Genomic DNA, 56,111 nt, shown 5'->3' with positions numbered 1-56,111 from the left:
GGCGGTCGCAGCGTGACGGATGCCGAAAGCCCCGACGCCCTGAAGGTCAGGGTCACCAGCCTCTCGCCCGTCGTGTTCGATGTGGCCGTCTACAAGGCGGAACCGAACGCCACGGCCACACGTGAGCGCGTGGCCGTGGGCGACCTGGAGCAGGGCCACTCGGCCTTCGCCCTGCGCGAAAACAAGCTGGCCGTACGCGTGGAGCGGCTGGAGGACGAAGTCGACTTACGTTGAGATCGTGATGCCTCGCGACTCACCTGGCGTATCTCGTGAACACGAAATCGTGATCGCGGACGCGCGCCTGATGGCAGGCAAAGCACGTCCGGTGTTGTGCTTCATCGACCGCCTGCCCATGGACGAACCGGCCGAATCCCCATCCACCGGTGGCGGCATACTTCTTCGAGTCCTTGACCATCACCTGTACCGTGGTCGCCTCACCGGGGATGGTCGCCGGCGCGAACTCGGGGGATGGCGCTTTCTTCCACGCGAGCTTGACCAGGACCGTACCGTCGGGAAAGGGCAGGTTACCGCTGCGGTAAGCCTCGATCGCCTTGCGGTTACCCAGGACGGAGCGGATCTCATTGAGTGGATCCGCTTCGATCGCCGGCGCGATCAGTTCCCACTGCCGGTAGCCGTCGGGAATGGTCACGCCGTAGATAGGAGACGCCGATTTTGGCTTCTCCCCGGCCCGCGCGGATGATCCAGCCATCCATACGGCTACCAACAGCAGGGTCGCGGCGGGCACGGCAAGATAGACGGGCTTCATCACAGCTTTTCAACGTCGATGATTGCCTTGGCGAAGGCCTGGGGGGCTTCCTGTGGCAGGTTGTGTCCGATGCCACCCGTGATCAGCCGGTGCTCGTACTTGCCGGTGAACTTCTTCGCGTAATTGGCCGGATCCGGATGCGGTGCGCCGTTGGCATCGCCTTCCATGGTGATCGTCGGCACCCCGATCGTCGGGAAGGTGGCGAGCTTGGCTTCCAGCGCGTCGTACTTCGCTTCGCCTTCGGCAAGGCCCAGACGCCAGCGATAGTTGTGGATGGTTATCGCCACATGGTCGGGATTGGTGAACGCGGGTGCGGATCGTTCGAAGGTGGCATCGTCGAAATGCCACTGGGGCGAGGCCTGCTCCCAGATCAGGTGGACGAAGTCGTGGGTGTGCTGGGCATAACCGTCGCGGCCGCGCTCGGTGGTGAAGTAGTACTGGTACCACCACTGCAGCTCGGCCTTCGGCGGCAGTGGCTTCTTGTTCCCTTCCTGGCTGCCGATGAGATAGCCACTGACCGAGACCATCGCCTTGCACCGCTCGGGCCATAGCGCCGCCATGATGTTGACCGTGCGCGCACCCCAGTCGAAGCCGGCAAGGATGGCTTTCTTGATCTTCAGCGCGTCCATCAAGGCGATGATGTCGGAGGCGATCGCGGCCTGCTGGCCATTACGCGGCGTGTCCGCCGAGAGGAAGGTGGTGCTGCCGTAGCCACGGAGGTACGGCACGATCACCCGGTATCCCGCGGCGGCGAGGATCGGTGCGACATCCACGAAGCTGTAGATGTCGTACGGCCAGCCGTGAACGAGGATGACCACCGGGCCCTTCGCCGGACCGTCTTCGGCATAGCCGATGTCGAGCACACCCGCCTTCACCTGCTTGATCGCACGGAACGAGGTCGCCGACGTGCCCGGCGCCCCCGGCGTATCGGCGGCACCGGATGAAGGCCGCGCGGCAGCGGCAGGCCTGGCGCTGGCGAGGGTCGCCAGCCCGAGGGGGGCCAGGGCGACACCCAGCGCGGCGGCGCCCATGAATTTCCGGCGCTTTTGATCGAGTGCATCCGACATCGTCGACTCTCCTGTGGTCTGGAGAACGACGATAACGCCGCCCGCCCGGGCTTGATTGCACCTGCCGCTGCGGTTTTGAAACACTCTGTATCCGGCGATTCCACGGATACGTTCGGATACAAAAAAGTCGCCGCCGCAGTATCCTGCGGGCCATTCTCAATGGGACGACGCCGTGATCGAGAAAAAACAGCTCGAGTTGATGTTCGAACAGATTGCCGACAATACGGACTGGGACCTGTCTGCGCCGCTGATCTGGGGCTACTTCTTCACCGACGCATCGGCGGACAAGCTGCGCGCCGTGGCCCCCGCTCTCGAGCAGGACGGCTATCGATTCGTCGACGTCTTCCTGGCCGACAAGGACGAGCCGGGCGACGCCGACCTATGGATGCTGCACGTCGAAAAGATCGAAGTGCATACGCCCGACAGCCTGGACCAGCGCAACGGCGAGCTCTACGCCTTTGCCGCCGCGCATGGCCTGGGTGCCTATGACGGCATGGACGTCGCCCCCGTCGATCCCGAAGAGGACTGAGCGACGGCGCTCGTCGTGTGAAGGCCACTTCACGGAGCGCCAGGCCAGAGGCAGTACCTTGACGCATGAACACGCACCGAGACTCCGCACGCATGGATGATTCCGCCTACCGTCGTCTGGTCGAAGGCATCTCCGATTACGCCATTTTCTGGCTCGAGCCGGGTGGGGCGGTGGCGACCTGGAACGCCGGCGCGCTGCACGCGACCGGATATTCCGCCGCCGACATGATCGGCCAGCCGTTTTCCTTGCTGTTCTCGGGCGAGGACAATGGGACGGGTGCGCCGGAGGCCCTGCTCGATACGGCGCTTCGCGAAGGGCGCAGCGAGCTCGATGGCTGGCTGCTGCGCAAGGACGGCTCCCGATTCTGGGCGCAGATCCTCATCGACCCTGTGCGTGACGGCGATACGCCGCTGGGCTTTGGCGTCGTGATGCGCGACCGCACGGAGCGCAAGCGACTCGACGAAGAACTCAGGCGCAGTCAGGAGCAATTCCGCGTGCTGGTCCAGGGCGTTGCCGACTACGCCATCTACATGCTCGACCCTGGCGGCCACATAACGAGCTGGAACTCGGGGGCGGAACGAATCAAGGGATACGCGCCCGAGGAAGTCATCGGGCGGCATTACTCGGCATTCTTCACCCCCGACGATGTCGCGCGTGGTGAACCGACCACCAACCTCGAAGCCGTGGCGCGCGAGGGACGGATCGAGACCGAGGGCTGGCGGTTGCGCAAGGACGGCAGCCGATTCTGGGCGCATGTGGTGATCGACCGGATTACAGACGACACCGGCAAGCTCATCGGCTTCGCGAAAGTCACCCGCGATGTCACCGAACGGCGTGCTTCCGCGCAGGCATTGGAACAGGCGCGCGAAGCGCTTTTCCAGTCACAGAAACTCGAAGCGGTGGGCCAGCTGACCGGCGGCGTGGCGCACGATTTCAACAATCTGTTGATGGCCGTGCAGGGCAACCTGGAGCTGATGCGCGATCACGCCGAGCTGCCCGAACGGCTCAACCGGCTCGTAGGAAACGCGCTGACCGGCGTGCGCCGCGGCGTCAGCCTGACGCAGCGCATGCTGGCCTTTGCGCGTCGCCAGCAACTCCATCTCGAGCCGGTCAATGTCGTCACGTTGGTCTCGGGGATGTCGGATCTGCTGCGGACCTCGCTCGGCCCATCCATCGCGATCGAGGTCCGCTTTCCACTGGCTCTTCCGGATGTCATGGGCGACATCAATCAGCTCGAGCTGTGTGTCCTCAATCTTTGCGTGAACGCGCGCGATGCGATGGGGGAAGGCGGAATCATTTCCATCCAGGCGGCCACGGAGGCGATCGGTACAGCGCATCTGTTGCACCTGGCGCCGGGTGATTACGTGCGTCTGTCGATCGCCGACAACGGCTCGGGCATGGACGCCACGACGCTCGCCCGGGCGACGGAGCCTTTCTTCACCACGAAGGGCGTCGGCAAGGGCACCGGTCTCGGCCTGTCGATGGTGCACGGCATCGTCCAGCAGTCCGGTGGGGCCCTGCAGCTCGAAAGCGGCGACGCCGGCACGACCGTCTCGATCTACCTTCCCGTGGCGCCGTCGGAAGCGACGGCCTTGCCGGTGTCCACGCCCACCGAGCCCCGCCGCGTAAACCGGCAGGCTGTCGACGTTAAAGGTCCGCTGCCGGTGATCCTGGTGGTCGACGACGATCCGCTCGTCCTCTCCACCGCGGTCGAGATGCTCAATTACGCCGGGTACGATGCCCGCGGCGCCGCCTCGGCCAATGAAGCGCTGCGCCGGCTGGAAACGATCGACGAGCTCGTGGCCGTCGTGACCGACCATGCGATGCCCGGGATGACAGGGTCCGAGCTGGCCGCCCGGCTGGCCACGATCCGGCCGGGGCTTCGCGTCGTGCTGGCGAGTGGTTATTCGGAGTTGCCTACGGCGGCACCCGGCATCGCGGTCCAGTTGCAGAAGCCGTTCGGCCGCGACGCGCTGCTGGCGGCCATCCGTGGCAACGGTTGAGGGGCGTCAGCCTGGATCCTGGGTCGAAGCGACCGGCGCCGACCGCTTCATCCGCGCCAGAAGCATGACGAAGAAGGGCGTCAGCATCAGCGGCAGGTTGCTCAGCCCCGGCCATCGGATGGCAAGCATGAGGGCCACCAGCGCCATGCCCGGCATGCCCAGGCTGCGGCGTATGGCGACGGCGACATCGTCCGCCGTCACATCCGGATAGAGATACGGCGCCCGCAGCGCACGTTTCAGTAACCGGTACTGGCACAGGCCCGCGACGATCAGGGTGATGGCGTAGAACATCTGTGGCACGCGGTCGTTGAAGTGCGTGCTCATCAAGGCCGTCGGAAACGGGATGAAGGCCACCATCATCAGCAGGGTCAGGTTGGGCCAGACGACTGCTGGATCGTAATGGCGAAGTCGTCCGAACGTACGGTGATGTGCGGCCCACAGGGCGCCCACCACATAGAAGGTAAGAACGAAACCGACGAAGTGCGGGATGAGATCCGCCAGTGCCTGCAACCAGGCAGCGTCGGTGTCGGCCGCGGGCTCCGGCACCTTGATATCGATGACGAGCAAGGTCATGGAGATAGCGAACACGGCGTCCGAGAAGAACGTGAGACGTTCGACCTGTTGATCCTGATGCGGCATGCGAAGTACCCCCTTCGTGACCCCCGGCCCGATCATCCCGCGAGCCGGGCTTCAGGGGAATAGGGCAGGGAATCGGGCGGACTCCTGTAGAATCGACCCCATGGCACTCAAATCCACGGTCTTCAAGGCCGATCTGCAGGTCAGCGACATGGACCGGCACTACTACCAGGCACACCCCCTGACCATCGCCCAGCACCCGTCGGAAACCGACGAGCGCATGATGGTCCGCGTGCTTGCGTTCGCTCTCAACGCCGACGACTCGCTGGCCTTCGGCAAGGGCATCAGCTCCGAGGACGAGCCGGACCTGTGGCGCAAGGAGCTCACCGGCGAGGTCGATCTGTGGATCGAGGTCGGCCAACCCGATGAGCAGCGTATCCGTCGTGCCGCCGGTCGCGCCAACCGCGTCATCGTCTACACCTATAGCGGGCGCAGTGCCGAAGTCTGGTGGAAGAAGACCTCGGCCGCGGTGGCGCGGACGAAGAACGTCTCGGTGATCGACATCGCGCCGGCAACGGTCGAGGCACTCGCCGCGCTCACCCAGCGCACGATGCAGATCCAGTTCATGGTCCAGGACGGGCAGGCCCAGATCATCAGCGGTGACACGGTGTTGCCGGTCGAACTGACTACGTTGGCCTGAGCTTCAGTTTCGCTGCACCGGATTTGCAGCAAACCATCGTCGCTTGGCGTCGCGGCCGCTGCGTTTACAGCGGCGTCATTTTCGAGAAAGTTTTCGGTAAGGCGCAGGGCACAGCATGTGTCCACGTTCTAACTCACGCTTATCCGAGGACAGCTACGATCATGCGCACCACGACAAAGACGTTCCTTTTTTCCGCCGGCCTCCTGCTCGGTGCCGCCGTCATGAGCAACCCGGTCGCCGCGGCCACGCCGGTGAAGAACATCGTGCTGGTACACGGTGCCTGGGTGAACGGCAGCGGATGGAAGCCGGTGTACGACATCCTGACGAAGGACGGTTACCACGTGTCCATCGCCGAGCATCCGCTCACGTCGTTCAACGACGACGTGACGGCCGTCAAGCGCATCGTGGACATGCAGGACGGTCCGACTATCCTCGTCGGCCACAGCTACGGTGGCGCGATCGTGACCGATGTCGGCAACGATCCCAAGGTGGCGGGACTGGTGTATATCGCCGCGCACGCGCTCGACCAGGGTGAGACCGAAGTCGGCAACGGTAAGCTCTATCCGAACAAGACCAAGGCCGTGAAGAAGACGGCCGATGGCTTCACCTATCTCGACCCGGCGTTCTACCCCGCCGATTTCGCCGCCGACCTGCCGAAGGCCCAGGCGGAATTCGAAGCGCAGGCGCAGGAGCTCACGGCCGCCGAAGTGTTCACGGTTCCCGCAGGCCAGCCGGCCTGGAAGACCAAGCCCAGCTGGTACGCGGTAGCCACCGCCGATCGCATCATCAATCCCGATCTGGAGCGGATGTACGCCAAGCGCGCACACAGCCACACGATCGAAGTGCAGGGCGCCAGCCACTCTGTGTACGAGTCCCATCCGAAGGAAGTCGCCGCGCTGATCGAAGACGCCGCGCGCAACGCGATCCCGTAAGGAATGTGGGAGCCGCTTCAGCGGCGAAAAGCCAACGTAGCGGCGATGCCGGACGCCTATCGCCGCTGAAGCGGCTCCCACAGGGTGTCGCAAGCACCCTATCGCCGATGAATCGGCTCCTACCGAGCGCCGGTCAGGCCAGCTTGTCTTTCAGGAATGCCCAGGTGCGGTCGTTCGCGGTCTTCGCGGCGGCCGCGTCGTAGTGAGCGCCACCGTGACGCGAGAACGCGTGATTGCAGCCGGGGTAGCTGTAGATCGTGACGTTGGGTTTGCCCTCGAGTGCGTGCTTGATGGCGGCCTGTGCGTCCTTGGTGATGTATTCGTCTTCCTCGGCCAGATGCATGAGGAAGGGCGCGGTGATCGACCCCGCCTCACCCAGATAGCTCTCGGTATCGCCGCCGTGGAAGGCGACCGCTGCATCGACCTTGCTTCGTGCCGCGGTGAGGAAGGTCATCAGACCACCCAGGCAGTAACCCATCACGGCGACCTTGCCGGTCGCGCCCTTGAGTTTGCCGGCGGCCGCGATGGTGGCGACCACGTCGGCGACGCCTTCGTCGCGGCTGTAGGCCATGTACAGCGCCAGTCCGGCCTTCCAGTCGGCCTCGGATGTGACGCTGAGATCGACGCCCGGTTGCTGACGCCAGAACAGGTCGGGCGCCACGGCGATGAAACCCTGGGCGGCGAGGGCGTCACACGTCTGGCGGACGTCGTCGTTGACGCCGAAGACTTCGTGGAGCACGACCACCGACGGCGCGTTTTCGGTCTTGGGATAGGAAACGTAGGCGGCGAAGTCGCCTGCATCTGACTTGATCGTGATGGTTTCGGACATGGGTGCGTTCCTTGGATGATCAACTGCGTACCATCCGTCGGGAGTGACGGCATGGCTTGTCGAAAGGGAGCTGCATTTGTTCCTGTTGGTGGCTGGAAGGTTGTGGCGAAACCATCGCCGGCGTAGCCGGCTCCCACAGTAAGCGGCAGACCCGGAGTGCAGTCGTAAAAAAACCCGCCCGGCGGAGCCTGGGCGGGTTCGTCAACATGACGCGGCCTTTATTTCTTCAGATCGTATCGATCGAGGTTCATCACCTTGGTCCAGGCCGCGGCGAAGTCCCTGACGAACTTCTCGTTGGCATCCGAGCTGCCGTAGACCTCGGCATGCGCACGCAGGACCGCATGCGAACCGAAGACCAGGTCGACGTCGGTCGCTGTCCACTTGCGTGTGCCCTTGCCGCGCTCGCCGCCTTCGAACGTGTCACGTCCGGTCGCCTTCCACTCCGTCCGCATGTCGAGCAGGTTGCGGAAGAAGTCGTTGGTCAGCTTGCCCGGGCGATCGGTGAAGACGCCATGTGCCGCTCCGTCCACGTTGGCACCAAGCACGCGCAGGCCACCGATCAGCACGGTCATTTCGGAGGCTGTGAGGGTCAGTAACTGCGCCTTGTCGATCAGCAGGGCCGTCGACGGAACGCTGTACTTGCCCTTGACGAAGTTGCGGAAGCCATCGGCGACCGGCTCGAGGGATGCGAACGACTCGACGTCGGTCTGTTCCTGCGACGCATCGGTACGACCGGGAGCGAAGGGCACCGTGACGGACTGGCCGGCATCTTTCGCGGCCTGTTCGACCGCGGCGCTACCGGCGAGCACGATCAAGTCGGCTAGGGAGATGGTCTTGCCGCCGGCGCCGAATTCGGAACGGAGGCTTTCCAGCTTCGCCAGTACCTTCGACAACTGCGCTGGCTGGTTGACCTTCCAGTCCTTCTGCGGCGCCAGGCGGATGCGTGCACCATTGGCGCCGCCGCGTTTGTCCGAACCGCGGAACGTCGAGGCGGATGCCCAGGCGGTCGACACCAGTTCCGCGATGGTCAAGCCCGAGGCGAGGATCTTCGTCTTCAGCGCGGCCACGTCGGCATCAGTGACCAGCGCATGGTCGACAGCGGGAACGGGGTCCTGCCAGAGCAGTTCTTCGCTGGGCACTTCCGGTCCGAGATAACGGGCGCGCGGTCCCATGTCACGGTGGGTGAGCTTGTACCACGCACGCGCGAAGGCGTCGGCGAACTGATCCGGATGCTCGAGGAAGCGCCGCGAAATCTTCTCGTATGCAGGGTCGAGGCGCAGCGCCAAGTCGGTAGTGAGCATGGTGGGACGGTGGCGCTTCGAGGCATCGTAAGCGTCGGGAATCGTCGCCTCGGCGTCCTTGGCGACCCACTGGTTCGCGCCGGCCGGGCTCTTGGTCAGTTCCCACTCGTGGCCGAACAGGTTCTCGAAGAACTGGTTGCTCCACTTCGTCGGCGTCTGCGTCCAGGTGACTTCCAGGCCGCTGGTGATCGTGTCGGCGCCCTTGCCACTGCCGTACGTGTTCTTCCAGCCGAAGCCCTGGTCTTCCAGTCCACCGGTCTCCGGCTCGTTCAAGACGTGCTTGGCATCGCCCGCACCGTGCGTCTTGCCGAAGGTGTGACCACCCGCGATGAGGGCGACGGTCTCTTCGTCGTTCATGGCCATGCGGCCGAACGTCTCGCGAATGTCGATCGCCGACGCGATCGGATCGGGGTTGCCCTCGGGACCTTCCGGATTGACGTAGATGAGGCCCATCTGCACGGCGGCGAGCGGATTCTCGAGGAGACGTCCGTCTTCGGTGCGGTCTTCTTCGATGCCGTGAAGCTCGGCCTCGGCCGTGATCACGCCTTCTTCGTGCGCGCCGGCGTCGTGTTCGTTGCCTGCCTTCTTGCCCTTGCCGTAACGGTGATCGCCACCGAGCCACTCGGTCTCCGTGCCCCAGTAGACGTCCTGGTCGGGTTCCCAGGTGTCTTCGCGGCCACCGGCAAAGCCGAAGGTCTTGAAGCCCATGCTTTCCAGGGCAACGTTGCCGGTCAGGATGATGAGGTCGGCCCAGGAGATGCTCCGACCGTATTTCTGCTTGACCGGCCAGATCAGGCGGCGGGCCTTATCCAGGCTGACATTGTCGGGCCAGCTGTTCAGTGGCGCGAAGCGTTGCTGACCGCGTCCACCGCCGCCACGACCATCGCCGATGCGATAGGTGCCGGCGCTATGCCAGGCCATGCGAATGAAGAGTCCACCGTAGTGCCCGAAGTCCGCAGGCCACCAATCCTGCGAGTCCGTCATGACGGCGAGGAGGTCCTTCTTCACCGCCGCCAGGTCGAGCTTCTTGAAGGCCTCGGCGTAGTTGAAGTCCGGATCCATCGGATTGGATCGCGACGAGTGCTGGTTGAGCAGATCCACGCGCAGCTGTTTAGGCCACCAATCCTTGTTCGTCGTACCGCCGCCGGCGGTGTGATTGAACGGGCACTTCGCTTCGTTCGTCATTCGCGCTTCTCCTGGGGTGGGCCGGGACGAAGGATCGCACTCCGGCATTGCCTATGAACGCATGCGTTCGACTATACGGCGCGCAGATACATTGCAGAAATTGATTGAAGTTATCGTGACAAGAGGCATGGCCTATCGAAAGAACGTGCAAGCCATGGATTTGCAAGGCACTTCGCAAAACCTCGTTGACGGCTCAATAGCCGGCGGTGCGCTTCCGTTCCCGCTCGCGATGCCACTCTCGCTGGGCCGCCTCGTCATGGAAGGTCCAGGCGACGAAGCGGCTCTGCTTGTTGCCCTGGGCCATGTTGACGGTGCGGACGTCCAGGGCCTTGGCGCGGGTGAGCTCGCGATAGATCTCGGGAAGATGTTCGCCGCGCGCGACGAGGGTGGTGAACCAGAGCACGGTGCGCGAGTAACTCGTGCTTTCCGTGATCATCGTGCGGATAAAGCGCTCTTCACCGCCACGGCACCAGAGTTCGCGGCCCTGGCCACCGAAGTTGAGGTTGGTGGTGCGGGGCGCCGCGTGCTTGTCCAGGTTACGCGTCTTGCGGATGTTTCCGGCGGCGGCTTCGCGGGCGGACGCATGGAAGGGCGGGTTGCACATGCTGACGTCGAAGCGATCTTCAGGGCGCAGCAGCTGCTCGAAGATGTGGATCGGGTTCTCCTGGCGGCGCAGGAAGATCCCGTCGCCGAGACCCGGGTTGCCGTCGACGATGCCCTTGGCGGCACGCAGAGCGCCCGTGTCCACCTCCGACGCGGTGAACCGCCAGCCGTACTCACGGTTGCCGATAAGGGGATAGATCAGGTTGGCACCCGTACCGATGTCCAGGGCGCGTACGCCGGGACCAGTGGGGATCTCGCCGCCGTTGGAGCTGGCCAGCAGGTCCGCGACGCCATGGACGTAATCCGCGCGACCGGGGATCGGCGGCACCAGATAGTCCGGTGGGATATCCCAGTGGGCAATGCCGTACTGGGCTTTCAGCAGCGCGCGGTTCAAGGCACGCACGGCATGCGGATCCGAGAAGTCGATGCTGTCTTCACCGTGGCCGTTGTCTCCCACATAGGCGGCGAGGAGCGGCATCTGGCGCGACAGCTCGGCAAAGTCGTAGCGCCCGGTATGGCGGTTGCGTGGATGCAGGGTCGTCACCGGGGGAGCGGCGGACTTGGATTTCTTCATCGAAAAGGGCCAGTTGGGCTGTGGGGCAGGGCCATTGTCGCAGATGTACCCGAAGGATCCGTGGCACCATGGTTTTCTTTGCGAGGCCCTCCCATGGATGCCAAGACCGCCTGGCCCGACCGCGTGACCATCGATGGCATGGTCTACAAGGCGCGCGTGGATGCCGGCGACGGCCTGGTGAGCCTGCCATGCCCGTCGGAGCCCCAGGTGTCCGTGGGCGACGTGATCACCCAGACGGTAGGTCGCCGGGAGGCCTCGCTCGAGGTGCTCGAGGTGGATTTCCAGCCGAACGGCTCGCTGGGTATCGGCACCGTGCATCGGCATCTGTTGGTGCTGACCGTGGAGCCGACGACGTCCCAGGCCCATACGCAGCCGCCCGGTGCCTCCTCCGCGAAGGCGCCGCCGGTGGCCCGACCACCGAAGGCGTCGCCCGTCGCCTCGACGCAGGCCGCGCCGGCCAGCACGTTGAAACTGGCCGAGCTCGTCGACCGTATAGCGCGAAGCAGCGATACCGAGGCCAAGGCGATGCTGCTGGCCCTGCTGGATAACGCCTCGGTCTCGGCGATCGTGGGCCCGGTGACCGCCTTGGGCATGCGCGCGTTACTGCGCACGTAAGCCGGCACCGTTCGCTATGTCGCTTGGCAGATAGCGAGGGCGGTCGTTCCGGGCCTATGGTGAACGTTCTTTGCCGCGTCCCCGGAGAGCCCGCATGGTCACTTATTCCGTCCGCTGCTCGGACCAAACCGCGCACGATTGCACCAAGACCGTCGAGGTGGACATCGGCATTCCCGACCTGACGCCGGAGCAACTGGCCGCCATCTTCGACGGCGGTCACACGGGCGTGCAGGCGCATCAGCTCGAGAGGGCCGACGATGCGTACCGGCAGCAGAGCGATGCCATGCCCGGCGCGGACAGGACGTACTACGTGAAGGTCGAGCTCGACGCCACCACGTGTACGGCCTGCCTGAAGGATCGAAGCAGCGAGATCCCGGACTTCGAACCGGTCAAATAGCGACGCGGAACTGGACGTAGGTCGTGCGCGGCGCGCCGACCATGCGGCCCGCATTGCCGTCGACGTTGCGTGTGTAGAAGCGCTTGTCGGTCAGGTTGTTCACACCGGCATCGATGCTGCTGCCTTTCCAGGCGGGAATCTGCCAGCTCACCTGCGCATTCCACAGACGAAACCCGGGAATGCGACCCACGCGCGCGTCGGGCGTCTCCTGGACGGTGTTGGCCGTGTCCGAGAACTGACCGCTCTGGTGCGTGCTTGAGAGGTTGAAGGTCCACAGGCCCAGCTGGTACTTCGCGCCGGCGGTGTCGGTACGACGCGAGTAGAACGGCACGTCGAGACCCGAGGTCGTGCCCGATTCCTGGATCGCCTTCGTATAGGTGAAGTTCGCATACAGGTCCAGGCCGCGCAGTGCCGACTGGTCCGCGAACTGATAGTCGATCGCCGACTCCAGGCCCTTGTGATGGGTCGCGCCTATGTTCTGGAAGGTCGGCGGCTGGATGCCCGGCACCTGCAGGATCTGGTTGTCGAAGCGCATCTTGAACACGGTCAGTTCCGCGTGCAGCTGCGGCCCCTGCCAGCGTGCACCGAGCTCGGCCGTGCGCGCGAGTTCCGGCTTCAACGGGTTGGTGGCCGACTGCGAATTGAGCTGGATGTTCTGCACCGGACCGAACGAGGTGCCGTAATCGGTGAACAGCGTCAGGTCGCGTGTCAGCAGGTACGAAATGTTCAGCGACGGCAGCAGCTTGTTGTTCAACGAGCTGTACTGCTGGTTCAAGGTCGTGTCGACGCGATCGGAGTCGATATGTTCGAAGCGCACACCCGGCGTGATGCGCCACTTGCCGATGGCGATGCGGTCGTCGACATAGGCCGCGTTCGCATCGGTCGAGTTGTCGAAGCGCGTCGGTGCGGTGACTTTTCCGCTGGCCGTGCTGATGTTGTAGCTGCCGTCGTCACCGCGCTCGCGCAGGTAGCGGTAGCCGACCGTCACGTCGTTGGTGGTCGGGCCCAGCTCGAAACGCTGTGTGAAGCGCGGTTCGACACCGAAGACCTTGTAGTTGCGTGGCTGCACGGCCAGCTGCGTCCCCGCCGTGTTGATCAGGGTGCTGCTGCGGAAACTTTCGTTGTCGTAGACGCGGACTTCGACCTCGCTGTCGTCGGACAGGGTATTGATGTAACCGACGTCCGCCGCTTTGCGATGGCCGTTCCAGAAGTCGGTGGGGCGCGTGTTCTGGAACGGGTCGGCGTCGTATTGGGCCACGGTCAGGCCACCGGGCGTGCGCGACTTCACGTCGTAATACGACAGCTTGCCGTAGACCTCGGCGGTCGGGCTTACCGGGTAACGGAATTTCAGCGCGACATCGTTGACCTTTTCGTCGCTGCCGCGTCGCCAGTCGGTACCGGTCATCCCGGAGTAGAGCAGGGCGAGGCCCAATCCGTTGGCCATGGTGGCGCCAAGGAAGGTGCTGTACTGCTGGTTGCTTCCGCCGCCCTTGCCATACGCGTTCTCGCGCACCGTGACATCGCCGCTGAGATCGGGCGTGGTCGGAATGGCGCGCGTGTTGAAGTTGATGATGCCGCCGACGTTCTGCGGCCCGTAACGCACGGCGCCGCCGCCACGGACGACATCGATGGATTCGATGTTGTTCAACGTAACCGGCGCCACCGACAGCTGTGGCTGGCCATACGGCGCGAAGGCCATGGGAATGCCGTCGAGCAGCACCGTGGAGCGCGGGCTGTAGCGACCGGTCAGGCCACGCACGCCGATGCTGAGTGACACCGCGCTACCGGCCGAGCCGGAGTTGTCGGTGGACTGCACACCTGGGATACGGCGCATGACATCGCCGATGCTGGTCGCACCGGTGGCGCGGATCTGCGTGGCGTCGAGCACCGTACGGGCGCCGGCAAACGTCTTGACGCTGTCCTGCAGGCCCGTGCCCAGCCAGCTGCCGGCGACCTGGATGGAGTCCAGTGTGGCAGCGTCCTCGGCGACCGGCGGCTTGGCATCCTGCGCGTGGACGGCATAGGGGCTGGCGGCGAGGGCCGCGGCGATGGACGCCGCGCTGACGCGACGGCGCAGGGCCGCAGCCCTGGGGGTGTGGGACGAAAGCATGCTGAACCCTAGTTTTGATGGCAGCCAGGCCTCCTGCGACGCAGGAAGGTCAGGTAGGTGCCTATCAGATGCGAATACGTTGCATTTGCAAAGGGAGGAAGTCTAGCATGCTGTTCGACATGTGAAGCTAGGGGGCGTGGAACGCCGCCTCGATGTTATGGCCGTCCGGATCGAGGATGAAGCCACCGTAGTAGCCGTCGCTGTAATGGGATCGTGGGCCCGGCGGACCGTTGTCGCGGCCGCCCGCGTCCAGCGCCGCTTCGTGGAAGGCCCGCACATCGTGCTGCGTGGTAACACGGAAGGCCACGTGGACCGGCGGCTGATTCGGCTCGCCCCGGTAGATCCAGAAGTCCGCCTTGCCATTTTCGCCAAAGCCGGCGACATCCGTACGCCCGGTCACGGATGCGGGGATCTCCAGCAGGAGTTCATAGCCGATGGCCTTGAGCGTAGCCACGTAAAAGGCCTTGCTTCGCTCGAAGTCGCGAACGTAGATGCCGATATGGTCGATCATGCGGAGCCCGTACGGGTGGCGATAGGTGCGTGCAGCTTAGCCGCGTCAGCGCTTCATGGGGAACTGCAGGTTCACCCCGGCGAAGACCTGGAATTGCGGCTGCCCGGCGCCACTGCGCGATACGGTCCACTGCGGCTCGAGGAAGACGTTCACGGTGGTGCCGCTCTTCAGCAGCTTCACCTTGCCGAGACCCAGGCCAACGGGAATCGCATAGTTGCCGCGTTGCAGGTCGGCGTTCCACGTCGCCGTCGAACGCAGGTACCAGCCCCTGGGCAGGTTGTAGAGAATCAACGGCTGGAAGGCTAAGTTGTTCTGGTCCAGTCGCCGCCGCGAGCCGGCGAAGGACTGCTGCCAGGTGATCAGCGTTCCCAGCAGTCCCCACTTCTGCGGGGCGATGACGATGACGGCGAGGCCGGCCTGCCACTTGCCTGTCCCGGTCTCGTCCTTGCCCGCGGTCGGCGCGGTGAGCTGCGGCCCGATCGCCACCTCGGTATGTCCGACCTTGAAGGGAAACAGGTCGATCAGGTTCAGGTCGCCGATCGAGGTGGTGTTTCCTGTCGGTGTCGGGGCTGTCGTAACGGGGAGGGTGTAGCGGAACAACTGCGGTGTACCGAACGCAGCGCTCGGGATGAGGCCGCGAAACAGGAAGGCGTTGGTGGTGTCGTTGCTGTTGTAGAGCTGCGGCGCCCACTGGTCCTGGAAGTTGACGGTGATCTTTGGGGTGAGGGGGTTGTTGGCGTCGTTGGCCTCACTGGACGGCGGCGAGGCCTGGCCGAAGGCCGGAGCGGTCATGGCCGCGGCTGCGAGGAAGCCGAGTGTGGAGCGCAGCCTGGGCTGCCGCCGGAGGATGACGTCCTTGAATGCCTTGGCCACGATGGCGCTCCCCGGGGGTCGCGTCCATCTACGCATGGGGATGCAGCCAGGGCGTCGGAAAAATGCACGAGTCGTCATGCGTAGAACTACCTAGGGTACCGGGGCGTGCATCCAAAACCGGACTCGCCTGTGTCTAACTGTGACATGGCTACCATGGCCACCCATCGAGACAGGATTACTTATGGACGGTATCTACATCCCCATCATCGGCTTCCTCAGCATCGCCGCCATGTTCATCACCTTTTCGGTGCTGAACAGCTGGAGCCAGTTCGAGGTGCAACGGACGCTTCGTACGGCTCTGGAGAAGGGAGCGCCGCTGACCTCGGAGCTGGTCGCGCAGATGACGACGAACCGGTCGTCGCGCAACACCGACATGCGTCGGGGCGTGATCATCGTTGCCATTGGCCTGGCGGCACTGGTGGCGGGTCCGATCACGGGGCAGATGCAGGAGTTCGCCACCGTCGCGGTGTTTCCGATCTTCGTCGGGCTTGGATTCCTGCTGGTGTGGCGACTGGAGCGAAAGGCCGGCACGCCTTGAGGCATGACGTGGATGTTGACGCCGAAGACGGACAGCGAGCTGATTGCACGATTCCTCGCCGGGGACCAGCGGGCGTTCGCCGATCTGGTGAGGCGGTATCAGTCGCCCATTCGCCAGTTCCTCAGGCGCCTGGCCGCCGGTGATCATGCGCTAGCCGACGATATGGCCCAGGAAACGTTCCTCAAGATGTTTACCAGCCTCGCGTCGTTCCGGGGGGAGGCCGGCTTGTCGACCTGGCTTCACACCATCGCGTACCGGTGCTTTCTCCGGTACGTGAGCAGCCACTCCCGCCTTCAGTTCGTGGACGACGATCACATGCCGGAAGCCATGTCGGTGGCGCCCACCGCGATGTCGGACATTCTCGTGGAGCAGATGATGAAGCACCTGAGCCTCAACGAACGACTCATGGTGACGCTTTCCGTGTCGGGCGGCATGAGTCACGCGGAGATTGCCGAGATTACCCAGGCACCGTTGGGCACCATCAAATCGCATATCAACCGCGCGAAGAAGAAGCTCGCGCGTCTGCTGGGTTCCGAGGAGGAACGAACATGAGCGGGTTGCCACCGTTGGATGAGTTGCTTGCCTATGACCGGCATCTGGAAGGCGAGGCGTTCACCCGTCGAGTCATGGGCAGGGCCGCACGTCGTGGCCACCGGGGATGGATTCTCGGTGGCTCGATCCTGCTTGCACTCGCTGTCGTGTTAGGTATCAAGCCCGACCACTTCACGATGTTCGCGGACATCCAGCTTCCCTGGCACGTGCTGAGTGACGTCGTCGCCACAGTGCCCACCGGTGGCCTGGTGGTCGCCCTGGCTGTCGTCGCGTTGATGGTCGGCGCCGGCAAGACCGTCGATAGCCTGTGAGGGTGCGACGGCCTGCTGTAATTTTTCCTGGCAGGAGCCGGTCTACCTGGCTGCACCACGTGTCCGAAAGGACTACCGTTAGCCTCGCTCCATTCCTGATTCCACCGACCCAACAGGAAGCCAAGGTATGAAATCAGCCTTTTACATCGCGGCATCCGCCGCCCTGTTATCGGTAGTTGCGGTCGCGAAGACGCCGCCGCCTGCCACCAGTCAGTCCATCGCCGCCGCCATCGCCGATACCCATCGGCCCGAAAAGGACATCCAGCAGGATGCCATTCGTCGCCCGGCGGATCTGGTCGCCTTCTCCAAGGTGAAGCCCGGCGACGTCGTCATGGACGTCTGGCCGGGCGGTGGCTACTGGACCCGCCTGTTCTCGCCGATCGTGGGCCCCAAGGGCAAGGTTTACGCCTACGTTCCCGCCGAGATCGCAGGCTTCAAGACCGATCCGGTCGGCATTGCCAAGGCGCTGGCCGCCGAGCCGGGGCGTGGGAACGTCGAAGCCATTTCGGATCCGATCGCCCAGCAACCGAAGCCGTCCGCCTTCAACACCTTCGACGTCATCTGGACGTTCGAGAACTACCACGACCTCCACAACAGCTTCATGAACGGCGCGAGCGTCGACGGCTTCAACCAGGCCGTGTTCAAGCTGGTCAAGCCGGGCGGTTACTTCGTCGTCGTCGACCATGCCGCCGCGCCGGGAGCAGGCCTGAAGAACACCGAAGACCTGCACCGGATCGACCCGGCGACCGTGAAGGCCGAAGTCGAGAAGGCGGGCTTCGTGCTCGACGCCGAGGCGACACTCCTGGCCAATCCCGCCGACGATCACACGCTCAAGATTTTCGATCCGGCCATAAAGGGCAAGACGGATCGTTTCATGCTGCGCTTCAAGAAGCCGGCGCAATAACGCCGAACTTGGTGGAACGTGACCGGCTCGATCATCGAGCCGCGTCACGCATTCAAACCGCTTTGTCTCCGCTCGGGTAAACCGACATGTCTCGACTCACATCATCCGCAGGCGGCCTGTTGGCCATAGTCGGCCTTCTAGTGGGCACCAGCGCTCACGCCGACAAGCGTACGCAACTCTCGCAGCATGACCTGAGCATTCCGGGATGGGAGGAAGTCCAGATGCGCGTCGACCTCGATCCCGGCCATATCGCGCCGAACCACCGCCATCCAGGTGAAGAGATCATCTACGTCGTCGAGGGCACGATGGAGTACGACCTCGAAGGCCAGCCGCCGTTGACGTTGAAAGCCGGCGGGGTGCTCGTTGTTCCCAAGGGCGTGGTTCACAGCGCCAAGAACGTGGGCACGACGAATGCCGCGGAGATCGGCACGTACATCGTCCCCAAGGGCCAGCCCCTGCTCGAATGGGTGAAGTGAGCGTTCGGGCCGGATTAAACAAGAAATCCGCGCGGCGGGAGTGCTGAATAGCAGGACCTCGGCGGCCGCCCGGTCGCCACGATGGAGACAGCGCCATGCATCGCAGTCCGCTCCAGCGTGTCCTTCTGGCTTCCGCCGTTACCGCAGCCCTGGTCGTCGGGACCACGGCAGGGCTTGCCCGGGCAGACAGCCCCGCCAAGCCGGTCAGTCCGGTGATCATGATCAACAAGGCCGCGGCCACCACGCCGATCGAGACCACGCCCTTGCGCGGCCCGCTCAGCATGCTGTCGGGATCCGGTGGCAACATCACCGTGCTGTCGGGCAAGCAGGGCAAGCTGATGGTCGACGCCGGCATCGCGGTATCGCGGCCACGCATCGAAGCCGCGCTGACAGCCATCAGCAATGCGCCGATCAAGTACCTGATCAACACGCACTACCACTGGGATCACACGGACGGTAACCCCTGGGTTCACGACGATGGGGCAACGATCATCGCGACGGCAGGCACGGCGGCACGTGTTTCGAAGTCGATCCGCGTCGACGACTGGGACTTCACGTTTCCGCCACTCCCCGCCAGCGGTGTGCCCACGGAGATCCTGAAGGCGAACAAGACCTATCACTTCGACGGCCAGACCGTCGAGGTCGTCCTGGTCGATCCGGCGCATACCGACACCGACCTGTATGTCGTCTTCAAGGAAGCGAACGTCGCGGCGCTGGGCGACCTGTTCTGGAACGGTGTTTACCCGTTCATCGATAACGAGAACGGCGGTGGCATCGACGGCATGATCAAGGCCGATGACGCGATACTCGCCCAACTGAAGGACGATGTGATTCTGGCGCCGGGCCACGGACCGGTGGGTACGAAGAAACAGTTCCGCGAGTTCCGCGACATGCTTGCCGGTGTCCGCGACAAGGTCGCCGCACTGAAAAAGCAGGGCAAGTCACGTGACGAAGTGGTCGCGGCGAAACCCACCGCCCAGTACGACGCGGTATACGGACACTTCGTGATCGATCCGGACTTCTTCACCCGCATCGTCTACGACGGTCTCAAGTAGCTTTCCGGAATTAAAGATCCAGTTCCACGTCGTGCGCTGGTGTCGTGCAGCAGATCAGGATGCGTCCGTTCGCGGCGGGTTGAAGCGGGTCCGTCACATAGGACACCGCGCCGTCGATCATGGGTGTTTCGCAGTTATGGCAGACACCCGAGCGGCATGACCACCGCACCGGCACGTCGCAGGCCTCGGCCAGTTCCAGCAGGCTGGCGTAACGCGTGTCCCAATGGACGGTGAGTCCGCTTCGGACGAAGGTGACAAGCGCCCCCTCGGTGGCAGCGGCGGTCGGAGGGTGAGGTGCCCTGGTCACCGCGCCAACGATGCCCGGACGAAGCGCTTCCTCGCCGCCGAAGCGTTCGGAGAGGATATTGGCGTCGGCGAAGCCGGCGCTGTGCAGGCTGGCACGCGCCTGCTCCATGAAGGTCGTGGGTCCGCATAAGTAGACCCTGGCATCGGCCGGAATGGCGAGTTGCCCGAGCGTCGCGACGGTGATGCGGCCTTGCACGTCGTAGTCGCGACCAAGGCTGTCCGCGCCGAGGGGCTGACTGAACGCGATGAGTCGTACCGCGAGTGACATCTGCCGAAGCAAGCCGTCCACTTCGGCGGCGAAGGCATTTTCTTCGCCACTCCGGGCGCCGTGCACCCAATAGATCTTTCTCGGCGGTGCGGACGGCGTGCTTGCCAACTCGCGGAGCATGGCGAGGACGGGGGTGATGCCGATGCCGGCACTCCAGAGCACTACGGGACCGGTGTCGGGACCGAGGAAGAAGCTGCCGCGCGGCGCACTGATACTCAGGCGATCGCCTTGTCCGACGTGAGTATGCAAGTACGCGCTGCCCTCGCCGGCGGCGCGTTTCACCGAGAAGCGATAGCGACCGTGAGTGCTGGCGTCCGATAGCGAGTAACTCCGTATGAGCGGTGGATGCGGCGGAGGTGGCGTCAACCTGACGACGATGAACTGGCCACCGCGTGCGGGAGGCAGGGCCGCACCATCGGCGGCCTCGACGACGAAGGATCGGACGGACGCGCTTTCCTCATGCGTGGAGCAGACACGTACCTCGCGGAAGCCAGGCCACGCCGGCTCGGCGGCGGGTGCTGTCGAGAGGCCGGCGTTGCCCGAGGCCTCCGGGCCGGCGGAAAGCATCGCCTCGAGCGACTGTCGCCAGCCGGTACTGAGAGCAGGCACGTCGATAGCGCGCTGCAATGCGTCGCGCGGATGGTCGGTCAGGTAGAGCAGGGCGTCGATCTCGGTGACGCTCACGTCACTACCGCTGAGCTCCCGGGTAATGACGTCGCCGGCGCCGATCAACCCCTCTTCGATGACCCGGCAATAGAACCCCGGCCGTTTGTGCGACACCAGGAGTGACGGCATCCTCGGCTCCTCCATGCGCAGTCCCACGCGATAACAGGTCACCCGTGGTTGCGTCACCTCCAGCAGCGCGTCGCCGATGCGAAACCTGTCCCCGATGCAGACCTCGCTGTCGGGCAAGCCATCGACGGTGAGGTTCTCGCCGAATGACCCCGGTTCCAGGGGTGGTCTGGCCAGAAACGCCTCCCAGTATCGGTAGGACTCGGTCTGGTACACCATGACGGCACGATGCTCGCCGCCATGGCCTTTCAGGTCACCTTGTCCGTCGCCGTCGATATTGAGTCGGCGGGCCATGACGCGACCCGTGACGGGCGCCTTCCATACGCTGGTGTAAACGACCTGGCCTTGCCAGGCAACGTCCTTGGGGAGCCCGACGTTTACGGAAATCAACGTGGCCATGAGGGTCACCGCGACAGGTGCGTCTGCACGAACATGTATCGTGCGCGTGCGCTGCGCACATCGTCAAGAAACGCGCGGGTGGTCCGGCTGGAAGTGAGCCTGAAGCGCCGCTTCTGTCTCGATCCTCGTCGCATCGACAGCGTCGGGTCCTGCACCCGTGCCTTGCACGGTGAAAAACGTGACGTTGTGCAGGCCGATCATCGCCAGGATGGTGGTGAGATAAGGCGTCAGGAAATCCGGTTGGCGTGCGCGCTCGCCGGAGAATCGGCCGCCCGAGGCGATCGCGATGTAGACCGGGCGGTCGCGTAGGGTGCCGACCTTTCCCGACGCCGTCATGGTGAAAGTCCGCCGGGCACGAACCACGTGATCGAGCCAGGCCTTGAGCGCCGACGGCACGGACAGGTTATGCATCGGCGTGCCGATGACGACGTAATCCGCACGCTCCAGTTCCTCGACCAGGGTCTCGGAGAGTGCCATGGAACCGTCCTGCGACACGTCGTGCAACGACGCCTGGGAGATCGCGTAGTTCATGTCGACGTGCGGCAGGCTGCCGTTGCCGATCACACGCTGCGTGACCTCGGTCGATGGGTCGCGCTGACTCAGCCATGCGACGATCCGGTTGGAAAGACGATAGCTTTCCGCCGCTTCGCCGCGCGGGCTGCAACTCACATGGAGGATGGTTTTCATGGAACTCATGCTACGACTGACGTGGCCTAGACCGAAGAGCCATGAATGGAGTAAATAATTGATCCATGGCTATCGCAAGACCCAGTTACCTCGGATCGCTCGACACCGAAGCGGCGTCGCCTTACTACAGGCAGATCTACGATCGCTTCTGCGATGCCATCGTCGGCGGCGTGTTGAAGCCGGGCGACCGGATTCCGTCGGCACGCGCGCTGGCCGAGGAGCTCGGATTGGCCAGGGGCACGATCGACGCCGCTTACTCCCTGCTGATGGCCGAGGGTTACATCCAGTCGCGCGGCCAGGCCGGGACGATCGTCACGCCCGATCTCATCCCGAGGGCACCGGCGCGAGCCACCGTGCCAGCGGTCACCCGGCGCCCGGCGAGCAGCTTTCGTCCGGATTCGATACGGCCCTTCCAGATGGGCTTGCCCGCCCTCGATGCCTTTCCGCGCAAAGTATGGGCTCGACTCGGCGCCCGCTGCGCACGTGAGATGCAACCGTCCGACATGGTTCATCCCGCCGTACAGGGCCTGCCCGAACTGCGCGCGCAGATCGCCGCGTACCTCCAGGTGTCTCGCGGTATCGCGTGTTCGCCGTCGCAGGTCTTCGTAACCTCCGGATACCGGCACACCCTGTCACTCATCGCGCAGGCACTGCTGAAGACAGGCGACAAGGTGTGGACGGAGGATCCGGGCTATCCACCGACCCGGCAACTGCTCGGTCACATGAGGATGGCCACCGTGCCCGTCCCGGTGGATCAGGAGGGCATCGTGGTATCCGAAGGCATGCGGCTGGCTCCGCGTGCGCGTGCCGCCGTAGTCACGCCGGCACACCAAAGCCCGCTTTGCGTGTCCTTGTCACTGGCGCGTCGATGGGCCTTGCTGGACTGGGCGACGCGAAACCAGGCGTGGATCGTCGAGGACGACTACGACGGTGAGTACCGGTATATCAGCCGGCCCCTGCCGGCCTTGAAGAGCCTCGACAGGGAAGGGCGAGTGCTCTACGCAGGAACCTTCAGCAAGGTGTTGTTCCCCAGCATCCGCCTCGCCTATCTCGTGGTTCCCGAGGACCAGGTAGAGCGTTTTGACGACGTCAGCGAGGTCTTCGCTGCGGGCAGTTCGTGGCTCATGCAGGCCGTCGTCTCGGCCTTCATCCACGAAGGACACTTTGCAAGGCACATCCAACGGATGCGCAGGCTCTACGGCGAACGCCGCGACATGACAGCGGCTGGGCTGGAAAACGTGCTGGGCAAGTACGTGAGCATAGACACCCAGCCCGGCGGCATGCACCTGATCCTGCGACTTCTGGCCCGGCGCTCCGATCGCCGACTGGTCGCACGCATGCTCGAGGCAGGTTTATACGCGGAGGCGCTGACCGACTGGACGTCGCGCCGCGATGGTGCCTCGGCCTTGCTCCTCAACTTCACGAACGTCGAATCGCAGAACAAGGCGGAGGCATTGGGCAAGCGGATGCTGGAAATCATGGCCTAGTACGGCAGGCGGTACTTGGATCTTCTTGTATGGACCAAGAGGGCAGACGATGGAGTCCTCCTCCCGACCTGAAGCACCGCCATGAACCAGCGCATCGACTACTCCAACGCATCCCCCGACGGCTACAAGGCATTCGGCGGCGTGTACCTCACCGTGCTCAAGGGCAGCCTGCCGAAAGCGCTCATCGACCTCGTATACCTTCGCGTGTCGCAGATCAACGGCTGCGCGTTCTGCATCGACATGCATTCGCGCGATCTGCTCAAGTCCGGCCTCGACGTCGACAAACTCGTCCTGATTCCGGTCTGGCACGATGCAGGCAACGTGTTCACCACCCGTGAGAAGAGGGCTCTCGCATGGGCGGAAACCGTGACCAATGTGTCGACGACCGGTGTCCCCGACGCGGACTATGAAGCAGCCGCCGGTGAGTTCAACGGCGCCGAGCTCGCCGATCTCACCTACGCCATCGGCTTGATGAACGCCTTCAACCGGTTTGGCGTCGCCTTCCGCTCGACCCCTGTTGCCGCCGGCAAGGCGTGAGGCGACCGACATGCCCTGGCTATGGCTCAGTCTCGCTGGCGTGCTGGAGATCGGCTTCGCGTTCTTCCTGAAGTCGTCGATGGGTTTTTCCCGATGGTTGCCCGCTGTGCTTACGGTCGTCACGGGTTTGTCGAGCGTCGTGCTGCTTTCGATCTCGTTGCGTACGCTTCCCGTGGGCACGGGGTACGCCGTCTGGACGGGCATCGGTGCGGCCGGCACGGCCATCATGGGCATCGCGCTGCTCGGCGATTCGGCCGCACCCATGCGGCTACTTTGTATCGCGCTGATCCTGGGTGGCGTCATCGGGCTCAAGCTGGTGTCGGGCAGCTAAGTCCTGCCTGAACAGATGGACCGATACCGCCAGAAGGACGACATCCTTCATGAGGAAGGGCACATTGCCCACCATGGCAGGGAAGCCACCGGCCGATTCCGCCCAGCCGTGAGGCATGAAGGGAATGATCGTCACCGTGCCGACGAAGGTGGCGATCGAGCCCAGCGCACCCACCGCTCCCAGCGTTCGATGCCAGAAACCGGCCAGAAGCAGCAAGCCGATCGTCCACTCCGTCACGCCCAGAAAGGTACTCGCGCCGCGAATGCCGAACACCGGATACATCCATGCGATCAGCGGGCCATTGCTGATGTAGGGAATGAGGATCTGCGCCTCGTAGTCGAACCATTTCTGGTAGCCGAAGAACGCGAAGATGATGACCATGGACGTGCGGAGCATGGCGGATCGCGAGGTCGTTTGAGCAAGGTGGTTCATTGTCAGCCTCCCAAGGCGTTCAGACGACGGCGGGGAAATCCACATCGGTGTCGTTGATGCGGTTGAAGGTGTTGGTGAACATCGTCAGGGCGATGGCCAGCGACACGGCGACCAGCTGCGCGTCCGAATACCCGGCAGCCCGGATGTCCGCGACGGCATCGGCCGGCACGGTGCCGCTTTCCCGCATGATCCGGAGCACGAAGCGAATGAGCGCGTCACGCTTTGCTTCGCCGGTCGGCTCCATGTGCCCGATGGCCTTCGTCGCCTCGATCGACAGGCCCGTCATCTTCGCGAGCATGGTGTGTGCGGCCAGGCAGTAGTCACAGCCGGTCTGTGCGCTCACCAGCAGCTTGATGGTCTCGAGATCCTTCTTGCCCAGGCCGGCGGAGGCGAGTGCCGTTTCGGCGGCAAGGTACGCGTTCAATGCACCGGGCGCGAGATGGCCCACGGCAGCGAAGAGGTTAGGGACCTGTCCGCCGGTCATCTTGCGGACCTGGTCGTAAGCATCGGCGGTGGCACCGGTGGCGGTGTCGATGGCGGGGATGGAGATGCGGCTCATGATGGGTTCCTCAGGCGAGGTGGTTGGGGTGGAGAGATTCTCGACCTCCGGAATGACCTCGACGAGCCCCGATTTAATCGATAAAGTGCTCAAAAGGATCATGGTGAGCGTATGTCCCACGACGTCGATTGGCTCAGCCGGTTTCTCGCCACCCTGTCCGTCACCGGGCGGCTGGAGATCCGCTGCTCGTACGGCGCCCCTTGGGACATCACGTACGTCGACTCTCCCCCCGGGGAAATGCCTTACCACCTGGTGATACAGGGCAGCGCCGTTCTCGAGCCTCCTACGCGAGGTGAGCGGATCACGTTGACCGCGGGCGATATCGTGCTGATGCCGCGAGGCGGAGCCCATGTGCTCCGCGACGCTAGTGGTCTGCCGCCAGCCCCCGTGAATGAGCGCAGTGTCATGAACGTGCTGCTCAGTGAGAACGAGGGTGAGGGCGATCGCCTGGAAATGTTGTGTGGGCGATTCGTCATCGCCGAACCGCACGATCGGTGGCTTCGCCACTATCTGCCATCGGTACTCGTCGTGAGAGCGGCTAAGCCCGGCGCCGAGGGCGAGACTCCGGCGGCCGCGCGTTTGCAGCGGCTCGTGTCACTCATGCGCGAAGAGAGCATCGATGGCGGGTTGGGTGGCTACGCCCTGTTGAACGCGTTGTCGTCCGCGCTCTTCGCCCTGGTGTTGCGCGCGTCCAGTGAAGCGGAAGCACCGCCGTCCGGACTTCTCGCGCTTGCCGGACATCCACGGCTCGCGCCGGCCATCTCCGCGATGTTCAACGACCCGGCGCGGCCCTGGACCTTGCCCGAGCTGGCGGCGTTGAGCAGCATGTCCCGCGCCACCTTCATGCGGCGCTTCCAGGAAGGCCTGGGGCGCTCGGCCAGCGAACTCCTCCAGGACATACGGATGGGCCTCGCGGCCAACCAACTCAAGCAGCCGGGTCGCGCGACGGAGGTCGTTGCCGAAGCCGTGGGCTATCAGTCCGTTTCCGCGTTTCGACGGGTGTTCACCGAACGGATCGGCATGACGCCGGGAGCCTGGCGCCGGCGGTTCATCGGCACGATCGACGCATGAGCGCATGTAGAATAGCGAGCTGCGCCACTGAGAGAGAGTGACTTGGAAGCATCCGATATTCCCGCCTGTCCGGTTTGCGGCATGGAAAACACCTACCCGGATGGCGACACGTACGTCTGTCCGGATTGTTCGCACGAATGGCCCCAGCGTTCGACGAAGTCCGAGGACGGCGACGTCGTCGTTCGCGACGTCAACGGCAATGTCCTGGTGAGCGGCGACAGCGTGGTCGTGATCAAGGACCTGAAGGTGAAAGGCTCATCCATTCCCCTCAAGCAGGGTTCGATGATCCGCAACATCCGGCTGGTCGAAGGCGACGCCGAACACATCGAAGGCAACTCGGACAAGATCAAGGGTCTGGTGCTGAAGACGTGTTTCCTCAAGAAGGCTTGAGAGCCCGGTCGCTTGCTGTCGGGCAGGGCGTGTCGGCCTGTTGCATCGTGTGGAATTCGATGGACAGGCCGAGGTCGTCCTGGGTGGGTGCGAGGAACGATTCCCCCGAGATGCCTCGATACGTCGCGAGCTTGCGCTCGTAGCCGCGTTCTACCCAGCGTTGCGCGCGACCCAGGTCGGCGACGCCGTAGCTCACCCCGAGAACGCGTGGACCGCCCCTGGTCATGGTCTGCCGCGCCACGCCGTCGCCATCGGGTTGCAAGGTCAACAGTGCGGTCGGGCCGATCGGTACGCAGAAGCCTTTCGCCCCGACCGTCGGCAACGTGACCGGCACCGCGTGGCCGAAGCCCATTTTCTCGAGCTGCCGGCGATCGGCATCGGCATCGCCGGACACCAGCCATATCGATGACAGCGCGCGGGCGCCATTGGGATGTTCGCGGGTCACGCGATAGTCGTCGGCGTTACCGCATAGTGCAGCGCCTGTAGCGATGCGTGGATCGTGTCGATCGACGACGAACGGAAGCCGAACGTGCGCGCGCCCGGGCCACCTTTCAACGCTACCTGGTCTGCCTTCATGCCTGGATCGAACGTGGGGTCGGCGCGGGTGATGCCGAGCAGTTCGATGAAGCTGCCGTCCGCGAAGCGGATGTAGCGGTTGGCGACTACCCACAAGGACAATTTCCGGGCGAAATATGGTCCAGGTGCAGATGACTGGGCGAAAGTGGCCGAACCACTGCGGTGCGTCAAGTGCGCCGCAAACTGAGGGGCGCCTGGACCCAATCTGGGGGAAATCCCCGATGTTGGGAGGGGTGCGGATTCGTAGTCTGGTATCGCAGCTCGGCCTTGAGTTGTATTCCATCAAGGAGAAGACCATGCCTCGCTACATCGTCGAACGCGATTTCCCCGGCAAACTGCATCTGCCCACCAACGACGAGGGCGATCGCCTTTGCCGGAAGATCGTCAATACCAACGCGGAAGAGGGCGTCACCTGGGTGCACTCGTACGTGAGCCTCGATCGGACGCGAACCTTCTGCGTTTACGACGCGCCCAGCCCCGAAGCCATCCGTGAAGTGGGCCAGCGCAACCAGCTTCCCGTCGGCAGCATCACCGAGGTGTCCGTGCTCGATCCGTATTTTTACTTAGGTACCGGACATGCCGGGGTCGAAACCGCGGCGCACTCCCGGCTCCGCACGCCCTGGCTACCCTTCAGCTACGTGCTGGCCTGAGGCGCGATGCTGCAAGAGCAGCACGTCGCTTCACTCGTCTGGAACCTGCCCGGTGCGAAAATAGGGCAGGTTCCGGGGAGTGGGTACGGTGGAACTCATCGAACGCGATTACCCCCTGCAACGTTTGCATGAAGCAGTCGGGCGAGCGGAGCGGGGCTCAGGGCTCATCGTGCTGGTCAGCGGAGAGGCGGGCATCGGCAAGACATCGCTGGTCCGCCGTCTCGTACGCGACCGGACCGGGGAAGGCGACCGCGTGCTCTGGGGAAGTTGCGAGGCGCTGTTCTCGCCCAGGCCCCTGGGGCCGATCTACGACATGGCCGGCGCCTTCGACGGAGACGTGCAGGGCATGCTCGGTGTCGACGGACCTCGCGCGAGGCTGTTCAGCGCCATCCTGACCGATCTGCAGCATTCGCCGCGCACGACGTTGCTGATTCTCGAGGACCTGCACTGGGCCGATACCGCGACACTGGATCTGGTGAAATACCTGGCCCGACGTGTTCATCCCCTGCGCGCCGTCCTCCTGCTTACCTATCGCGACGATGAAATAGGCGACAGGCATCCGCTGCAAACGGTGTTCGGCGACTTGCCAGCCGATGCCGCCATGCGCATCCCACTGCAACGGCTCTCGGAAGACGCGGTGGCCGACATGGCCAGGCGGTCGGGCTGCGTGGTGGACGGGATTTTCGCGACCACCGGCGGCAACCCCTTCTTCGTCACGGAGATCCTGCATGCCGATGGCGTCCCAGCCACCGTACGTGATGCCGTGCTCGCGCGCGCGGCGCGACAGTCGCCACCGGTGCGAGCGCTACTGGACCTGGTCGCCATCGTGCCGGCGCGCGTCGAGATCGCCATGGTCGACGCCGTGCTCGCGCCGTCGGTCGACGATATCTCCTCGGCCCTGGCATCGGGTCTCCTCACCGCGGCGGACGGCTGGTATGCCTATCGCCACGAGCTGGCACGCATGGCTGTGGAAAAGGCCCTGGCGGCGCCGGTGATCACCGCCCTGCATGCCCGCGTGCTCGCCTGCCTCGAAAGCGGGGACGAACCCGCACCCATGGCCCGGATGGTTCATCACGCCGCGGGTGCGGGCGACGCGGCGGCCGTGTTGCGGTATGCGCCGCTCGCCGCAGCCGAGGCGATCTCGCATGGCTCGCATTGCGAGGCCGCGAAACTCTATGGCGTGGCTCTCGCCTATGCCTCCCGGCTACCGCTACGCGAGCAGGCCGAGTTGCTGGGACGTCGCTCGTACCAGTGCTACCTGACGGACCAGGCGGACGAAGCGATGAGTGCGAGCCTGCGCGCGCTCGATATCTGGCGTGAGCTGGGCGAGCGCACCCACGAGGGAAACACCTTGCGCTGGCTGTCGCGTCTGCACTGGTTTGCCGGATGCAATCGTGACGCGGAGGCCTATGCGGATCAGGCCGTGGCGTTGTTGGAACAGTTGCCCGAAGAGAGCGAGTTTGCGTGGGCGCTGAGCAACCGATCGCAGCTGTACATGCTTGCCGGGCGTACGCCCGAGGCGGTTGCATGGGGTACGCGCGCCATGGAACTGGCCAAGCGGGTCGACGACACCGAGGTCCTGTGCCACGCGATGAACAACGTGGGCACGGCGATGCTCTCGAGCGGCGATCCGGAAGGAAGGCACTGGCTCGAAAAGAGCCTTTCCATCGCGCTCGATCGCGGTTACGGCGAGCATGTCGCCCGGGCCTACGCCAACCTGACCAGCACCGAAGTCACGACCCGCAACTATGTCGTGGCCGCACGAACCATTCACGAGGCGGGGATCTACTTTGCCGAGCGCGATCTCGACTCGTGGGCAAACTACGTGCTGGCCTGGAAGGCCCGCGTCGATTTCGAGCAGGGACGCTGGGACGACGCTGCCCGCCTGGCGAGTCAGCTTATCGTCCGCGATGCGGTGGCGCCGGTGACGCGCATACCGGCCATGGCCGTGCTGGCACGCATCCGCCTGCGACGTGGCGACCCCGGTGCCACCGAACTGATCGACGAGGCCAGCGAACTGGCCAGTCATACCGGTGAACTGCAGCGGCTCGCACCCATCGCGGTCGCACGCGCCGAAGCGGCGTGGCTCCGTGGCGAGAGCAGCCTGAACGATCCGTGGGTAAGGCACACCTATGAGATGGCCGAGGCCCTGGGCGATCGCCGCGAGCTCGGCGAGTTGGGCTTCTGGTTGTGGAAGCTCGGCGAGGGGCAGGGGAAATACGCCGAAAGCGACGACCCGTACGCGATGCTTTGGGAGGGAGCCTGGCAGGCCGCCGCGGACGCATGGCGCATTCTCGCTTGTCCCTACATGCGTGCGATGGCGCTGTGGGACGGCGAGGAAGCCAGCAAACTCGAAGCCCTGGCCATCTTCGAGGCCATGGGCGCCTGCGCGACGGTGAAGCTCTGTCGCGCGCAGTTGCGCCAGGCCGGCATACGTGGCGTGACGCGGGGCCCCAGGGCTACCACGGTCGCCAATCCCGCCGGCCTGACCACGCGCGAACGCCATGTCATGAGCCTGTTGGCGAGAGGCCTGTCGAATGCGGAAATCGCGCAGCACATCGTTCGGTCGGAGAAAACGGTCGAGCACCACATCTCGGCCATCCTGCGCAAGCTGGACGTTTGTTCCCGCGGCGAAGCGGTGGCCGCCGCGGGACGGCTCGGACTGACCGACCCGCCTTAGCGTGTGGTCCGGGTCATCCAGTACGTCGCCTTAGACGTATATGATCCTGACACCCGTCCCCCACCACAGGAACCCCCCGTCATGAAGCCCTTGATGACCCTCGCCGCGCTTGCGCTGGCCGGCACCGCCGCCCTGGCGACACCTGCTTCCGCCGCGCTGAAAGAAGGTACGCAGGCACCGGACTTCACCTTGCCGGCCTACCTCGCCGGCAAGCCGTTCACCTTCAAGCTCGCCGACGCCCTGAAGCAAGGACCCGTGGTGGTGTATTTCTTCCCCGCGGCGCACACGGATGGCTGCAATGTCGAAGCCCACATGTTTTCGGAGGCCATCGACAAGTTCAAGGCGCTGCACGCGACGGTCATCGGCGTGACAGCGGGCAATACGGGTGAGCTCGCGGCGTTCTCGACGGAGAACGAACACTGCGGCGGCAAGTTCGCCGTCGCCGCCGACGAGGGTGCGAAGATCGCGAAAGCCTACGATTCGACCCTGATGATCCGGCCCGGCTGGTCGGACCGCACGTCGTACGTGATCGCACCATCAGGCAAGATCACCCATGTGTATTCGAGCCTGAAGCCGCAGAAGCATGTGCAGGAAACACTCGACGCAGTCAAGGCGATCGAGGGCGCCCATTAACACGCGCGACTGCGCGGTGTTCGACCTCGACAAGACGTTGCTCTCGGCGGATTCGACCGTAGAGTGGATGCGCGGCTTGTTGCGGGCGTCACCGTTGAAGTTGCTTGCCGCGCTGCCGGTGCTTCCGGCGGCGTTGGTAATGCTGCACATGCCGTCGGCGAGGCGGATTGGCGCCTCCCTGTTGCTGTGGATCGCCACGTACGGTCTCGACAGGGCGGCGTTGGAGCAGAGCATCGATGCCTTCGCCAGGCGATTCGAGCAAGGCATGCGCTCCCTGCACTGGATCGACGACGGCATGGCCCGGCTGAGGGAGCACCTGGACCGCGGTGACCGCGTTGTCATCGTTACGGCGGCGCCGCAGTGGCTTGCCGGGCGTCTGCTTGCGTCGATTGCCGGCGATCTGCCGGTGCTCGGCTCGGAACTGCGGAGGGCGGGTGGCGGCTGGATCGTCCGACGGCATTGCCGCGGTATGGAAAAGTGCCGGATGCTTCTCGAAGCGGGTTATGGCAAGGCGTGGCGATGGGCGTATAGCGACAGCGCCGATGATGCGCCGATGCTGGCTCGCGCGCGGGAAGCCTTCCTCGTCAATGCAACGGTGCGAACCCAACGACAAGCCGCTGCGCATGGTGCGTCCCATGCGGTCGTGCTGCAGTGGCCTGTGTAGCGCTCAGCGCAGGGTGATGGCGACATCGCGACGGCGCTCGGCGAGGTTGCCCGACCAGTCGCTCGCCACGATGCGAATCAGGTAATCGCCCGGCGGAAAGACGCTCGCATCCCATGCGCCGTCGCCGACGTCGCCATGGCGAAGCACATGCGTCGCGGCGTAGATGAATCGCGTGCGGGCACTGCCGTGTACGGTCTCGCCGCTGTCCGGTGCATAGATCACGCGCGCCGCATCGTCGTCTTCAGGTAGTACATCGAAGACGATATTCATCCGCGCCGCTCCGAAGGCGGGCAACGGCGTACCGTCTGCGGCGAGCACCTGGTAGCCGATGGCGTATAGACCCAGGCGCCGCCGTGCGAGATTGCCGTCGACCTGGTCCCAGGCTTCGACTGCGATCTGGATACCTCCTGCGTTACGGGGAACGATCAATCGGTTCGCCACCTTCGTGCGCAGGACCGTACCGGCGGCATCGCGCAATTCCACGGCGTCGATGGTCGGCGGGATGTGATCGACGAAACCGGTGAATCCCAGTGAGAAAGCATTGCGATTGGCAACGTTCCCGGTCAGCGAGAGATGGGTATGCGCCATGGCGTTGACCGTGCCCAACACCTCGCCTGCGTGAAAGCGCGTACCGCGGCGTACCTGGACACGTTCGGGTTTGCCGTCGTCGCCGGCAAGGATGACGAAGCGCTTCGGATCCAGTGACTGGCCCCGCGCATTGCGGCCGACACGCATGTGGATGTAGTCGATGCGATCGATCGCCAGCCCTTCGTTGAGCTTGCCGAATCCCCAGGTCGACAGTGGATCACTCACCTTGCCGTCGGCGATCGCATGGACCTCGTCGCCGACATCCGCACGCACGTCGAGCCCACCGTGCAGGTGATCGCGGCTTTCACCCTTGTCGTTGCCACGCACCTCGCCGAGCACGCCGACGATCTCGTGCCAGGCATCCTGTGGCGCGATCGGCCAGCGGCCCTCCGTGACGGGAAGCGGTGCGTCGGGCGCGGGCCCCATGGGAGCGGGGAGTGCAGGCGCCGGTGCGTCATCGACACGATAGATCCGTGCGGACGCAGCGTCGGTCACCACAAGCCGGTTGCCATCGAAGGCGAGCGAAGCCGGCTGTCGCATCGCCTGGTTACCTTCCTCGCCCGTGAGGACGCGCAAGGTGCCGTCGTAGCCGTAGCGCAAGACGCGGCCGTGCACGGCTTCGGTGACATACACCGCATCGGCATCCGCGACGATACCGAGCGGCCGGCGCAAAGGCGCATCGTCGTCTTCGCGAGACGACTGGGCCAGGGTGCTGACCGTGCCATCCGGGGCGATACGACGGATGGCGCGATTGCGGGTGTCCGCGACCCAGATCGATCCGTCCGGTCCGATCGCGAGCGAACACGGTGTGTCGAACCGGGCTTGGGTCGCAGCGCCGTCCTGATAGCCGGGGGCACCACCGGCGATCGTCGTGACCGTACCGCTGGCGTCGATGCGGCGGATGCGATGGTTATAGGTATCGGCCACGTAGACGTTGCCGTGGCCGTCCACCGCCACGCCGAGGGGACCATTGAAGCGGGCGTCGTGACCGGCACCGTCGCGGTCGCCGGGTCCATGCCCGCCGGCGATCGTGGTCACCGCCCCCTTGGGATCGATGCGGCGGATCGCATCGTTGCCGGTGTCGGCCACGTAGAGGGTCCCGTCGGTATCGATGGCGAGTCCCGATGGGGTGTCGAAGCGCCCCACGCCCGCCGGACCGTCGGCCAGGCCGGAGACAGAGCCGGAGAACGTCTCGCTGCGTCCTGTTCGGTCGATGACGCGAATGCGATCGTTGTCGCCGGCATCGGCCACGAAGACACGCCCGTCGGCCGCCACGGCGATGCCCCAGGGATCGGAGAAGCGCGCGGGCGAGCCGTCGCGGAACCCGGCCACGCCGTCACCGGCAAGCAGTGCCAGATGGGCAGGATCCTGTGCGAAACGATGCACTACGCCCGCATCGCGGATGGCCGCCGACGGCGAAGCTGCGTCGACCGAACGATCCGGATGGCTACGGCGCAGGCAGCCGATCCCGAGAGCGATGACAAGAGCCAGCAGGGCGAGCCCTATCCATTTACCGCGTCTCACCATCGAGGTTCCGTCCAGGGCATCCGGCAGAGGATAACGCACGGAAGTGTGATGGCCGACGCGATTTCAGCCTGCGGACACGGGGTGCCTCCGCCAACGTGCGAAAACTGTCATAACCCGCCGCGATACTCCATGGCGCAGGGGATCACGACAACGCACGGGGCACGCATGACCATCCAGGATCGGCGGCACTTCCTGAAGATTTCGCTTGGCGCCGCGGGCGCCGCTTTCGCGGCCTCGGTCGTGCCGCCGTCCATCCAGAAGGCGCTCGCGATACCCGCGGCACGCCGCACGGGGACGCTCAAGGACATCGAACACGTCGTCATCCTCATGCAGGAGAACCGTTCGTTCGATCATTACTTCGGCAGCATGCGCGGCGTGCGCGGCTTCGGCGATCCCCGAACGCTCACCCTCGGCACGGGGCGCTCGGTGTGGCATCAGCCGGTGACCGCGGGCAGTGACGACTACCTGCTTCCGTTCCGTCCCAAGGCGGACAACCTCGGCCTGCAATTCATCGATGACCTGCCGCACGGCTGGAACGACACCCACGCGGCCTTCAACGCGGGCAAGTACGATCAATGGGTGCCCTCGAAAGGCACGACCACGATGGCCCACCTGACGCGCCAGGACATTCCGTTCCACTATGCGTTGGCCGACGCGTTCACCGTATGCGACGCCTACCACTGCTCGATCCTTTCCTCGACGGATCCGAATCGTTACTACATGTGGACCGGCTACGTCGGCAACGACGGACAGGGCGGCGGACCGGTGCTTTCCAATGCGGAGCTCGGGTACGACTGGACCACCTACCCGGAACGCCTGGAGGCGGCGGGCGTGTCATGGAAGATCTATCAGGACGTCGGTACCGGCCTCGACGCGGCGGGTGGCTGGGGCTGGGGTTCCAATCCCTACATCGGCAATTACGGCGACAACTCGCTGCTTTATTTCGATCAGTACCGCAATGCCGAGCCCGGCAATCCCCTTTACGACAAGGCGCGCACTGGCACGAACACGCTTAACGGCCAGTCGCTGTTCGACATCCTGCAAAAGGACGTCATGGCCGATCGCCTGCCGCAGGTCTCGTGGATTGCGGCGCCCGAAGCCTATACCGAGCATCCCAGCTGGCCGGCCAATTATGGCGCCTGGTATATCGACCGCGTGCTCGATGCGCTGACCGCCAATCCGGAAGTCTGGAGCAAGACGGCGCTGTTCATCACCTATGACGAGAACGATGGTTTCTTCGATCACGTGTTGCCGGCCTATCCACCGGCGTCACGCGATCGGGGCCTGTCCACGGTCAGCATCGACGGCGAAGTCTATCCGGGCGGCAACGGCTTCAATCCCGGCGTGTACGGCCTGGGCGTGCGTGTTCCGATGCTGGTCGTCTCGCCGTGGAGCAAGGGCGGCTGGGTATGCTCGGAGACTTACGATCACACCTCCATCCTCCGTTTCCTCGAGCAGCGCTTCGGCGTGCGCGAACCGAATATCTCGGCCTGGCGGCGCGCTGTCTGTGGTGACCTGACGCGGGCCTTCGATTTCGAGGGCCACGACGGACGCGTGCCCGCCTTGCCCTCGACGAATGCGTACGAGCCTGACCGTGGCACGCACAGCGATTTCAGCCCGACGCCGCCGACCGACCAGCACCTCCCACGACAGGAACGCGGCCAACGGCCGGCGCGCGCACTGGCCTACGCACTGGAAGTGACGGGCAAGCTGGATCAGGGGCAGGGACGTTACGTCCTCGACTTCGGGAATTCCGGCGAGATCGGCGCCTGCTTCGCCGTCACCTCGTCACTGCGTTCCGACGGGCCGTGGACGTATACGGTCGAGGCCGGCAAGTCGCTGTCCGACTACTGGACCAGCTCCGACAGCGGCGATGCCTACGACCTCAGCGTACTCGGGCCGAACGGTTTTCTCCGCCAGTTCAGTGGCAAGCAGCCGGCAAAGGCCGAGGATCACCGGCGGCTCGCGTTGCCTGAGGTCACGATGTCGCCGGGCCGTCATGCGGGTGAACTGCATCTAGTGCTCAGTAATGGCGGTGGACGTCCTTGCGCTATCACCATCGAGGCCAACGCGTACCTGCACCAGGCGCCGCAGCGCTATTGGCTGCAGCCCGGCGAGCACGTGGATGCACGTTGGGATATCGGTGGATGCGATCACTGGTATGACCTGAGCGCGACCTCCGACGCCGATCCTTTGTTCTTGCGCCGATTCGCCGGGCATCGGGAGACCGGGAAGCCGTCCGTTTCCGATCCGGCGCTGGGCGGGTGAGGTGCGAGGTTAAGGTTTCTTCGCTCGCGTAATCAGCTTTTTACCGATGGGGCAACAAGCCACTTCGCCGCGAACATGATGCCGCCCGCCATGCCACGCATGGCGGCCATCGTCGCGGCGAAGCGCCGCGGCATCCCCTACCGGCGAAAAGGAACGCATCATGTCACTTCAGACCACGACCAACGATTGGGTCATCAGCGGCCACGGCTCGACCTCCACCGCGACGAAGCCCGCGGAAACCACGGTACCGGCGCACGTGCGCCTGGTGCTGCTCGCTCCCACGGGGGCTTTCCTCAGCAACCGGCTGGGCCAGGCGCTGGAGCGCGGCGTCAAGATCGACAAGCTGGTGCTTCGCCAGAGCGGTCGTGACAACTCGCATTCGCCGAGTGTCTACGAGCCGGGCAGCAAGGCGCCCAACCTGACGCTGCACTTCATCGGCCCGCGCGATATCGGCACGCCGACCGTTCCCCATGTCATCGGTGTGGCCGTGGATACGCAGCTCAACGATATCTGGGCGCGCATTCCGGCCAGCTCGAAGGTCGTCACGGTTTACTGGGCTGCCTGTTCGAATGTCGACAACGATCCGCACGGCCCGACCGTCGACTATTAAAGCTGACGTCTGACGCGATGCCCGGCGGGGCCGTCGGCCCCGTCCGGCATGCAAGGGGCGCGGTTTACGCGTCGCGAGGTGCGCCTTCCTGAAGCAGCGGATGCGCGCGAGCGAACGCATCCAGCGCGGCGCAGTTCGCCGCGATGTCGCGCAGGGTCGGCATGCTGTCGAGGTCGACCTGCAAGGCCTGCGCACGGAACACGATGCTCACCAGGCAGATGTCCGCCATGGTGGGCGTGTCGCCGTGGCAGAACCTTCCCGTCTGCGGGTCGGTCGCCAGTCGTCGTTCCAGGCTTTCCAGGTTCGATGTCAGCCAGTGGACCTGCCATGCCTGCCACGCGGCCTCGTCAAAGCCGCCGTGCAGGGAGAGGTACTTCTTCACACGCGGTGGCAGCAAGGAATTGGTATCCGTTACCAGCAAGGCAGATAGGGAGCGGACCCGCGCGCGGCCGTGCAAGTCGGACGGGAGCAGCGGTGGCTGGGGGACCTTTTCCTCGAGGAATTCGAGAATCGCCATCGACTGGGTCAGCGGCGGATAGCCATCTTCGACAAGCGCGGGAATCACGCCCGCCGGATTGATGGACAGATACGCGGGCGATGTTTGCTCACCTTTTTCCAGATCGACGAACCGCTCGTTCGCGACCAATCCTTTCATGTTCAGCGCGATCCTTACCCGGTGGGTGGCCGCGGTACGCCAGAAAGCGTAGAGCTCGAAGTCTGCGTTGGTTGACACGGAAGATCCTGCTGTCGTTGAACTGCCTGGAGCATGGGGCGTCCGTTTTTCAGCGTCCAAGACCGGTTCGTTATCCGTGTCATAGGCTCTTCTTATTGCCCATGCCACTCACGGCGAACAGCCCCGCGACGATGAACGCCATGCCCAGCCATTCGCCAGGCGTCGGTGTTTCGTGCAGGATCGCCCAGGCCATCAGGACACTGATCACGGGTACCGCCAGCGATGACACCGAGACCACGGCCGTCGGGAGCTTGCGTACGACCAGCAGCCACAGCGTCCATGCAAGACAAGTCGCCAGCAGCACCGAGTAAGCCAGGCCCGCGATGAAGGTCGGGCTCCATTCGATGGATCGCTGGGGAACGAGCAGGGCGACGACGCCCAACGCGGCGGCACCGAATGCCATCTGCCAGGCCGTAAAGGTGAGCGGATCCGGCCGATGCCGCTGGAACATGTGCTTGCTGGTCACGGTACCCAGCGCCCAGCAGGCGCCGCTCACCAGAGCGATTCCCGTACTGAGCGGATTGCCCAGGCCGTTCCATGGCGCGATGACGCAGGTGAGGCCGACTGCGGCGAGCGCCAGTCCGATCCAGTGCCGGCGTAGCGGGCGCTCGCCGAGGAAGGCCCAGGCGAAGAGCACGGCCCAGAACGGCATGGCGTACGCGAGCAGGACCACGTGGCCCGCACCGCCGGAGATCAGGGCGAACTGGCCCAGACCCTGGAAGGCGGCCGTCTGGGCGAGGCCGGTGACGAGTGTCCCGACGATGGGAGGTGGCGCCAGTGGCCGACGCAACGCTACCAGCACGACGAAGAGAAGCACGGCGCCGATGCTGTAACGCAGGGCCGAGAAATCGAATGGCCCTGCGTAGCGCAGCACGACCTTCATCACGATCCAGCTGAAGGCCCAGATGACGACGGTGGCGCTCAGCGCGACGACTGAGCCGGTGGATGCTTTTGCTTCATTCATGCCTAAGCCTACAACCACGTTGCTCGTCGACTGAAATCCTCAGAACGGTTTGGTCGGCAGGTACTTTCCGTCCAGCGTGATCACGGCGCGCTCGCCACCATCCGGATCGGCGACCTTCTTGACGTCGAGCTTGAAGTTGATGGCGCTGATGATGCCGTCGCCGAATTTCTCGTGGACGAGCGCCTTGAGCGTGGTGCCGTAGACCTGGATCATTTCGTAGAAGCGGTAGATGGTCGGGTCGGTCGGGACGCCGCCTTCGATGCTCCCACGTACGGGAATGGTCTGGAGCAGGGCGATCGCATCCGCATCCAGGCCTAGCTTCTTGCCGACGATCTCGGCAACGTTGGCAGGAAGAGGATGCTGGCCGAGCAGCGCAGCCGTGACGAAGGCTTCGGACAGGCCGGTGCCCTCGGCGATCTGGGCGAAGGTAAGCGACTTCTTCAGCTTGGCCAGCACGATGGTGTCGGCGAGGTCCAGGCGGGAAGCGTTGCGATACTGGGACTGGGTCATGGCGGGTCTCGGCGTGTGGGGTGGGGAATCAAGCGGCTTCGCGGGCGGAGGGATGGCCGGCCAACGGAACGAAGCTGCCGGTGGACGCGTCATAGGCATCGATACGGCCACTCTCGATGTCGTAGCACCAGCCATGCAGGGCCAGGCGACCTTCCGCCAGCGCGAGGCGGACGGACGGATGCGTCTGCAGGTTCGCGAGCTGGGCGATGACGTTCTCGCGAATCATCGCGTCCGCCTTGGCGGTGGCGCTGGCATGCGACCGCGCTTCGTTGACGACGCGCGCCGAGTCCGCATAGCTGAGCCAGTGAGCGACGGCCGGCATGTGCGTCATGCAGGTGCAGTTCGCGACGGCGGTCATGGCACCGCAGTTGGAGTGCCCGCAGACGACGATGTCCGAGACCTTGAGCGCGGCCACGGCATATTCGACGGTCGCCGTGACACCGCCGGGTTCGGGCCCGTACGGCGGCACGATGTTGCCGGCGTTACGGATGACGAAGAGCTCGCCGGGTTCTTGCTGGGTAACCAGCTCCGGCACCATCCGGCTGTCCGAGCAGGAAATGAACAGGGTGCCGGGGCTCTGCTGATCGGCCAGGTTCTTGAACAACGTTGCCCTGGCGGGAAACGCGTCGCGCTGGAACTTAAGGATGCCGTTGATGAGGTCTTTCACGCTGGGCTCTCGGTCTGGCTAGTGAAAGCGAGACTAGGCCCGTGGCGTCATAACGTAAAAGACCGATATCCAATCGAGTCCATCGGTTTTTCTTATGGGCTGCCGATGTCCGGGCGGACCACGGCGTCGCAGGGCAGCAGGCGATCGGTGTCGTCGAGTTCCTCGGCATGGTGTTCGCCCCACTGTCGCATCTGCGCGATCAGCGATTCGAGACTCATGCCCAGCGGCGTCAGCGCGTAATCGACGCGGCGCGCATCATCCGCCCCGGCCTTGCGATAGACCACGCCGTGCTCCTCCAGCGCACGCAATTGCTGGATCAGTACTTTCTGGCTCAGCGACGGAATGTGCTTCTCCAGTTCGCTGAGACGCTTCGGGCCAGTCAGCAGCACGGAGATGAGGACGCCTTTCCAGCGGCCCGAAATGACACCGAGCGTTCGCTCCAGGGGTAGGCCAGGCAGGTGTTTGCTGATTTTCATGTTGCACACCAATGGGTGTGTGGATAGGGCGATTCAAGCGGAATAGCGTACGCCGATCACATCCCTTCTTGAGGAACGATCGATGACGACCTTGTTTGAGACCCACGCGCTTGTTAACGACACGGTGTTGAAGAATCGCGTCGTGATGGCACCCATGACCCGAACCCGGACCTCGAAGGGTGACCTTCCGAACGCACTCATGGCCACCTACTACGGCCAGCGCGCCAGTGCGGGACTGATCGTGTCCGAGGCGACCGATGTGTCCCCGTGGTCGAAAGGCTATGCGTGGACGCCCGGTATCTACACGGACGCCCAGGTCCAGGGGTGGCGCCTGGTGACCGACGCGGTTCATCGCCGCGGTGGGACGATGTTCATGCAGGCCTGGCATGTGGGTCGGCTCGCGCACACCTCGACGCTGCCGGGCGGCGAGTCGCCCTGGGGAGCGACCGCCGAGCGCGCGAGTGATTCGGATGTGTTTGCCCATGATGAGGAAGGCAAGCTCACCTTCATACGTGCCAGTACACCGCGCGCGATATCAACCGCCGAAGTGGCCGTGGTCGTGGGCGAGTTCGCTCAGGCCTTCACCAACGCGAAGCGCGCTGGATTCGATGGCGTCGAAATTCATGCGGCCAATGGCTACCTGTTCGAGCAGTTCATGAACTCGGTATTGAATACACGTACCGACCAGTACGGCGGTCAGTCGCCGGAGAATCGCACCCGGTTGCTCCTTGAGGTCGTCGACGCGGCGATAGGTATTCTCGGCGCGGGCAGGGTAGGTATCCGGCTGTCGCCCTTTGGTCGGTACGGCAGCATGCCGGCCGATCCGAAGGTCGAAGAAACACTGTTTTACCTTTGTCGCGAACTGAACCGTCGTGGCATCGCGTACCTGCATCTTCTCTACCAACTGATGCCCTCGGGTAACGCCCAGGACAGCCACTTCAACGAGTCGCACCTTAGCGAGTCTTTGTTGCGGAAGCTCCGTGATGGCTTCGCGGGAAGCATCATCTGGTGCGGCGGGTTCGATGCCGCGACGGCGCAAGCGGCGCTGGATAGCGGGCTGGTCGACCTGATCGCGTTTGGCCGTCCTTACATCGGCAATCCCGATCTGGTCGAACGCCTTCAGCAGCGCTGGCCGCTCGCCGAAGCCGACAGGTCGGCCTACTACACGCGGGACGGCGAGAAGGGCTATACCGACTTTCCGGTGAGTGATACGACGTATAACCCAGTGTTTTCCTAACAGACCCTATAAATGCGTGAACGCGCCACCACCTTGCTGGTGGCGAGATCCCATCACCTGTGAGACTTATGAGCAAGAAAACCTATCTTCTTACTGGCGCGACCAAGGGCATCGGGCGCGCTATCGCCGAGCGACTGGCCGCGGCGGGCCACCACGTCGTGGGCGTGGCGCGAAACATCGACGAGCCGGATTTCCCCGGCGAACTCGTTTCGATCGATCTGTTCGACCGCCAGGACACCGCGAAGCAATTGGCCGGGCTGGTATCAAAACACCGCTTCGACGGCCTGATCAACAACGTCGGACTGGTCAAGCTGGACCGCATCGACGACCTGAAGCTGGACGATCTCGATATCTCGTTCCAGGCCAATCTCGTATCTGCCGTCCAGGCCGTACAAGCCGTGTTGCCCGGCATGCGCGAGCGGGGTTTCGGCCGCATCGTCAACATCACGAGCCTCGTCGCGCTCGGCGGCTACCAGCGACGTACGACGTACGCAGGTACCAAGGCTGCACTGACGAGTTTCACGCGCAGCTGGGCGTTGGAGCTGGCCGAGACCGGGATCACGGTGAATGCCGTCGCGCCCGGGCCGATCGAAACCGAACTGTTTCGAGCAAATACACCCGCAGGGAGCGACGCGGAAAAGGCCTTCCTGGCCAGCGTGCCGATGCGCCGCCTGGGCCAGCCTGACGAGATTGCGGCGGCTGTCGCGTTCCTGCTTTCCGACGATGCGTCGTACATGACGGGCCAGACCTTGTTTGTCGATGGTGGCGCTTCCATCGGACGCGCCGCCATCTAACCGATGCTGGACCGCGATGGGGGGCCGGGCGGTCCGCGGCCCGGTCCCGCAAGGCATGACGAGGCACCTATCTGAGCAAAGCCTCGCCATTACGGGCAAAATAGGCGGCTCAGTCCGTGGGACAGCGCGTTCCCGTGTCTGGCGACGTACTGATTTTCTCGTTACGGAACAAGATCTTGAACACTCATACCGCGCCGAATGACGGCGTCGACGTCGATTCCGATGCCTTGCTGCTCGAGCGCTTGCGCGCCGCGGCACAGCTGCTCGAGTCGGTAGCCGCCGATCGGCTACTGCTCGACAGGCTGCCGGCGGATGACCGCCAGCGCCTGTACCAGGCGGTGGCGCAGGTCTATCACCCCGATCCGGGCGAGCGCCGTATCCGGTTGAAAGCTGCGCAGAAAGCGCGGCATGCCTCGAAGATCCAGGTCGAAGACACGGTGCTCAATCAGACCGGCATCCGCGCACTGCGTCGGAAGCCGGTATTCACCACGCCGAACGTGTTCGCGCCGGAAGGCTTCGAGGCCCATGACGTCGCGCCCGATGCCGACGCCACGCATCCTCGTGTATTGATCGAGCCCAAGCACTGCTATGTGTGCAAGCAGAAGTACTCGGCGATTCATTTCTTCTACGACCAGCTGTGCCCGACCTGTGCGGCGTTCAATTACGCCAAGCGCACCGAGTTGGTCGACCTGCGCGGGCGCGTCGCGCTGCTGACTGGCGGTCGTGTGAAGATCGGCTATCAAGCAGGCCTGAAACTGCTGCGCGCGGGCGCGGAGCTGATCGTCACAACGCGCTTCCCGCGCGACTCGGCGGCGCGCTATGCCGAGGAACCGGATTTTGGTGAGTGGGGCCATCGCCTGCAGGTCTATGGACTCGACCTGCGCCACACGCCCAGCGTCGAAGCTTTCTGCCAGGAACTCGTCGCCACGCGGCCGCGGCTGGACTTCATCATCAACAACGCCTGCCAGACCGTGCGTCGTCCGCCCGAGTTCTATGCGCACATGATGGAGGGTGAGACTGCCGCGTTGCACGACATGCCCGAGCACGTGCGCAAGCTGGTCGGGCACTACGAGGGACTGCGTAGCTCGAACATCCTTCCCGAGGCTGGCGTTCCGACGAACGCGCTGACCAGCGCTGCCGCCGACCTCCCCGGCCTGACCCGCGCCGCTGAGTTGTCCCAGGTGCCACTCCTGCCGGAAGAGCTCATCGCGCGAAGCCACTTGTTCCCCGAAGGAAGGCTCGACCAGGATCTGCAGCAGATCGACCTGCGCGAGCGCAATTCGTGGCGTTTGCTGATGGCCGAAGTGCCGTCGGTCGAGCTACTGGAAGTGCAGCTGGTCAACGCGATTGCACCGTTCATCATCAACGCGCGACTGAAACCCTTGATGATGCGCACGCCCGAACGCGACAAGCACATCGTCAACGTATCGGCGATGGAAGGTCAGTTCTATCGCAACTTCAAGACCACGCGCCATCCGCACACCAACATGGCGAAGGCCGCGCTCAACATGATGACGCGCACCTCGGCCACCGATTACCACAACGACGGCATCCACATGAACAGTGTGGACACCGGTTGGGTGACCGATGAAGATCCGGCGGAGCTGGCAGCGAAGAAGGTGCTGGAAGAGCGCTTCCACCCGCCGCTGGATATCGTCGACGGTGCCGCGCGGATCGTCGACCCGATCATCAGCGGGATCAACACCGGCGAGCATGTCTGGGGGCAGTTCCTGAAGGATTATCGTCCGACGGATTGGTGAGTCGGACAGAAGGCCCTCTGCTAATCCAGGATTCGAACAGCGAACTCGTTACCGCGCCCGGCGTCGATCGGCAAAGTCTGCGCGACATAGCCGTGCGCAGGGTCACGGATGTAGCCCAGATAGTCTTCGTCGAAGGCGTTTTCGGCGAGGACCACGGCGCCGGGTCGCAATCGGGGTTCAAGCAGCTTGAGCACCGGCAGGTAGAGCGACCAGGCCCCATCGATCAGTACCAGATCGATGTCGCCAGCGATGTCCTTGAGCGTTTCGAGTGCATCGCCCTGGCGAATGTCCACCAAGTCGGCGAGACCGGCCGATGCGATGTGCGCCCGGGCCCGCGCCACCTTGCCCGGCTCGAGCTCAGACCCGACCAGTTGCCCACCTCCGTTGTCACGCAACGCCGCGGCGAGATAGATGGTCGAGATGCCCATCGACGTACCAAATTCAACGATCCGGGTTGCCTTGGTGGCGCGCGCCATCGCGTAGAGAAAGCGGCCGTAGTCCGGAGTGACCGATAGAAAATGCTCCGCATGGTCGTTATAGACGGCGGGATAGTTCGCCCGTTCGTCGGCGATCAGCTGCGCAGCCGCTTGTTCGATCGTGTCGCCGGAAGCTTCCAGGGCCGCCATCATTTTCTGCATGAAAGGATGGTCCGCGGCCTCGGCATCCTGGTGAAGACGGGTCAGTACTTCGGTGACACGCGCACTGGTCATTGTACTCATGGTGACTCCTGCGCACGCTGGATGCCGGTCGGCCTCTACAGGTGCGATGCGGTACGATACGGGCCGCCAGCCATGACGTCATTACGAAGTATTGACAGATCATTATTCAATTACGCCAATGATTCAGGCAACCATCATGCCGCTACTGACCGAGCTTTCAGGCGAGTCCGACTGGGTTGAACCGGATGACGTGCCCCGCCAGGTTGTCACCTACGGCTTTGCATCGGAGACCTTTGGCGGCTTCGAACTCGAGCCGCATCGCCACGCAAAGAGCCAGCTTCTTCTCGTTCAACGCGGCGCACTGAGTTGCGAGGTTGAGGGCGGTTTGTGGATCGTCCCGCCGCGCAGCGCCATATGGATCCCTGGCGGTGCGGTTCATGCGATGAAGATGACGGGCGCGCTCGAAGGCTACGGTGTGTTTGTCGCCAGCGGCGCGGGCACGAACCTGCCGGCGAAATGCTGCGCGGTGTCGGTGACGCCCTTGCTGCGCGAGTTGCTGATTCGCGCGGCCAGCCTGCCGCTGTTCTATGAAGAAGGCGGTTCCCATACCCGCCTCGTCGCGGTGCTCATCGATGAAATGGCGGCTGCAAAAGCGGAAGACCTGCATTTGCCGATGCCGACGGATGCGCGCCTACGCTGTCTCGTCGATCGCATGATGGCAACGCCGGCTCACCGGGAAACGCTGGACGCCCTGGCCACGAGGGCGGGCATGAGCGCACGAACCATGGAACGGCTCATGAGATCCGAGACGGGCATGAGCCTTGGCCGCTGGCGACAACAACTCAGCGTCATGCTCGCCGTGAAATGGCTCGCTGGGGGCGCATCGATCCAACAGGTCACGGCCGATCTCGGCTACGAAAGCGTACCCAGCTTTGTCACCATGTTCCGCAAGGCCCTGGGTACCTCGCCGGGGCGTTACATGGCGGAGCGCTATTCGGGACTGACTTGACCATGCGAATGCATCAAGCCAGCCCCGTGCCCTACCGCTGAGTCAGTACTGATACTGCAACGTGACGCCAACCGTCCGTGGCTGGTTCAGCGCCACACGGCGCGTGGTCGGCAAGTCCGCCGAGATGGCGACCGGCAGATCCGTCTCGCCACGCTTGTCGAACAGGTTGGTCGCGTAGAGCGAGATATCGAAGCCGTTGCGACCTTCCACGCCCATGCGGATATTGGTGGTGGCGAAGCCGCCGCGGCGATAGAACGGGCTGTCGCGGTCGTACAGGAAGTTTGAATTGCCAACGTAGCTGACATCGGCGCGCATGAAGCCGTCGTACTGCACATTGACCCGGTGACGGTATTCGGCCGAGACCGAACCGGTGAAGCGCGGCACGTTGACGAGACGGTCGCCGTCCTTCGCATCGGTGCCGGGAACGTCGTTTTTCAGGTGCGCGTCGTTGTAGCTGAAGCCTGCACCCAGGGTCACCGAGTTGACGGGCAGGAACTTGATTTCCAGTTCCGCACCCTGGCTGACGGCCTTACCGAAGTTGGCCGTGATGTTGTAGCCGCAACCGAGCACGATCTGCTGCTGCACGTGGTTCCAGTCGATGTGGTAGACGGACGCATCGACGAGCAGGCGCTTTTCCAGCCACGCGCTCTTGAAGCCCAGCTCGTAGTTCCACAAGGTATCCGGGTTGTACTTGTTCAACTGCGACTGGCTGAGGCCGAGGCCGGCCACTTCCGTACCACACAACGCGGCGGGTGCCGGATTGTTCGGGCCACCCGGTCGATAGCCCTGCGAGGCCGTGGCGTAGACCATGTTCTCCGGGCTGATCTGGTACTGCAGGGTGAACTTCGGCGTGCTGCCGTAATCCTTCGAGTTGCTGTGTACCGTGCTCGGGCCACCGTTGAGCAGGCCGTCGCCGCCCTGCGAGAAGCCCTGCTTGACCTCGAACGCACGGATGCCCGCGCTGGCCTTCAGCTTATCGGTGATGTTCCAGGACAGCTCGCCGAACACCGCGTACTCGTCGAGCGTCGCGTTACGTGTACCCGCGTAGATCGTCGAGTAAGCCGGGAACGGATTGTTGAACGTCTGGTTGAAGCCGGCCGGGTAGGGGATCGACGATTGAAGCGGTGCATTCACGTCGTGGTAGAACGCACCGAGGATGCCCTGCACGGGACCGTCGAAGTTGCTGGTTGCCCGCACTTCCTCGGTGAATTCCTTGTTCTTGTAGCTGCCGTACATCGTGGTCGGGTAGACCGTGGGCAAGCTGAAGAAGTAGTTGATCACCTTGGAGCTGTCGTCGCGAATATTGACGTCGCGGGTGAAGTACGAGGTGGACGACATCAGCTCGAACGCATCGAACTGCTTGTGGATCGCGATATTGGAGATCGTCGACTTCTGCACGTTCGCTTCGTTGACGTCGCGCACCTGGTACGGGTTATCGAGCGTCGCGGGGATCTTGTCGTAGGTGAACGGCGATCCCAGCTTCGAGTACTGGTAGATGAAGCTCGGCGTGATGGACAGCGTATCGTCCGGCTTGATCAGCATCGCGACGCGCGCGCCGTAGGTCTTATAGGTGTTGACGTTGTCCTTTTTCTTGCCGTCCGGATCCGCCTCGAGATAATTGGTCGGCGAGATCGGGTAGCGGTCGATATAGCCGTCATCGTCGCGGTAGTAGGCGGACACACGCAGCGCGACCTTGTCCTTGATCAGCGGGACATTGAGCACGCCGTTGACGTTGGCATTGGGACCGCCATGGTAGGTGCCCGAGACGTCCGTCTTGATGCGTGCCTCGACAAAGTCCAGATCCGGCTGATTGGTGACGTACTTGACCGTGCCACCCATGGAGCTGGAGCCGTAGATCGTGCCCTGCGGACCGCGAAGGACTTCGACGCGCTCGATGTCGAACACCGAGGGATCGATGACGCCACGCGTCGACAGCAGCGCGGCATTGCTCGAGGCGGCGATCGGCACGTCGTCGAGGTAATAGCCCACGGTCGCCGCCGAGCCTGCGCTGGACGAGATGCCGCGGATGATCAGGTTGTTTTCGCCGGGACCCGACGACGCGACGGTCAACGCCGGCGCGATGCGCGCCAGGTCGCTGAGGCTGGTCACGCCTTGCCGCTCGAGCTGCTCGCCGGTCAGTGCGGTCATGCTGATCGGCACCTTCTGGATGTCCTGCTCGCGCTTGGCGGCCGTGACCGTGATGCCTTCAAGCGTCTGCGGTGTATCGGACGCCTGGGCTTTTTTCTTTTCGCTGGCGGGGGCGTCCTGGGCACTGGCCACGGTGGAGGACAGGGCTATGGACAACAGGGCCGTGTAGAGCAGCGTGCGCTTAAGATCGTGATTCATGAAACTCCCCCGCAAATCGGCTTGATGGAAGGCTGCCTGTAAGAGGGCAAGCCTTCGGCGCACGCTCGTCGATGCGAGCGTGTTCTTTGAGTGCGTGTGCGTTATCCCCGGGCGTCGATCGCCCTTGCTCGGTTGATGCCGGAACGTCCTGACCGGCAGCGCCTTCGATCCCCTGGCACCGATATAGCCGTCTGAACTGCGATTGCTGCAGTGCACACTCCGTGATTTCGATCAGATCAAAAAGTTTTGATGGAGTCAAGCTTTTACGTTACGATCAGGTTGCAATCGCAGATAGCCATCCAAAAGGGTCGGATCTACTTCTCTCGTGCACAAGGGGTGTCATGAAAACCACGTCCGTTCTTCTCTGTGCCTTGAGCGCAGTGGTGGCGACCGCCACCGTGTCGGCTGAAACACCGGCTGTGCCAACCGCCCAGGCTATCAAGCAGACGCTCGACGCCAGCGCCGCGGCCTGGTCCGCCGGCGATCTGAAGACTTTCATGGAGTGCTATGAGCGTGCCCCGGGCACCCGCTACGTGAGCTCCAGCGGCGTCATCGAGGGCTACGACGCCATCGAAGCCATGTACGCCGCGCGCTTCAAGAAGCCGGGCGGGACTTTTGGCAAGCTCACCCTGGAACTGATCGACGTGAAGCCATTGGGCTCCCAGTACGCCTTCGTCGTCGGCCGATACCACCTCAAGCCGGACACGGGTGCCGAGATCTCGGGTATCACGACGCTGCTGTTTCACAAGGTGGGTTCGCGCTGGCTGATCAGCAGCGATCACAGCTCGTAACGATGGCGGGCGGACGAGCGACGCCGGACAAAGCCGCGGGGCTGAGCATCGGCTCGGCGATTCGCGACCGACGACGTGGCCTGGGTCTCACCCTGAAAGGCCTCGCCGATAGCTCGGGACTTTCCATTCCGTTCCTATCCCAGGTCGAGAGGAATCTTGCGTCCCCGTCGCTGTTGTCCCTGGAAGCCATCGCCCAGGCACTGAACGTCGATGTCGACTACTTCGTCGGCGTCCCCACGCCGGGGCAGATCGTCTGCCGATCCAACGAGCACGACCGGATCGACCTCGAATCGCCGGTCGTCTACGAACGACTGAGCGGCCGGCATGCCGAGCGCAAAATGGAAGCGCTCCGGTTGATCGTTCCGCCCGGCCTCGTGGCACCCACGATTCATAGGGAAGGCGAGGGCTTCTGGTACATCCTCAGCGGCACGCTCGAAATGACGGTCGGTCGGAAGAAGTTCGTTCTGAACGCTGGTGACAGCGCGCACTTCGACCAGCGGCACCCCTACAGCATGCGTAACGTCGGCAAGTCCGAGGTCCGCATGATCTGGGTGGGAACGCCGGCGATATTCAAGGACTGACACCCAGACCCAGACATTCGTATGCGGACTGTGGGATTCTCGACGACTCGCTAACCCAAGGATGCACGCATGTCGCCAGAGCTCCGTTCGCGTGGACTACGCCGCCTCTCCGCCGCATTGGCGGCCCTGGTCGCCGTTCCGGCGTTTGCCAGCCCGCCGCTGGCCACCCTGGTCTTTCGCGACGGCGGCCGGCCCGTCCTTTCGATCACCGATCCGAAGGGCGCGCCGCTGGTGGACGAGACCCTTGGTCTCACCACCGCCGATGCCGACCTCGCGCAGGGCATGACGCTGGCCACGACGCAGACGCGGCAGTTCACCGAGCAGTACCGCATGACGACCGGCAAGCGCCTCGAAAGGAAGGCGAACTTCGCCGAGACGCGTTACTCCTTGCGCAACGCCGCCGGCCAGAAGCTCGACGTGGTCGTTCGGGTAGCCAATGACGGCGTGGCGTTTCGTTATGAGCTCCCCGGCGTGAAACAGGCCACCGTGCTCAACGAGGCCACGAGCTTCGCGATTCCCACCGATGCCAGGGCGTGGCTGCTGCCTTACGGTCCTCAGTACGAAAAGGAAAGGATAGAGACGACGGCCGGTACCGCCGCGTCGGGTGAGTACGGCTACCCTTCCTTGTTTCGCATCGGCCAGAGCTACGTGCTGGTCACCGAGGCCAATGCCGACGGTAGCTACGATGGAAGCCGGCTGTCGCATCTCGTCGGCACGAGCACGTGGAAGCTGACCCTTGCCGATGCGCGCGTCGATAGCAACGGCGTCACCCCCTGGCGCACGGTCATCACCGGTGACCTTGCCACCGTGACGGAATCGACCCTGGTCGATGACCTCGCCGACGCATCGAAACTGTCCGATGTTTCCTGGGTGCGCCCGGGCAAGGTCGCGTGGTCCTGGCTCAGCGAGCACGATAGTCCCTCCGATCCCGTGCGGCAGCGCGCCTATGTGGACTTCGCGGCGCGCAACGGCATCCCCTACGTACTCGTGGACGAAGGCTGGAAGGACGCCTGGGTTCCCGACCTGGTGCGTTACGCCAACGCGAAGCACGTCGACATTCTGCTCTGGTTTCACTGGTCGAACCTCGACACGCCTGCGAAACGCATCGCGGCGTTGACCAAGGTGAAGGGGTGGGGCGTCAAAGGGGTCAAGATCGACTTCATGGAGTCGGATTCGCAGGCACGTTTTCAGTGGTACGACGCGACGCTGGCCGATGCCGCCCGCCTGCAGTTGATGGTGAACTTCCACGGCGCGACCGTGCCGCATGGCCTGGCGCGGACGTGGCCGCACCTGATGACGATGGAAGGCGTGCGCGGTGCGGAGAACGATCCGCCCGCCGTCGGCAATACGATCCAGCCGTTCACGCGGAACGTCGTGGGCTCGATGGATTACACCCCCGTGGCCTTCGACGCCGGACGCAAGGAGGCGAGCATCGCGCATGAACTGGCCTTGCCGATCGTCTTCGAATCCGGCTGGACGCACCTGGCCGATCGCCCGGAGGCCTACGAGTCGCGCCCGGTCGCCCTGGCGTTCCTCGACCAGATTCCAACCGTGTGGGACGAGACGCGACTCGTCGCCGGGACACCCGGCCAGGACGCCGTCTTCGCCCGTCGTCGTGGCAGCCGGTGGTTCATCGGAGCCATTGCCGCAGGGCCTGCGCGCCGGCTTACCGTACCCCTGGCCTGGCTGAAGGGAGGCACATGGCATGCGGACATCGTTCGCGACGGCGTGGGTCGGGGCGATGTCGTGCACAGCGCCCAGAATGTTGCTTCCGATGGCAACTTGTCGTTTGATGTGCCGGTGAATGGCGGCTTCGCGGCCATCGTATGCCCGGCGGAGCAGGCGCAGACGGCGAAGGGCTGCTACGACTAGCGAATGTGCGCTGGCGTGTATCCAGGAGGACGAACCATGTTTCGGACGGTCGCTCGGACACTCATGCTGATGGCGCTCGCGGCTGCGCCGCCGTCAGGGCTCGCCTGGACGCAACAAGCAAGCATGCCGCCCCCTGCCGTGCCGGGCAGCTACGCACGCGTCAATGGGACCGAGCTCCATTACGAAGTTCGTGGCAACGGCCAGCCGCTCGTCATGTTGCACGGCGGGGTCGATCCCTCCGAGATGTTCGGCGCGCCGCTTGTCGAGATGGCGAAGCACTTCAAGGTGATCGCCATCGATGCCCGGGGGCACGGCTTCAGCAAGGATACGAACGCGCCCTGGTCATGCGAGCAGGCCGCCGACGATGTCGCCGCGGTGCTTACGCAGCTCAAGATCGATAAGGCGAGCGTGATGGGCTACTCGTTCGGTGGTGCGATCGCATTGCAATTTGCGATCCGGCATCCCGACAGGCTCGACAAGCTGGTCATCGTCTCGGCGGCGTATGCCAGCAAAGGCCAGTACCCTGAAGTCAGGACCGCGTTCGAGCAGATGCCAGCCATGGCCGATTCGATCGGTGGCGAGATCGCCAAGTCGCCTCTCGGCAAGAAGTATCCCGGCGTCGACTGGCCGACCATGATGCGCAAGACAGGCGAACTCAACCGACAGGACTTCGACTGGTCCACTGGCGTGCGTGGCATCAAGGCGCGGACACTGCTGGTGTTTGCCGATGCGGATTTCATCCGGCCCGAGCACATCGCCGAGTTCTACAAGCTGCTCGGCGGCGGCCAGCGCGATGCCGGTTTCGATGGATCGCTGCGCTCGCCGAACGAGTTGGCCGTCATCCCCGGGACCACGCATTACACCCTTATGGCGTCGCCGGCGGTAACGCAGTATTCGACCGCGTTCCTGGCGCACCAGATCGTGTTGTAAGGGCCTATCGGTCCTTGACGACTTTTCGTCCTTTCTTCCTGGACGCTGCCGCGTAGCGCTCTTCGCCCTCGACGAACTTGTCGTAGTAACGCACGACCATCTCGGCGACTTCCGTGTTGATGACATCGCCGTCCATCGTCGGGTTGTCCACGACCATTTCCGTGGCGGCGTACATCACTTCGGTAGAGAGGCGCATCGCCACGCGCAGGGCTTCCGGGTCCGCACTCGGGTAGCGATCGCGCAAGCCCTTGTACGAGGTCTCGGCCACGTCGTCATGCGAATCCAGACGGATGTGGCGGAGCGTCGGTACCGCGCGAAGCGCGCGCATGATCCACACGGCGCCAGGGAAAGCGAGCGTTGCCGCATTGATCGCGGCCTGCATGTCGCGCAGGCCACGGATGCTCGCCTCGCGTGATCCGTCGTAGTCGAGTGCCTTTTCCTCTTCCAGCCACGCCCGATACGCCTTGTTCTGGCACTTCATCAGGCGCTCGCCGAGCTCGTTGAGAATGGCGTACTTGTTCGGAAAATACCGATAGAGGGCAGGCGGCGAGAGGCCCGCCTGCGCACAGATCAGGTTCGTCGAAAGTCGTTCCACACCCACTTCGCCAAGCAGGCGCGAGGTGACCTCGAGAATCGACTCGAAGGTCTGTTGCGACCGTTGCTGCATGGGCTGTTGCTTCGTGTCCAGCGGGATCGTCGGACGCGCATCGGGCTTCTTCCGACGCGTAGCGCTTTTCATGGGGTGACCTCGACGAGGATCTTCGCAAGTTCTGGCGAAGAGAAGATGGTTCCGGATGATACTAATTTCACGTCAAAACTCTGTCATGTGCACACAGTAGCTTTAACTACTGTTTTCCCCAACCCCCCACCTCCCAGGTATTCCCACATCCCCTCGGGCTCGACAGAGCTGGCCGTGGCGGGTAACCGCGCGGCCGATTTACGCAGGAGTTTCAGCGCAATGCATCACGCCGTACGTTTTGGATTTGGTCTGGCTGCGCTCGCGGCCGCTATCAGCGCCGCCGCGGAAACCACGGAAGCGGATATCACGAAGCAAACGACGAACCTCCAGGGCGTCGCCGTCACCGCGGGCATCGACGACCCGAACCTGGCGCCGCCCGGCAGTGCGGCGGCCCTCGCACCCACGCAGGGCAACCTGTTCGAGATCGAGCCGCAGTCGGTCCTCAGCCGCAACTTCATCCAGACGATCGCCACACCGAAGGCGGACTACCTCGCGCTGCTTGAGCTCACGCCCTCCGCGGTGAACGCGTCGCCGAACGGCGCAGGTCTTTCGAGCAAGAGCGGCACCATTCGCGGCTTCCAGGACGGCGAATACGACGTCACGTTCGACGGTATTCCGTTCGGCGATCCGGGCGCGTTCGGTCACGCCACCACCGCCTTCTTTCCCGGGCCGTCGCTGGACAAGGTGGTGGTCGACCGTGGTCCGGGTACGGCGAGCAACCTCGGTAATGCGACCTTTGGCGGCACCGTGGCCCTGTACTCGGCGCCGACGACCGACAAGCCTTCCGGTGAAGTTTCTGCGATGTACGGCAGCGGTGCCACCTGGCAGGTGGCCGGTTCCGGCAACACCGGCGCGATGAACAAGATCGGCACCGAGGCTTCGGTCAACTACAGCCACACCGAGTCCAATGGCCTGATCGACGATGCGGGCTTCCGCCAGGACAACGTGCTGTTCAAGGTGAAGCAGCCGCTCGGCGAGAACACGACGCTGACCCTCGTCGCCGATTACAACAAGGTGAAGTGGAACACGTTCACCGCCCAGCCGAAGAAGCGTACCGACATCCTCGGCCTGGAGTTCGGCGGCCTGAATAACGATCCGACGTCGCAGGGCTTTGCCAACTACAACATCGACGATCGTCATGCGGACTTCGAATACCTCCAGCTCCATGGCGACTACGGCGACTGGCGCGTCGACAACAAGTTCTATACCTATGGCCTGCGCGACAGCGGCCCGGGTGGCGTCGACCTGCTCGGCAACACACCGAACATCGCGCTGTTGCCCAACGGGGGTGTCCCGGGCGCGATCAACCACAGCCGTTACCGCGCGGCAGGTGATTTCCTCACGGCCGAGAAGGACCTCGGCAGCGGCTGGCTCGAGAGCACCCTGAAGGCCGGTATCTGGGCCGAGCGCACCTATCAGGTGCAGGACCAGGTCACCGTGGATCTTTCGACGATGACACCGCGCGTCCTCAAGGGCGAACCGAACGCCAACATCATCGATACCAGCCAGCACACGAATACCACGCAGAGCTACGTCGAGATCAACTGGCACCCCACGGAGAACCTCAGCATCGTCCCGGGTGTGAAGCAGATCGTGTTCGACCGCACGCTGGACGGCGTCTCCAACTTCCTGCCCGTCGGTGGCGATGGCCACTTCGCGACCACGCTCACCTCCGTGGCGGCCAACTACCGGTTCTCGTCGAACATCGCCGTGTATGCGCAGGTCGCCAAGGGCTTCCAGGCACCCAAGGTCAACGTGATCCAGGGGCCGGCCGGCCATATCGATCCCCAGACCACCACGAACTACCAGGCCGGGCTGGTCTGGAAGACCCCGACCACCGTGGCGGACATCGACGTTTACTACATCGACTTCGGCAACCTCGTCAGCAGCATCGACGAGCCGATCGGCCCGGGTGGCTCGTTGATCAGTGTGTTCGTGAATCAGGGCGGCGTGGTCTACAAGGGCGTGGAAGGTGAGCTGACGCATATCCTGGGCGATACCGGCTTCAGCGTCACGGCGAACGGCAGCGTCAACAGCGCGTACTCCAAGACCACGCACCTGCAGATCTCCAACTCGCCCATGTCGACGGCCGATGTCGGCTTCATCTACGACCAGGGTCCGCTGTACGGCTCGTTCCTGGTCAAGTACGTGGGCACGCGTTTCACCGGTGTGGGCGAGACCAGCGGTGCCACGTACAACCCGAACACCAAGCTGCCCAGGTACAACTACACCAACTTCAATATCGGCTATCGCTTCACCCCTGACCTGAGACTGCAATTGTCGACCAATAACCTGTTCGACCACCGCACGGCAATCCAGGGCAACGGCCTGGCGAAGGATCCCACCTTCTACTACCTCGCTGGTCGCAACTACACCGTGCAAGCCACCTATACGTTCTGATCGTCAGGTTGAACAGGAAAGTCCATCGATGCATACCCTTTATTCCCTGGCGCGGCGCACCCTCGCGGTCGCCGTTGCTTCCCTCGTCCTGGCGACTCCCGCCGCCCTAGCCACCGACCACGCCGCCGACGTCGATCCATTCATCGGCTCGGACTGGTTCGGCGAGGTCTTCGTCGGTGCCACCATGCCCTTCGGTATGGTGAAGGTCGGCCCCGACGTACGCGATTACGGCTATCGGAAAGGCTTCCAGAGCACAGGCGACATTCGCGGGTTCTCGCATCTCCACCTGAGTGGAGGCTCCGGCAAGTACGAGAACGCCCGCGTCATCGCGACCACCGGCGATCTCGAGCCGGGCACCTTCCATTCGCCACGCGCCAACGAAGTGGCCAGTCCGGGTTACTACGCCGTGGACCTCACGCGCTATCAGGTGAAGGCGGAACTCACCGCCACCCGGCGCATGGGCATGCACCGTTATACCTTCGCCAAGGATGGCGATGGCCATGTGACGCTGGACCTCGATCTGCTCTACAAAGACACCGGCGAAGAATCCCAGCAGTTTCTCGGTGGCGACCTGCGCGTGGTCTCACCGACTGAGATCGTCGGCGTGGGGCACTATGCCGGCGGCTGGAACGAAGGCGGTCCCTATGACGTCTTCGTGGACATGATCGTCGATACGCCGGCGGCATCGACGCGTACATGGCTCGACAAGGCCGTGAGTAACGCCGCGTCGGTGCACGCCACCAGCGCGATGCCGCTCGGCGCATCGTTCGATTACCAGGTG

General features: G+C 64.0%; 58 protein-coding genes (2 of these 58 cut by a window edge). 34 read left to right on the top strand and 24 right to left on the bottom strand.

The features are described from left to right. Positions 1-234, top strand: partial view of a hypothetical protein gene (locus BJI69_RS18605; RefSeq protein ID WP_046967628.1) — the end only. It extends 324 nt beyond the left edge of the window; the window shows 234 of its 558 coding nt (coding positions 325-558); its start codon lies beyond the left edge, outside the window; its stop codon occupies positions 232-234. 19 nt (positions 235-253) lie between these two features. On the opposite strand, the gene BJI69_RS18600 is transcribed toward BJI69_RS18605, so the two are convergent. Further along, positions 254-766 carry a cytochrome P460 family protein gene (locus BJI69_RS18600; RefSeq protein WP_046967629.1) on the bottom strand — a complete coding sequence of 171 codons (513 nt, stop codon included), beginning with the start codon at positions 764-766 and terminating at the stop codon, positions 254-256. Next, a complete protein-coding gene (locus BJI69_RS18595) occupies positions 766-1,833 on the bottom strand; it encodes an alpha/beta fold hydrolase (RefSeq protein ID WP_046967630.1) in 1,068 nt (355 codons plus the stop codon). Before BJI69_RS18595 ends, BJI69_RS18600 begins: the two co-directional genes overlap by 1 nt. Positions 1,834-2,005: 172 nt before the next feature. Here BJI69_RS18595 and BJI69_RS18590 point away from each other — a divergent pair, with 172 nt between their 5' ends. Beyond that, positions 2,006-2,362 (top strand): ribonuclease E inhibitor RraB, encoded by a 357-nt coding sequence (locus tag BJI69_RS18590; protein ID WP_244465265.1) that lies wholly within the window; start codon positions 2,006-2,008, stop codon positions 2,360-2,362. A 92-nt stretch (positions 2,363-2,454) separates the two neighbouring features. Beyond that, positions 2,455-4,365, top strand: a complete 1,911-nt coding sequence (locus BJI69_RS18585; RefSeq protein WP_211258495.1) for a hybrid sensor histidine kinase/response regulator — start codon at positions 2,455-2,457, stop codon at positions 4,363-4,365. A gap of 6 nt (positions 4,366-4,371) precedes the next feature. Here the strand turns inward: BJI69_RS18585 and BJI69_RS18580 are convergent, their stop codons facing one another. Beyond that, positions 4,372-5,004 carry a TMEM175 family protein gene (locus BJI69_RS18580; RefSeq protein WP_052767172.1) on the bottom strand — a complete coding sequence of 211 codons (633 nt, stop codon included), beginning with the start codon at positions 5,002-5,004 and terminating at the stop codon, positions 4,372-4,374. Between the two features lie 100 nt (positions 5,005-5,104). Here BJI69_RS18580 and BJI69_RS18575 point away from each other — a divergent pair, with 100 nt between their 5' ends. After that, complete coding sequence (locus BJI69_RS18575) at positions 5,105-5,641, top strand: YaeQ family protein (protein WP_046967632.1); 537 nt, start codon at positions 5,105-5,107, stop codon at positions 5,639-5,641. Between the two features lie 161 nt (positions 5,642-5,802). Beyond that, positions 5,803-6,573, top strand: coding sequence for an alpha/beta hydrolase (locus BJI69_RS18570; protein ID WP_046967633.1), 771 nt, complete (start codon positions 5,803-5,805; stop codon positions 6,571-6,573). Between the two features lie 133 nt (positions 6,574-6,706). Here BJI69_RS18570 and BJI69_RS18565 read toward each other — a convergent pair whose 3' ends face one another. The 3 genes from BJI69_RS18565 to rlmF all read right to left on the bottom strand — a co-directional run bounded on the left by BJI69_RS18565 (position 6,707) and on the right by rlmF (position 11,065). Beyond that, positions 6,707-7,402, bottom strand: coding sequence for a dienelactone hydrolase family protein (locus BJI69_RS18565; RefSeq protein ID WP_046967634.1), 696 nt, complete (start codon positions 7,400-7,402; stop codon positions 6,707-6,709). Positions 7,403-7,620: 218 nt separating this feature from the next. After that, entirely contained in the window at positions 7,621-9,888 is a 2,268-nt protein-coding gene (gene katG / locus BJI69_RS18560) for a catalase/peroxidase HPI (protein WP_046967635.1), read from the bottom strand. A 193-nt stretch (positions 9,889-10,081) separates the two neighbouring features. Continuing rightward, a complete protein-coding gene (gene rlmF, locus BJI69_RS18555; RefSeq protein WP_046967636.1) occupies positions 10,082-11,065 on the bottom strand; it encodes a 23S rRNA (adenine(1618)-N(6))-methyltransferase RlmF in 984 nt (327 codons plus the stop codon). A gap of 93 nt (positions 11,066-11,158) precedes the next feature. On the opposite strand from rlmF, the gene BJI69_RS18550 reads away from it, so the two are divergent. Continuing rightward, positions 11,159-11,680, top strand: a complete 522-nt coding sequence (locus tag BJI69_RS18550) for a hypothetical protein (RefSeq protein WP_046967637.1) — start codon at positions 11,159-11,161, stop codon at positions 11,678-11,680. A 94-nt stretch (positions 11,681-11,774) separates the two neighbouring features. After that, the gene (locus BJI69_RS18545; RefSeq protein ID WP_046967638.1) at positions 11,775-12,077 is read left to right on the top strand and encodes a hypothetical protein; all 303 of its coding nucleotides are present in this window, start codon (positions 11,775-11,777) and stop codon (positions 12,075-12,077) included. Here BJI69_RS18545 and BJI69_RS18540 read toward each other — a convergent pair. The 3 genes from BJI69_RS18540 to BJI69_RS18530 form a co-directional block, all read right to left on the bottom strand. Continuing rightward, on the bottom strand, positions 12,070-14,187 hold the full coding sequence (locus tag BJI69_RS18540) for a TonB-dependent receptor family protein (protein WP_046967639.1): 2,118 nt from the start codon (positions 14,185-14,187) through the stop codon (positions 12,070-12,072). The genes BJI69_RS18545 and BJI69_RS18540 overlap by 8 nt on opposite strands. A gap of 127 nt (positions 14,188-14,314) precedes the next feature. Next, positions 14,315-14,698 carry a VOC family protein gene (locus tag BJI69_RS18535; RefSeq protein WP_046967640.1) on the bottom strand — a complete coding sequence of 128 codons (384 nt, stop codon included), beginning with the start codon at positions 14,696-14,698 and terminating at the stop codon, positions 14,315-14,317. A 45-nt stretch (positions 14,699-14,743) separates the two neighbouring features. After that, positions 14,744-15,571 (bottom strand): hypothetical protein, encoded by an 828-nt coding sequence (locus BJI69_RS18530; RefSeq protein WP_211258496.1) that lies wholly within the window; start codon positions 15,569-15,571, stop codon positions 14,744-14,746. Between the two features lie 181 nt (positions 15,572-15,752). On the opposite strand from BJI69_RS18530, the gene BJI69_RS18525 reads away from it, so the two are divergent. The 6 genes from BJI69_RS18525 (at position 15,753) to BJI69_RS18500 (ending at position 19,407) form a co-directional block, all read left to right on the top strand. Further along, positions 15,753-16,109, top strand: a complete 357-nt coding sequence (locus BJI69_RS18525; protein WP_046967641.1) for a DUF6249 domain-containing protein — start codon at positions 15,753-15,755, stop codon at positions 16,107-16,109. Between the two features lie 3 nt (positions 16,110-16,112). Next, positions 16,113-16,661 carry an RNA polymerase sigma factor gene (locus BJI69_RS18520; RefSeq protein ID WP_078023326.1) on the top strand — a complete coding sequence of 183 codons (549 nt, stop codon included), beginning with the start codon at positions 16,113-16,115 and terminating at the stop codon, positions 16,659-16,661. Next, a complete protein-coding gene (locus tag BJI69_RS18515; RefSeq protein WP_046967642.1) occupies positions 16,658-16,972 on the top strand; it encodes a hypothetical protein in 315 nt (104 codons plus the stop codon). Before BJI69_RS18520 ends, BJI69_RS18515 begins: the two co-directional genes overlap by 4 nt. Positions 16,973-17,099: 127 nt before the next feature. Further along, positions 17,100-17,876: a class I SAM-dependent methyltransferase gene (locus BJI69_RS18510; protein WP_181016726.1), complete on the top strand. Its 777-nt coding sequence runs from the start codon at positions 17,100-17,102 to the stop codon at positions 17,874-17,876. Positions 17,877-17,962: 86 nt separating this feature from the next. Then, positions 17,963-18,352, top strand: coding sequence for a cupin domain-containing protein (locus BJI69_RS18505; RefSeq protein ID WP_046967643.1), 390 nt, complete (start codon positions 17,963-17,965; stop codon positions 18,350-18,352). A gap of 95 nt (positions 18,353-18,447) precedes the next feature. Continuing rightward, a complete protein-coding gene (locus BJI69_RS18500) occupies positions 18,448-19,407 on the top strand; it encodes an MBL fold metallo-hydrolase (RefSeq protein WP_046967644.1) in 960 nt (319 codons plus the stop codon). A 10-nt stretch (positions 19,408-19,417) separates the two neighbouring features. Here BJI69_RS18500 and BJI69_RS18495 read toward each other — a convergent pair whose 3' ends face one another. Both BJI69_RS18495 and BJI69_RS18490 read right to left on the bottom strand, forming a co-directional pair. After that, positions 19,418-21,172, bottom strand: coding sequence for an MOSC and FAD-binding oxidoreductase domain-containing protein (locus BJI69_RS18495; protein ID WP_046967794.1), 1,755 nt, complete (start codon positions 21,170-21,172; stop codon positions 19,418-19,420). Between the two features lie 63 nt (positions 21,173-21,235). Beyond that, positions 21,236-21,859 carry an FMN-dependent NADH-azoreductase gene (locus tag BJI69_RS18490; protein WP_046967645.1) on the bottom strand — a complete coding sequence of 208 codons (624 nt, stop codon included), beginning with the start codon at positions 21,857-21,859 and terminating at the stop codon, positions 21,236-21,238. A 65-nt stretch (positions 21,860-21,924) separates the two neighbouring features. Here BJI69_RS18490 and pdxR point away from each other — a divergent pair, with 65 nt between their 5' ends. The 3 genes from pdxR (at position 21,925) to BJI69_RS18475 (ending at position 24,214) form a co-directional block, all read left to right on the top strand. Beyond that, complete coding sequence (gene pdxR, locus BJI69_RS18485) at positions 21,925-23,346, top strand: MocR-like pyridoxine biosynthesis transcription factor PdxR (RefSeq protein WP_046967646.1); 1,422 nt, start codon at positions 21,925-21,927, stop codon at positions 23,344-23,346. An 81-nt stretch (positions 23,347-23,427) separates the two neighbouring features. After that, positions 23,428-23,883 carry a carboxymuconolactone decarboxylase family protein gene (locus tag BJI69_RS18480; protein ID WP_046967647.1) on the top strand — a complete coding sequence of 152 codons (456 nt, stop codon included), beginning with the start codon at positions 23,428-23,430 and terminating at the stop codon, positions 23,881-23,883. Positions 23,884-23,893: 10 nt separating this feature from the next. Then, positions 23,894-24,214, top strand: a complete 321-nt coding sequence (locus BJI69_RS18475; RefSeq protein WP_046967648.1) for a DMT family transporter — start codon at positions 23,894-23,896, stop codon at positions 24,212-24,214. Here BJI69_RS18475 and BJI69_RS18470 read toward each other — a convergent pair. After that, positions 24,152-24,610, bottom strand: coding sequence for a YkgB family protein (locus tag BJI69_RS18470; protein WP_211258497.1), 459 nt, complete (start codon positions 24,608-24,610; stop codon positions 24,152-24,154). The genes BJI69_RS18475 and BJI69_RS18470 overlap by 63 nt on opposite strands. 55 nt (positions 24,611-24,665) lie before the next feature. Continuing rightward, on the bottom strand, positions 24,666-25,205 hold the full coding sequence (locus BJI69_RS18465) for a carboxymuconolactone decarboxylase family protein (protein ID WP_046967650.1): 540 nt from the start codon (positions 25,203-25,205) through the stop codon (positions 24,666-24,668). A 111-nt stretch (positions 25,206-25,316) separates the two neighbouring features. On the opposite strand from BJI69_RS18465, the gene BJI69_RS18460 reads away from it, so the two are divergent. Together BJI69_RS18460 and BJI69_RS18455 are read left to right on the top strand one after the other, a co-directional pair. Then, entirely contained in the window at positions 25,317-26,276 is a 960-nt protein-coding gene (locus tag BJI69_RS18460) for a cupin domain-containing protein (RefSeq protein ID WP_046967651.1), read from the top strand. Between the two features lie 81 nt (positions 26,277-26,357). Continuing rightward, entirely contained in the window at positions 26,358-26,666 is a 309-nt protein-coding gene (locus BJI69_RS18455; protein ID WP_046967652.1) for a zinc ribbon domain-containing protein YjdM, read from the top strand. Here the strand turns inward: BJI69_RS18455 and BJI69_RS18450 are convergent. Further along, positions 26,653-27,111, bottom strand: coding sequence for a hypothetical protein (locus tag BJI69_RS18450; RefSeq protein ID WP_046967653.1), 459 nt, complete (start codon positions 27,109-27,111; stop codon positions 26,653-26,655). The genes BJI69_RS18455 and BJI69_RS18450 overlap by 14 nt on opposite strands. Beyond that, positions 27,108-27,338, bottom strand: coding sequence for a VOC family protein (locus tag BJI69_RS22675; RefSeq protein WP_046967654.1), 231 nt, complete (start codon positions 27,336-27,338; stop codon positions 27,108-27,110). The genes BJI69_RS18450 and BJI69_RS22675 overlap by 4 nt, the downstream gene beginning before the upstream one ends. A 200-nt stretch (positions 27,339-27,538) precedes the next feature. On the opposite strand from BJI69_RS22675, the gene BJI69_RS18440 reads away from it, so the two are divergent. The 4 genes from BJI69_RS18440 (at position 27,539) to BJI69_RS18425 (ending at position 31,869) form a co-directional block, all read left to right on the top strand. Beyond that, positions 27,539-27,892: a DUF4242 domain-containing protein gene (locus BJI69_RS18440; protein WP_071925034.1), complete on the top strand. Its 354-nt coding sequence runs from the start codon at positions 27,539-27,541 to the stop codon at positions 27,890-27,892. Positions 27,893-27,980: 88 nt separating this feature from the next. After that, a complete protein-coding gene (locus BJI69_RS18435; RefSeq protein ID WP_046967796.1) occupies positions 27,981-30,572 on the top strand; it encodes an ATP-binding protein in 2,592 nt (863 codons plus the stop codon). Between the two features lie 81 nt (positions 30,573-30,653). After that, the gene (locus BJI69_RS18430; RefSeq protein WP_046967655.1) at positions 30,654-31,205 is read left to right on the top strand and encodes a peroxiredoxin; all 552 of its coding nucleotides are present in this window, start codon (positions 30,654-30,656) and stop codon (positions 31,203-31,205) included. A gap of 16 nt (positions 31,206-31,221) precedes the next feature. Continuing rightward, complete coding sequence (locus BJI69_RS18425) at positions 31,222-31,869, top strand: haloacid dehalogenase-like hydrolase (protein WP_052767174.1); 648 nt, start codon at positions 31,222-31,224, stop codon at positions 31,867-31,869. Positions 31,870-31,872: 3 nt separating this feature from the next. On the opposite strand, the gene BJI69_RS18420 is transcribed toward BJI69_RS18425, so the two are convergent. Beyond that, positions 31,873-33,984, bottom strand: a complete 2,112-nt coding sequence (locus tag BJI69_RS18420; protein WP_052767175.1) for an NHL domain-containing protein — start codon at positions 33,982-33,984, stop codon at positions 31,873-31,875. Between the two features lie 165 nt (positions 33,985-34,149). Between BJI69_RS18420 and BJI69_RS18415 the strand changes: the two genes are divergently transcribed. Continuing rightward, the gene (locus BJI69_RS18415; RefSeq protein WP_046967656.1) at positions 34,150-36,252 is read left to right on the top strand and encodes a phosphocholine-specific phospholipase C; all 2,103 of its coding nucleotides are present in this window, start codon (positions 34,150-34,152) and stop codon (positions 36,250-36,252) included. 160 nt (positions 36,253-36,412) lie between these two features. Continuing rightward, positions 36,413-36,862: a putative adhesin gene (locus BJI69_RS18410; protein ID WP_046967657.1), complete on the top strand. Its 450-nt coding sequence runs from the start codon at positions 36,413-36,415 to the stop codon at positions 36,860-36,862. Positions 36,863-36,926: 64 nt separating this feature from the next. Here BJI69_RS18410 and maiA read toward each other — a convergent pair whose 3' ends face one another. The 5 genes from maiA to BJI69_RS18385 form a co-directional block, all read right to left on the bottom strand. Further along, on the bottom strand, positions 36,927-37,595 hold the full coding sequence (gene maiA / locus BJI69_RS18405) for a maleylacetoacetate isomerase (RefSeq protein WP_052767176.1): 669 nt from the start codon (positions 37,593-37,595) through the stop codon (positions 36,927-36,929). Positions 37,596-37,674: 79 nt separating this feature from the next. Then, on the bottom strand, positions 37,675-38,559 hold the full coding sequence (locus tag BJI69_RS18400; protein WP_046967658.1) for a DMT family transporter: 885 nt from the start codon (positions 38,557-38,559) through the stop codon (positions 37,675-37,677). Between the two features lie 39 nt (positions 38,560-38,598). Next, positions 38,599-39,069, bottom strand: coding sequence for a cyanase (gene cynS / locus BJI69_RS18395; protein ID WP_046967659.1), 471 nt, complete (start codon positions 39,067-39,069; stop codon positions 38,599-38,601). A gap of 28 nt (positions 39,070-39,097) precedes the next feature. Beyond that, positions 39,098-39,736: a carbonic anhydrase gene (locus BJI69_RS18390; RefSeq protein ID WP_046967660.1), complete on the bottom strand. Its 639-nt coding sequence runs from the start codon at positions 39,734-39,736 to the stop codon at positions 39,098-39,100. 92 nt (positions 39,737-39,828) lie between these two features. Continuing rightward, positions 39,829-40,212, bottom strand: a complete 384-nt coding sequence (locus BJI69_RS18385; protein ID WP_046967661.1) for a winged helix-turn-helix transcriptional regulator — start codon at positions 40,210-40,212, stop codon at positions 39,829-39,831. An 82-nt stretch (positions 40,213-40,294) separates the two neighbouring features. Between BJI69_RS18385 and BJI69_RS18380 the strand changes: the two genes are divergently transcribed. From BJI69_RS18380 to BJI69_RS18370, 3 genes are all read left to right on the top strand, one after another. After that, positions 40,295-41,449 (top strand): alkene reductase, encoded by a 1,155-nt coding sequence (locus BJI69_RS18380; RefSeq protein WP_046967662.1) that lies wholly within the window; start codon positions 40,295-40,297, stop codon positions 41,447-41,449. A gap of 68 nt (positions 41,450-41,517) precedes the next feature. Beyond that, the gene (locus BJI69_RS18375; RefSeq protein WP_046967663.1) at positions 41,518-42,243 is read left to right on the top strand and encodes an SDR family oxidoreductase; all 726 of its coding nucleotides are present in this window, start codon (positions 41,518-41,520) and stop codon (positions 42,241-42,243) included. A 176-nt stretch (positions 42,244-42,419) separates the two neighbouring features. Beyond that, positions 42,420-44,003, top strand: coding sequence for an SDR family NAD(P)-dependent oxidoreductase (locus BJI69_RS18370; protein ID WP_046967664.1), 1,584 nt, complete (start codon positions 42,420-42,422; stop codon positions 44,001-44,003). Positions 44,004-44,023: 20 nt separating this feature from the next. Here the strand turns inward: BJI69_RS18370 and BJI69_RS18365 are convergent, their stop codons facing one another. Beyond that, positions 44,024-44,722, bottom strand: coding sequence for an O-methyltransferase (locus tag BJI69_RS18365; protein ID WP_046967665.1), 699 nt, complete (start codon positions 44,720-44,722; stop codon positions 44,024-44,026). A 136-nt stretch (positions 44,723-44,858) separates the two neighbouring features. On the opposite strand from BJI69_RS18365, the gene BJI69_RS18360 reads away from it, so the two are divergent. Beyond that, the gene (locus BJI69_RS18360; protein WP_046967800.1) at positions 44,859-45,671 is read left to right on the top strand and encodes an AraC family transcriptional regulator; all 813 of its coding nucleotides are present in this window, start codon (positions 44,859-44,861) and stop codon (positions 45,669-45,671) included. Positions 45,672-45,713: 42 nt separating this feature from the next. Here the strand turns inward: BJI69_RS18360 and BJI69_RS18355 are convergent, their stop codons facing one another. Further along, complete coding sequence (locus BJI69_RS18355) at positions 45,714-48,017, bottom strand: TonB-dependent receptor (protein ID WP_046967666.1); 2,304 nt, start codon at positions 48,015-48,017, stop codon at positions 45,714-45,716. Between the two features lie 341 nt (positions 48,018-48,358). Here BJI69_RS18355 and BJI69_RS18350 point away from each other — a divergent pair, with 341 nt between their 5' ends. The 4 genes from BJI69_RS18350 (at position 48,359) to BJI69_RS18335 (ending at position 52,191) form a co-directional block, all read left to right on the top strand. Continuing rightward, positions 48,359-48,808: a YybH family protein gene (locus BJI69_RS18350; protein WP_046967667.1), complete on the top strand. Its 450-nt coding sequence runs from the start codon at positions 48,359-48,361 to the stop codon at positions 48,806-48,808. A 2-nt stretch (positions 48,809-48,810) separates the two neighbouring features. Next, positions 48,811-49,389, top strand: a complete 579-nt coding sequence (locus BJI69_RS18345; RefSeq protein WP_046967668.1) for a helix-turn-helix domain-containing protein — start codon at positions 48,811-48,813, stop codon at positions 49,387-49,389. Positions 49,390-49,458: 69 nt separating this feature from the next. Further along, positions 49,459-51,261: a glycoside hydrolase family 97 protein gene (locus BJI69_RS18340; RefSeq protein WP_052767178.1), complete on the top strand. Its 1,803-nt coding sequence runs from the start codon at positions 49,459-49,461 to the stop codon at positions 51,259-51,261. A 36-nt stretch (positions 51,262-51,297) separates the two neighbouring features. Further along, complete coding sequence (locus BJI69_RS18335) at positions 51,298-52,191, top strand: alpha/beta fold hydrolase (RefSeq protein ID WP_211258498.1); 894 nt, start codon at positions 51,298-51,300, stop codon at positions 52,189-52,191. A 4-nt stretch (positions 52,192-52,195) separates the two neighbouring features. Here the strand turns inward: BJI69_RS18335 and BJI69_RS18330 are convergent, their stop codons facing one another. After that, positions 52,196-52,930, bottom strand: a complete 735-nt coding sequence (locus tag BJI69_RS18330; protein ID WP_046967669.1) for a TetR/AcrR family transcriptional regulator — start codon at positions 52,928-52,930, stop codon at positions 52,196-52,198. A gap of 219 nt (positions 52,931-53,149) precedes the next feature. Between BJI69_RS18330 and BJI69_RS18325 the strand changes: the two genes are divergently transcribed. Next, positions 53,150-55,330: a TonB-dependent receptor gene (locus BJI69_RS18325; protein WP_046967670.1), complete on the top strand. Its 2,181-nt coding sequence runs from the start codon at positions 53,150-53,152 to the stop codon at positions 55,328-55,330. Between the two features lie 28 nt (positions 55,331-55,358). Beyond that, on the top strand, positions 55,359-56,111 hold the 5' end (the start) of the coding sequence (locus BJI69_RS18320; RefSeq protein WP_046967671.1) for a GH92 family glycosyl hydrolase. 1,494 nt of this gene lie beyond the right edge of the window; the window shows 753 of its 2,247 coding nt (coding positions 1-753); its start codon is at positions 55,359-55,361; its stop codon lies off the right edge, out of view.

Origin of the sequence: Luteibacter rhizovicinus DSM 16549, from assembly GCF_001887595.1 — a bacterium.
Taxonomy (GTDB): Bacteria; Pseudomonadota; Gammaproteobacteria; order Xanthomonadales; family Rhodanobacteraceae; genus Luteibacter; species Luteibacter rhizovicinus.
The sequence above is the reverse complement of the archived record's forward strand: the minus strand, read 5'-3'. Positions and strand labels throughout refer to the sequence as shown.

Coding starts and splice junctions, on each gene's coding strand:
- cynS (WP_046967659.1), bottom strand. CDS start 39,069: ATGACCCAGTCCCAGTATCGCAACGCTTCCCGCCTGGACCTCGCCGAC.
- BJI69_RS18330 (WP_046967669.1), bottom strand. CDS start 52,930: ATGAAAAGCGCTACGCGTCGGAAGAAGCCCGATGCGCGTCCGACGATC.
- BJI69_RS18545 (WP_046967638.1), top strand. CDS start 11,775: ATGGTCACTTATTCCGTCCGCTGCTCGGACCAAACCGCGCACGATTGC.
- BJI69_RS18495 (WP_046967794.1), bottom strand. CDS start 21,172: ATGGCCACGTTGATTTCCGTAAACGTCGGGCTCCCCAAGGACGTTGCC.
- BJI69_RS18535 (WP_046967640.1), bottom strand. CDS start 14,698: ATGATCGACCATATCGGCATCTACGTTCGCGACTTCGAGCGAAGCAAG.
- BJI69_RS18515 (WP_046967642.1), top strand. CDS start 16,658: ATGAGCGGGTTGCCACCGTTGGATGAGTTGCTTGCCTATGACCGGCAT.
- BJI69_RS18440 (WP_071925034.1), top strand. CDS start 27,539: ATGCCTCGCTACATCGTCGAACGCGATTTCCCCGGCAAACTGCATCTG.
- BJI69_RS18520 (WP_078023326.1), top strand. CDS start 16,113: ATGACGTGGATGTTGACGCCGAAGACGGACAGCGAGCTGATTGCACGA.
- BJI69_RS18455 (WP_046967652.1), top strand. CDS start 26,358: ATGGAAAACACCTACCCGGATGGCGACACGTACGTCTGTCCGGATTGT.
- BJI69_RS18525 (WP_046967641.1), top strand. CDS start 15,753: ATGGACGGTATCTACATCCCCATCATCGGCTTCCTCAGCATCGCCGCC.
- BJI69_RS18580 (WP_052767172.1), bottom strand. CDS start 5,004: ATGCCGCATCAGGATCAACAGGTCGAACGTCTCACGTTCTTCTCGGAC.
- BJI69_RS18465 (WP_046967650.1), bottom strand. CDS start 25,205: ATGAGCCGCATCTCCATCCCCGCCATCGACACCGCCACCGGTGCCACC.
- BJI69_RS18400 (WP_046967658.1), bottom strand. CDS start 38,559: ATGAATGAAGCAAAAGCATCCACCGGCTCAGTCGTCGCGCTGAGCGCC.
- BJI69_RS18475 (WP_046967648.1), top strand. CDS start 23,894: ATGCCCTGGCTATGGCTCAGTCTCGCTGGCGTGCTGGAGATCGGCTTC.
- BJI69_RS18345 (WP_046967668.1), top strand. CDS start 48,811: ATGGCGGGCGGACGAGCGACGCCGGACAAAGCCGCGGGGCTGAGCATC.
- BJI69_RS18575 (WP_046967632.1), top strand. CDS start 5,105: ATGGCACTCAAATCCACGGTCTTCAAGGCCGATCTGCAGGTCAGCGAC.
- BJI69_RS18550 (WP_046967637.1), top strand. CDS start 11,159: ATGGATGCCAAGACCGCCTGGCCCGACCGCGTGACCATCGATGGCATG.
- BJI69_RS18355 (WP_046967666.1), bottom strand. CDS start 48,017: ATGAATCACGATCTTAAGCGCACGCTGCTCTACACGGCCCTGTTGTCC.
- BJI69_RS18460 (WP_046967651.1), top strand. CDS start 25,317: ATGTCCCACGACGTCGATTGGCTCAGCCGGTTTCTCGCCACCCTGTCC.
- BJI69_RS18375 (WP_046967663.1), top strand. CDS start 41,518: ATGAGCAAGAAAACCTATCTTCTTACTGGCGCGACCAAGGGCATCGGG.
- BJI69_RS18325 (WP_046967670.1), top strand. CDS start 53,150: ATGCATCACGCCGTACGTTTTGGATTTGGTCTGGCTGCGCTCGCGGCC.
- BJI69_RS18480 (WP_046967647.1), top strand. CDS start 23,428: ATGAACCAGCGCATCGACTACTCCAACGCATCCCCCGACGGCTACAAG.
- BJI69_RS18470 (WP_211258497.1), bottom strand. CDS start 24,610: ATGCTCCGCACGTCCATGGTCATCATCTTCGCGTTCTTCGGCTACCAG.
- BJI69_RS18600 (WP_046967629.1), bottom strand. CDS start 766: ATGAAGCCCGTCTATCTTGCCGTGCCCGCCGCGACCCTGCTGTTGGTA.
- BJI69_RS18565 (WP_046967634.1), bottom strand. CDS start 7,402: ATGTCCGAAACCATCACGATCAAGTCAGATGCAGGCGACTTCGCCGCC.
- BJI69_RS18505 (WP_046967643.1), top strand. CDS start 17,963: ATGTCTCGACTCACATCATCCGCAGGCGGCCTGTTGGCCATAGTCGGC.
- BJI69_RS18585 (WP_211258495.1), top strand. CDS start 2,455: ATGGATGATTCCGCCTACCGTCGTCTGGTCGAAGGCATCTCCGATTAC.
- BJI69_RS18385 (WP_046967661.1), bottom strand. CDS start 40,212: ATGAAAATCAGCAAACACCTGCCTGGCCTACCCCTGGAGCGAACGCTC.
- BJI69_RS18595 (WP_046967630.1), bottom strand. CDS start 1,833: ATGTCGGATGCACTCGATCAAAAGCGCCGGAAATTCATGGGCGCCGCC.
- BJI69_RS18380 (WP_046967662.1), top strand. CDS start 40,295: ATGACGACCTTGTTTGAGACCCACGCGCTTGTTAACGACACGGTGTTG.
- BJI69_RS18420 (WP_052767175.1), bottom strand. CDS start 33,984: ATGGTGAGACGCGGTAAATGGATAGGGCTCGCCCTGCTGGCTCTTGTC.
- BJI69_RS18540 (WP_046967639.1), bottom strand. CDS start 14,187: ATGCTTTCGTCCCACACCCCCAGGGCTGCGGCCCTGCGCCGTCGCGTC.
- BJI69_RS18500 (WP_046967644.1), top strand. CDS start 18,448: ATGCATCGCAGTCCGCTCCAGCGTGTCCTTCTGGCTTCCGCCGTTACC.
- BJI69_RS18490 (WP_046967645.1), bottom strand. CDS start 21,859: ATGAAAACCATCCTCCATGTGAGTTGCAGCCCGCGCGGCGAAGCGGCG.
- BJI69_RS18570 (WP_046967633.1), top strand. CDS start 5,803: ATGCGCACCACGACAAAGACGTTCCTTTTTTCCGCCGGCCTCCTGCTC.
- BJI69_RS18335 (WP_211258498.1), top strand. CDS start 51,298: ATGTTTCGGACGGTCGCTCGGACACTCATGCTGATGGCGCTCGCGGCT.
- BJI69_RS18340 (WP_052767178.1), top strand. CDS start 49,459: ATGTCGCCAGAGCTCCGTTCGCGTGGACTACGCCGCCTCTCCGCCGCA.
- rlmF (WP_046967636.1), bottom strand. CDS start 11,065: ATGAAGAAATCCAAGTCCGCCGCTCCCCCGGTGACGACCCTGCATCCA.
- BJI69_RS18365 (WP_046967665.1), bottom strand. CDS start 44,722: ATGAGTACAATGACCAGTGCGCGTGTCACCGAAGTACTGACCCGTCTT.
- BJI69_RS18360 (WP_046967800.1), top strand. CDS start 44,859: ATGCCGCTACTGACCGAGCTTTCAGGCGAGTCCGACTGGGTTGAACCG.
- pdxR (WP_046967646.1), top strand. CDS start 21,925: ATGGCTATCGCAAGACCCAGTTACCTCGGATCGCTCGACACCGAAGCG.
- BJI69_RS18410 (WP_046967657.1), top strand. CDS start 36,413: ATGTCACTTCAGACCACGACCAACGATTGGGTCATCAGCGGCCACGGC.
- BJI69_RS18430 (WP_046967655.1), top strand. CDS start 30,654: ATGAAGCCCTTGATGACCCTCGCCGCGCTTGCGCTGGCCGGCACCGCC.
- katG (WP_046967635.1), bottom strand. CDS start 9,888: ATGACGAACGAAGCGAAGTGCCCGTTCAATCACACCGCCGGCGGCGGT.
- BJI69_RS18415 (WP_046967656.1), top strand. CDS start 34,150: ATGACCATCCAGGATCGGCGGCACTTCCTGAAGATTTCGCTTGGCGCC.
- BJI69_RS18510 (WP_181016726.1), top strand. CDS start 17,100: ATGAAATCAGCCTTTTACATCGCGGCATCCGCCGCCCTGTTATCGGTA.
- BJI69_RS18350 (WP_046967667.1), top strand. CDS start 48,359: ATGAAAACCACGTCCGTTCTTCTCTGTGCCTTGAGCGCAGTGGTGGCG.